This window comes from Pelomonas cellulosilytica (assembly GCF_021353265.1).
In the GTDB taxonomy this organism is placed as follows: domain Bacteria; phylum Pseudomonadota; class Gammaproteobacteria; order Burkholderiales; family Burkholderiaceae_C; genus Pelomonas; species Pelomonas cellulosilytica.
This window is the reverse complement of the sequence record NZ_JAJTWU010000001.1, coordinates 1-57,192: the sequence shown is the minus strand read 5'-3', so window position 1 is coordinate 57,192 and position 57,192 is coordinate 1. Positions and strand designations below refer to the sequence as shown.

Here is a 57,192-nt window from a genome sequence, read left to right as displayed (position 1 = left end):
GTCCAGGTCGAAGATGCTGGCCGAGTTGGCCTGGTTGTAGCCCAGGTTGAAGGCCGCTTCCATGCCCAGCGGCAGCGAGTAGCCTGCTTGCACCGAGGCGCGCTTGATCTCGCGCGCCATGCCGGCATGGTCCAGCCGCGGGGTCTTGGCGAGGAAGGGGTCGCCGAGGCTGTTGTTGACGAAGGCCGCGTAGGCCCCCGCCGGGATGGCCGTGTTGGCGTCGATGACGCCGGCGCCCACGTCCTTGAATGACGGGATCGTGCCGCAGAAGTAGGCTGTGCCCGGCGTGTACTGCACGCTCTTGCCGTCACGGCCGATGCCCGTGTAAGTCGCGCCCGTGCAGCTGGTGTTGCCCGCGGCGGGAACGAACGCCGTGGCGGGCGTGGAATCCTCGTCCTTCTGGTAGTGGCCGCGCAGGCGCACCCACAGGTCGTCGGTGGGCGAGAAGTGCAGCGTGCCGGCGACGAACTTGGTGTTCTCGGCGCCCAGGTTACCGCCGTCGGTCGCGTGGTAGAGCGCGGTCTTGTTGCGCGAGCCGAAGGAGATGCGGCCGTTGAGCAGGTCGGGGATCAGCGGCCCCTCGATCGTCACGTCCACGTCGTTGGAACCGCGCTGGTTCAGCGACGCGTTGATCGTGCCGCGCAGCTGGCCGGCCGGCTGCTTGGTGATGAAGTTAACCGCGCCGCCGAAGGTGCTGCGGCCGAAGAAGGCGTTCTGCGGCCCCTTGAGCACCTCCACGCGCGCCACGTCGGTCATGCCGATGCTGGAGACACCGCCGGAGATGAAGATGCCGTCGATGAACACGCCGCCCGAGTTCTCCCAGGGGAAGTTCAGCTCGCCCTGCAGGCCGCGGAAGGTCGTCACGCCGAAGGCCCGCCCCTGGGCACCGGAGCCCTGCGCGGAGCTGAAGTTGAAGCCGGCCTGGGTCGTGAGGTCCTTGATGTCGGTGCTGCCGCTGGCGCGCAGGTCCTTCTCGGAGAAGGACTGGATGGACATCGGCACCTCCAGCATCTTCTCGCTGCGCTTGCGTGCGGTGACGGTGACAGTGGGCAGCGCATTCGTCGCAGCGGCAGCCTCGGCGCCCGGCGCGGCTTCCGCCGGCGCGGTCTGCGCGAGGGCGGGTGCGCCCATCAGCAGGGCGCAGGCCAGCGCCACGACGGTCGGTGCCGGCCGCACATGCTGGCGCAATGCGCCACAGGGCAAAGGGTTCGGGTGCATTTGAAGTTCTCCGGGATCGAGATAGAGGTGGCGCGTCGGGTTGTCTAGACAGGCCGGGACGGCGCGCTTGTCCAGGCTTGGCCGGTGATTCGTTGACCTGGGTCAAGGTGAATGTATGCAGCAGTGCATCGCCGTGCGGGTTGGCATTCAGCATCAATCGTCAGGTGGATAAGGGCCAGAAACGCGCCCGCCGACCTGCCATGTCGTGGTGCCGGATTCCCGTCCGCCGTGCCTCTTGCCCCGAGTTGGCGCGGTTGTATTGGTCGCTGCGCGACGCCATCCCCCGACCTGTCTGCCAGGCGGACAACACAGCGCGGGCGCTTGGCGCCGCTGGCCGGCACTCCTAGGGTGGGCACCACCTCAATCCACCCTGCCGGGCCCTCTCATGCTGATCAAGCGTCGATTCCTCGTCCTTATGGAGGCCGCCGCGCTGGCGCTGTCCTCCTCACCCACGCTGTCGCAGCCCACCGCGACCGATGCCAGCGCAGCCTGTGGGGCCGCGGTGTGCGCGCTGCCCGCGCGCCCGGTTTGGACGGACGGTCCGCCGGCGTTGCCCCACTGGTTCGGTGCAGCGCCGCAAGCCGGCCCCGACGAAGTTAGCGCCGACGGCACCAGGGTCCACAACGTCAGCCAGCCGAGCTACCAGCCCTTCCTGCCCGCGCCGGGCCGCGCGACCGGGGCGGCCGTGGTCGTGGCGCCCGGTGGCGGCTTCCGCGAGTTGTCCATCCGCAGCGAAGGCACGGACGTGGCTCGCTGGCTGGCAGAGCGCGGCGTCGCCGCCTTCGTGCTGCGCTACCGCACGATCTACCAGCCACCATCGGAGAGCGCGGAGCATTACCGCCAGCGTGTCTTCACGGCCATGACCACTGGCCCGCAGGGCCAGATTGGCGAGGCAGCCGCGGTAGATGGCGTGCAGGCGCTGCGCGAGATCCGGGCACATGCCAAGGAGTTCGGCATCGATCCGCAGCGCGTGGGCGCGGTCGGCTTCTCGGCGGGCGGCCACGTCGTTGGCGTCATGGCGTTGGCGCCAGAGCCAGCAGACCGGCCAAATTTCGCCGGGCTGATCTACGGCCCGCCGATGGTGGTGCCGCCAACGCTGCCCCCGGCCCACCTGCCCTATCCGCCGGGCACCCCCAAGGAGCCCTGGCTGCGCCCGGCACCCACGCCGGCCCCAGGCGCGCTGCCGCCGTTCTTCATCGCGATGGCACAGGACGACGTGTTCGTCGGCACCGGCGTGCGCGGTTTCTACGACACGCTCTTCGCCGCGGACTACCGGCCCGAGCTGCACCTGTACAGCCGCGGCGGCCATGGCTTCGGCATGGCCACGCGCGGCACGACGTCCGATCACTGGGCCGAAGACTTCCATGCCTGGATCGAGGCGCTGGGCTTCAAGAAGGCCTCGACGACCGCACCTTAGGACCCGAGCTCCGGGCAGCAGAAAGGCGCTCCGCAGAGCGCCTTGTTCATTGTGGGCCGGCACACCGTCCGGCTGGGCTGCCCTCCCTCAGAAGCCGTAGCGCAGGCGCACGCCTACCGTCCGCGGGTCCTGCAGCGTCACCTGCACAGCCTGGCGGTTGAAGTTGGTCAGCGGCTGTGCCGTCAGGTCGAAGTAGCGCGAGACCGTTGCCCAGTCCTGGGCGTTGAACACGTTGCGGGCGAAGAGCTCGATCAACAAGTCCTTCTTCTCGAATCCCAGTCGCAGGTCAAAGCGCTTGTAGCCGTCGTCCTGCGTGAAGTTGAAGTCGGTCTCCCAGCGCTTGCCGACCCACGTGAGGTCACCCCGCGTGTAGCCGCTCCAACCGTCGCTCAGGCCGAACCGGTAGGTCGTGTTGGCCGACACGCTGAACTTGGGCAGGCGAGCCAGGTGGTTGCCGTCGAAGGCGACGGCCGACCCGGTCAGCACGGCGGCATTGGCAGCGTCGAACTTGGTCCAGGTAGCATCCTTGTAGTCCAGGTAGCCGCCTGCAGTCCAGGACGGCGTCAGCTGGGCATCCACCGTCAGTTCCAGCCCGCGGATACGGGCCTCGTTGGAGATCGTCACACCCGTGCCGGAGGTAGCGAATGGACATTCAGGCGTGTTGACCGTCGTGCCGCAACTGGCCGGGTTGAACACGGTTGTGCCGGAGAGACGGTTCTTCCACTTCTGGTCGTAGATCGCCAGCGCGTACTGGAAAGTACGGCTCACCTGCTGCTTGAGGCCCACTTCGGCGGAGTCCAGCTTGGGCTGCGGCGTGAAGGGCGTGATGCCGGGGAACAGCGCTTCCAGGTAGGCCTTGCCTGCGGCATTCGCATTCGCGTAACCACCGTTCACGGTCAGCGGCTGCACGCCGCGCGCCAGGTTCACGTAGGCGGACATCGACGCCATCGGCTTGTAGCGCAGCGTCACGCGCGGCAGCCAGCTGTTGATGGTGTTGCTGGTCTCCGTGCCATCCAGCGAAACATAGGCGCTCTTGTCCTTCTGGTAGCGCGCCTCGGCTGACACCGTCCACTGGTCGTTGATGTCGTACTCGACCGCACCGTAAACGGCCGGCACGTGGGCACGCAGGTCCAGGTAAGCGCCGGTGCTGCGGGTCGGACTCACCTGGCCGAAGGCCGAGCTCAGGTCGATCTGCGACAGCTGGAAGGTGGACACGAAGTAGCTGGCACCCAGCAGGCCGCGCAGCGGATTGGACGGGCTGGTGGACAGCCGCGCGTCCAGCGTCAGGTCACGCGTGGGGTTGGTCTGCAGCGCCAGGAAGGCATTGGCCTTGCTGCGATCCAGGTCGTGGATGCTGGTGGAGTTGGACTCGTTGTAGCCGGCGTTGAACGCCACGTCCATGTCGTAAGGCAGCATCACCGCTGCCTGGGTAGAAAGGCGCAGGGTCTCGCGTTTCATACCCATATGGGTGAGCCGTGGCGACTTCGCCAGGAAGGGATCGCCCAGGCTGTTGTCGACAAACGCGGCGTAGACGCCGGCCGGCAAGGCGGTGTTCGCGTCGAAGACCTTGGAGCCAACCTCCTTGTACGACGGGATGCCATCGCAGAAGTAAGGCACGCTGGGCGTGTAGGTCACGGGGGCGCCGCTGGCGTTCTGACCGGTGTAGGTCTTGCCAGTGCAGCTGGTGTTGCCGTTGGCCGAGATCATGCCGGTCGCGGGCGCGGAGTCTTCGTCCTGCTGGTACAGGCCGCGCAGGCGCACCCACACCGACTCGTTGGGCTTGAAGTACAACGTGCCGCTGACGTAGCGGGAGCTCTCCGCACCCATGTCGCCACCGTCCGTGGCGTGGAACAACGCGGCCTTCGTCTTGCTGCCGAACGTGATGCGGCCGGTCAGCTTGTCGCCCAGCAGCGGGCCAGAGATGCTGGCATCCACGTCGTTGCTGCCATCGTTGCCGAGGGTGGCGTTGACCGTGCCGGCTAGCGTCGTCCCCGGGTTCTTCGTGACGAAGTTCACCGCACCACCGAAGGTGCTGCGGCCGAAGAACGCGTTTTGCGGTCCCTTCAGCACTTCCACGCGCGCCACGTCACCCAGCCCCAGGCCCGACACGCCGCCTGAGACAAAGATGCCGTCGACGAAGATGCCGCCCGAGTTCTCCCACGGGAAGTTCAGCTCACCCTGCAGGCCGCGGAACGTCACGACACCGAAGGAGCGCCCCTGCGCGCCCGTGCCCTGTGCGGACGAGAAGCTGAAGCCGGTCTGCTCGCCCAGGTCCTTCACATCCGTGATGCCTGACGTGCGAAGTTCCTTCTCGGACAGCGCCTGGATGGAGATCGGCACATCCAGCATCACCTCCGCGCGCTTGCGGGCGGTGACCGTGACGGTGGGCAGCGCGTTGGTGGCCTCCTGGCCTTCGGACGCCGATGTCGTCTGGGCCAGCGCCGGGCTGCCCATCAATAGCGCGCAGGCCAGCGCCACACCGGTGGGCACGATCCGCGACGACGAGCGTAGCGACAGGGAATGACAGGGCAGTGGGGACAAGTGCATGCGGAATGCTCCAGCTCGGATGTTGAAAGAGGCTTTGACGTTGTCTAGACAGGCTTGCGCCTGTACTGCTGTCGGCGGCGCCGACGTTCTTTGACCTGAGTCAAATGCAATGTAGGGAGGCCGCCGTCGCGCGTCTCTTTCGTTTTTGGTTCACTCGGCAGGCGGATATCTGCGGGCCTGCCAGCTGATTAATGTCACGTCGTGGTGCCCGATTCCCGGCCGCAGTGCCCAACGCCCCTTGCTGGATCGGCGCCGCTCAGACCATCGCGGCGGCCTGCTCGAGACTCGTGAACATCGACTGCTTGAGCAGGTACGTCCGCCGCGCGGCGCTGTCATTCATCAGCTTGTTCATCGCCTCGCTGCGCTGGGCGCGCGCGTTGGCCCAGCCGTCACGCATGAGCCGCGTGTTCTCGATTGTCTGGGCCTGCACGAAGTCATGCGTGACGGTCTTGCGTTGGCGCTCGTAGAGGGCGATCTGCTGCGCCGCGTCGGCACCGTGTCGCAGCACGCGCACAAGCTTCTCGCTGGCGTTGATGGCGTCGTGGATGCCGCTGTTCATGCCGAAGCCGCCCATCGGGCTGTTCAAGTGCGCCGAGTCGCCGACCAGCAGGATGTTGCCCACCGCAAAGCGCTCGCAGACCCGCTGGTGAGCGCGGTAGATCGTGCGGTGGCGGGTCACGATGTCGCCGTCGTGGCCCAGCATGCGGCGGAACACGCCGTTCTTGTAGTCATCCGAGACCAGTTGCTCGTCGGTCAAGTCCGTCGGCGCCGGAACAAGGATGCGCCACAGGCCCGGCACGCGCAGCACGACCATCCACTCCTGCGGGTCGGAGATGTAGTTGACGTAGCTCAGGTCCTCGAAGGCTTCCTCGATCGGGTACTCCGTCGAGAAGCAGACAAACTTCTCGTCATACGTGAAGCCCGGGAACTGCAACCCCAGCACCTTGCGCACGACGCTGCTGGCACCATCCGCTGCTACGAGATAGCGCGCGCGCCAGCGCTCCACTGTGTTGGCGCTTTCCACATAGGCCGTGACGCCCTCTGCATCCTGCTCGACGAAAAGCACGCGTTGGCCTTGCAGCACATTGGCGCTGGGCTGCTTCTTCAGCTGGGCCACGATGTCGGCCGTCACGCGGTGCTGCTCGCACTGGATGCGGAACGGGAAGCGCGTGCGGTCAGCGATCTCCGTCATGTCGAACGAGAACACCTCGCCCGTCTGGCGGTCGCGGTACTGGTAGATCGGCGCCTTCAACCCCTGGCTGAAAAGCGTCTCGGCCGCGCCCAGGTCGCTGAGGATCTCCAGCGTCGGCGCATGGTAGGTGGACGCGCGCAGGTCGGTAGCGCTGTTGGCCAAAGGCTCGACGGCTGTGACGGCGATGCCCTGGCGGGCCAGCGAAAGCGCAGCCGTGGAGCCTACAGGCCCGAGACCGGCGACGAGCACCTCGGTTTGGTGAGTGTTCATGGCAACGAATGCTTCTTGGAGGAGGGACGACACATCCTCACATCGCGAAGGCGCCGGGTCTTGCGGCGCCGCGCCAGCGTCCATCAGGCGGATAGCGGCCCGTTCCCGCAGCGCGAACACGCCAGAGCGCCTGGCATGACTTAGCTTTGGCAGCGACCTAGCATCGCCGCCAACCCGCGCTCTAGGAACCACTCAGAAAGGTATGCAAATGCAGCTTCAACAGTCGCGCCGCCCCCTCGCCTGGACCACGTTGTTGTGCGCCCTGCTCGGCGCAGGCGCTGCAACCGCCCAGCCCGCCGGCGACGCCACCAGCGTGGCCAAAGGCAAGCGACTGTTCATGCGCTGTGCCGCTTGCCACGATGTCGGCGACACCCCCAGCGGCCGCATTGGGCCCAACCTCAAAGGCTTGCTCGGGCGCCCGCTGGGCGGCCTGGTCGGCTACAACTACTCCCCAGCCATGAAGGCGCAGAAGCAGGTGTGGGATGAAGCACTGCTGAACGCTTGGCTGACCAAGCCCACCAACGTCGTGCCCGGCACGACGATGGCCTTCATCGGCATCCCCGATGCGGACGAGCGCAAGGCGCTGATCGACTACCTGCGCAGCGCGAAGTGACCGTCCCGTCAAGCACCGGCGAGCGCGGCTTCGCCATCGGCGGCTTCCGCGAGGCCGTCGTCATCGTGCGCGACGAAACCCCGCACCTGCAGTGCTGGGTCGGCAATGGCGGCTGGGTGATGCGCCACGAGGGCGACGTGGACCCACAACTGCTCGCCGCGTGGGGGCGGCCCGCCGCCAGCGGCCGCGAATGGCTGCTGGCCCACCCGGACTGCGACACGGGCTTCGTGCGGCTGATGCGCCTGTCCGGCGCCGAACCGCAGCGCGACATCCGCGCCGACGACCAGTGCTGGGACAGTGGCGGCATCTTCGACCTCAACGTGCGCGTGCTGGACGTGGACGCGATGGCCTGCAGCATGCGCGCACTGCAGTGGCACGGCGCCGCGCCGCCCATCGCTTGGGACTTCGGCACGCTGGGCGTCAAGGAATGGCTGGTGCGCGGGCCGGACAACGTGCGGCTGGCGCTCATCGAGCGGCTGCATCCACCGCTGCAAGGCTTCGATCACTTGCGCGACTTCAGCCAGGTCTTCAACTCCAGCCAGTTGGTGCGCGACGTCGACGTCGCCGCCGCCTTCTACCGCGACGTGCTCGGCTTCCAACTTGTGTCGCAGTACGAATCAACCGGCTTCGCGGCCGGCCCCAACCTGTTCGGCGCACCGCCGGCACTGGCGCCGCAGATTGGCCTGAAGCTGTGCATCGTGCACCCGGAAGGCCGCATGGAAGGCTCGGTCGAGCTGGTCGCCGCGCCGGGCGCCTGCGGGCGCGACCTGTCGGCCGACGCCGGTCCGCCGCATTTCGGCATGGCCACGCTGCGCTTCCCGGTGCGCGGCATCGACGCGCTGGCCCGGCACGCCGAGGCCTGCGGCCAGCCGCTGGCGATGCCGCTGAGCACCGTGGCGCTGGCGCCCTACGGCGAGCTTCGGTTGCTGGCGCTGCAGGCGCCTGACGGTGCCTGGCTGGAGTTCTACGAGCCCGTGTCCGCAGGTTGAGCAGCCGGGCGGCAGCCTTTGTCCGGGCCGCCGCTGCCACCTATCGTTCCTGCCACAGGAGCGATGCATGGAACTATCCGACAAGACCGCGCGCGAGATCTGGGCCGACATCAAGGCCAATCCCCGCCGCGCCCGCTTCGGCTACGGACGCAAGGCCGTGCTGGTGAACATCGATTTCCAGTGCGCGTACACGCGGGTCGATGAGTTCGCCACCGCCTACGAGACCGATCCGCGCCAGATCGAGTATGTGAACGCGCTGGCCCGGCGCTTCCGTGCCTTGGGCTGGCCCGTCGTCTGGACGCATGTGGCGTACGCCGAGTCCGGCGAGGACGCCGGCGTCTGGGGAACGCGCACAAACACGCCCGACTCGCTGCAGAACATCAAGCACGGCTCGCGCCGCGCGCAATTCGACGAGCGCTGCGAAATCCTGACCGGCGACCAAGGCCGCGACCTCGTCTACTGCAAGCGCATGCCCTCGCCGTTCTTCGAGACGCCGCTGCAGTCGCTGCTGGTGTGGCACCAGGTCGATACCGTCGTCATCACCGGCGGCTCCACGTCAGGTTGCGTGCGGGCGGCGGCAGTTGATTCGCTGTCGCGCGGCTACCGCACCATCGTGCCGGAGCAGTGCGTGGCCGACAAGCACGAGTCATACCACTTTGCCAACCTGACCGATCTGATGCTGAAGTACGCCGACGTCGTGGACGTCAACGAGACGCTGGGCTGGCTGGACGAGCGCGTGAAGGCAGGCGAATGAAGCTCGACACCGGCCACTACGACTACTGGCCCTACCGCGGCCGCCCCAAGATTCGCTGGCCCGGCGGCGCGCGCGTCGCGTTCTGGGTGGCGCCCAACATCGAGTTCTATGAACTCACGCCACCGGCCAACCCGGCGCGCGCCGCCTGGCCGCATCCCTCTCCCGCCGTGCCCGGCTATTCCATCCGCGACTACGGCAACCGCGTGGGCCACATGCGGCAGATGACCCTGCTCGACAAGTACGGCATCCGCGGCTCGATCTCACTGTCCACCGCGCTGTGCACCCACCACCCTGAGATCATCCAGATGTGCCGCGAACGCGACTGGGAGTTCTTCAGCCACGGCATCTACAACACGCGCTACACCTACGGTATGTCCGAGGCGCAGGAGCGCGCGATGGTGCTGGAGTCGATGGAGACCATCGAGCGCCACACCGGTCGCCGGCCGGCCGGCTACCTGGCGCCGGCGCTGTCACACAGCGAGCACACACTGGACCTGTTCGCCGAGCTGGGCGGGCTCTACACCTGCGATCTATTCCATGACGACCAGCCGACGCCGCTGCGCGTGCGCGGCGGGCAGCGCTTCGTGTCCGTGCCGTACTCGCTGGAACTCAACGACACCATCGCCTACGTCGTTAACAAGATCGAGCCGCGTCGCTACGGCCAGATGATCAAGGACAGCTTCGACCGGCTCTACGAAGAAGGCGCCGAGTCCGGCACCGTCATGTGCATCCCGACGCACAACTACCAGGTCAGTTGCCCGCACCGGCTCAAGGCCTTCGAGGACGCGCTGGCTTACATCACCAGCCACCCCGATGTCTGGATCACGACCGGCCGCGAGATCGCCGAACATTACCTGGCCCACCACCACGACCAGGCGCTGGCTGACATCAACGCCAAGAACGGAGGCCGCTGATGTCGCTGGACACCACCCACCTGGAGTACCCCCTGCGCCGCTACGGCATGGATCACGAGCGCTATGCCTGGTCGATGCTCACCGATCGGCCACGTGTGATCTGGCCCGGCGCAAAGCCGCTGGCCGTCTGGATCAACGTGAGCCTGCAGCACTTCCCGATGAACCCGTCGGCGAAGCTGAAGCTGCCGGGCTCGATGACGATGCCGTATCCCGACCTGCGGCACTACACGCTGCGCGACTACGGCAACCGGGTCGGCGTCTACCGTTTCCTGCGCGCGTTCGACAAGTTTGACATCCGCCCGAGCTTCGCGGTCAACGCCGAGCTGGCCCGGCGCTACCCGGCGCTGATGGCCGACATCCGTGCACATGGCGACGAGGTGCTAGGGCATTCATGGTCCATGGACACGCCGCACCACGGCGGCCTGGCGCTGGACGACGAACGCGCCACGGTGCAGCGGTCGCTCGCGCTGCTGCGTGAGCTGAGCGGCCAGCGGGTGCGCGGCTGGCTGAGCCCTGGCAAGTTGCAGAGCCCGAACACGCCCGAGCTGCTGAAGGCCGAAGGCATCGACTACTTCGGCGATTGGGTCAACGACGAGCTGCCCTATCGCTTCCACACGGCCCACGGCGACCTGTGGAACCTGCCCCTGGCCACAGAGATCGAGGACCGCTTCGTCGTCATGGACAACCTGCACAGCGAGGCATCCTGGGCAGAGCAGGTCATCGACGCCTTCGAACTTCTAAGGACCGAGGCGCGCACCCAGGGCGGCCGGCTGCTGACGTTGTCGCTGCACCCCTGGGTCATGGGCCAGCCGCACCGCATCCAGCACCTGGAGACCGTACTCGCCCACGTCGCCGCCAGCACCGACGTCTGGCAGGCCGCACCGGGCGACATCCTCGATGCCTTCGTCGCACAACAACCGGTGACCGCATGAAAGAACGCGACGTCCTCGTGAGCGAGGTGGGCCCGCGCGACGGCCTGCAGAGCATTTCGGCCATCATGGCCACGGAAGACAAGAAGGCCTGGATCAGCGCCGCGGCCGCTGCGGGCGTGGCCGAGATCGAGGTCGGCTCCTTCGTGCCGGCCCACATCCTGCCGCAGCTTGCCGACACCGCCGAGATCGTTGCGCATGCCCGCTCGATCTCCGGCTTGAACGTGGCCGTACTAGTGCCGAACTTCAAGGGCGCCGAGGCGGCCGTCGCCGCCGGCGCCCACAAGATCACCGTGCCGCTGTCGGTCAGCGAGACGCACAGTCTGCGCAACGTACGCCGAACGCACGCACAGATGCTGGACGAGGTGCGCCGCATCGCCGAGCTCATCCAGAGCCAGCCGGCAGACCGACGCCCGCACCTGGAGGGCGGCTTGTCCACCGCCTTCGGCTGCACGCTGGAGGGCATCGTGCCTGAGAAACGCGTTCTGGAGCTGGCCGTCGCGTTGATGGAGGCCGGCTGCGACGAGGTGGGCCTATCCGACACGACCGGCTACGCTAACCCAGCGCAGGTACGGCGACTGATCCGCGCTGTCTGGTCGGCCGTGGGCCGCGACCAGCTCACCGGCATCCACCTGCACAACACCCGCGGCCAGGGCCTGGCCAATGTTGTCGCCGCACTGGACGTGGGTCTGACGACACTGGACTCGTCGCTGGGCGGCCTCGGCGGGTGCCCGTTCGCGCCGGGTGCAAGCGGCAACATTGTGACGGAGGACCTCGTCTTCCTGCTCGAGTCGATGGGCCTGCGCACCGGCATCGACATCGAGGCCTTGTTCGCCACGCGCGAGCTGCTGGCCCGCGCGCTGCCGGGCGAGCCGCTGTACGGCATGACGCCGCTGGCCGGCCTGCCCAAGGGCTTCGTGCCCGCCACTCCCCAGAACCGAGACGCTGCATGACGACGACTGAAGACCTGCCCCTGTCGGGGCTGAAGGTGATCGAATTCACCCACATGGTGATGGGGCCCAGCATCGGCGTCATCCTCGCCGACATGGGCGCCGACGTGACCAAGGTCGAGCCGATCAAAGGCGACAACACGCGCCGCCTGAGCGGCTCCGGCGCCGGCTACTTCGCGATGTACAACCGCAACAAGAAGAGCCTGGCCATCGACACCAAGTCGCAGAAAGGCCGCGCGCTGGTGCAGCAGCTGCTGGCGGACACGGACGTCGTCATCGAGAACTTCCGCGCCGGCGCGATGGACGAACTGGGCTTCGGCTACGACGAGCTGGCCCGCAACAACCCGCGCCTGATCTACTGCTCGGGCAAGGGCTTTCTCAGCGGCCCCTACGAGCACCGCACCGCGCTGGACGAGGTGGCACAGATGATGGGCGGCTTGGCCTACATGACCGGCCTGCCGGACCGGCCGATGCGGGCGGGAGCGTCGGTCGTCGACGTGACCGGCGCGATGTTCGGCGTCATCGGCATCCTCGGTGCGCTGGAGCAGCGCCACCGCACCGGCCGCGGCCAGCGCATCACGACGTCGCTGTACGAGACTACGGCCTTCCTCGTGGGCCAGCACATGGCGCAGTACGCCGTCACCGGCAAGGCCGCGCCGCCGATGTCCATCCGGCAGTCGGCCTGGGCCGTGTACGACGTGTTCGAGGCCGGCGACGGCGAGCGCGTCTTCGCCGCCGTCGTCAGCGACACGCAGTGGCGCAAGTTCTGCGAGGCCTTTGACTTCGCCGACTTCCTGGCCGACGAGAGCCTGGCGAAGAACGCCGAGCGCGTGCGCCAGCGCGACCGCACGCTGCCCATCGTGCGCGAGCGCTTCAAGCAGTTCGACAAGGCCACGCTCATGGCCAAGCTTGAGGCCACCGGCCTGCCCTTCGCACCCATCGCCAAGCCCGAGGAGCTGTTCGACGACCCGCACCTGAATGCCGGCGCCGGGCTGCTGGACGTCACGCTGCCCGACGGCCGCACCACCAAGCTGCCGGCGCTGCCGCTGGAGATGGATGGCCACCGCTTCGGCCTGCGCCACGATCTGCCGGCCATCGGCGCCGGTGGCCGCGCGCTGCTGCTGTCGCGCGGCTTGACCGACGCCGATGTAGACGCGCTCGTCGCCGACGGCGTGATCGCCGCATGAGCGCTACGCCAGCCCCTCCCGCAGGCGGGCAGTCGCTGTTCGACAAGCTCTGGCGCCAGCACCTGGTCGCCGAGCTGGACGAGGGCGACAGCCTGGTCCACATCGACCGCGTGTTCCTGCACGAGCGCACCGGCGGCGTCGCCCTGAAGGCGCTGACCGAAGCCGGCCACGACGTCCGCAACCCGCGGCTGGCCTTCGCGACGCTGGACCACATCGTCGACACCTTCCCCGGCCGCAACGACCACACCCTGATGCCCGGTGGCGAGTCCTTCATCCGCATCACGCGCGAACAGACGGCCCAGCGCGGCATCCAGCTGTTCGACCTGGGCGACCTGCGCCAGGGCATCGTGCACGTCGTCTCGCCCGAGCAAGGCATCGTGCTACCCGGCGCCACCGTCGTATGCCCCGACAGCCACACCTGCACGCAGGGCGCCCTAGGCGCGCTGGCCTGGGGTATCGGCTCGTCCGAGGCCGAGCATGCGCTGGCCACGCAGACCCTGCGCGTCGTCAAGCCACGCTCGATGCGTGTCACGTTCGACGGCTTGCTGCCGCACGGCGTCGGCGCCAAGGACATGATCCTGGCCCTCATCGCCCGCGACAGCGCGTCGGGCGCGCAGGGCGCCGTCGTCGAGTTCGATGGCGACGCGGTGCGGTCCCTGGGCATCGAGGCCCGCATGACGCTGTGCAACATGGCCGTCGAGTTCTCGGCCTTCACAGGCCTCGTGGCGCCCGACGAAGCGACGCTGGCCTACCTGGAAGGTCGCCCCTTCGCGCCCCAGGGCGAGGCCTGGCAGCAGGCCTGCAGCGCCTGGCGCCAGCTGCGCAGCGACGCCGACGCCCGCTTCGACGCCGAGACCCGGCTTGACGTGAGCCGCCTCGCGCCGATGGTGACCTGGGGCACCAGTCCGCAGCATGCGGTCGGCGTGGACGCGCAGGTGCCGCAACCCTCGACCGCTGCGGATGCCGCCACGCGCCATGCGATGGACAAGGCGCTGGCCTACATGGACCTGCGGCCGGGCCAGCCGCTGGCCGGCCTTCCCATCGACGCGGCCTTCATCGGCTCTTGCACCAACAGCAGGCTGTCGGACCTGCGCGCCGCCGCAGCCCTGCTGCGCGGCCGCAAGGTGGCGCCGGGCGTCAAGGCCATCTGCGTGCCGGGTTCCACGCAGGTCAAGCTCGCGGCCGAGGCCGAGGGCTTGCACCAGGTCTTCCTGGACGCCGGCTTCGACTGGCGCGAGGCCGGCTGCTCGATGTGCTTTTATGCCGGCGGCGAGAGCTTCGGCCTGCAACAGCGCGTCATCAGCACGACCAACCGGAATTTCGAAAGCCGTCAGGGGCCGCAGACCCGCACGCACCTGGCCAGCCCCGTTACGGTGGCGGCCTCTGCGATCGCCGGCCGCATCGCCGACCCGCGCGGGCTGCTTTAAGACATGGCCATGGACCCGTTCATCACGCACACCGGCGTCGCCGCCGCACTGCTGCGCAGCAATATCGACACCGATGCCATCATCCCGTCCCGGGAGATGAAGACCGTCTCCAAGACTGGACTGGCCGCCGGCCTATTCGCCGGCTGGCGCTACGTGCAGGGCCGCGAACCCGCGCCGGACTTCGTGCTGAACCGCCCCGAGCAGCGCAGCAGCACCATCCTGCTGGCCGGTCGCAACTTCGGCTGCGGCTCGTCGCGCGAGCATGCCGTCTGGGCGCTGAAGGAGTACGGCATCCGCGCCATCGTCGCGCCGAGCTTCGGTGCCATCTTCGCGGCCAACTGCGTGCGCAACGGCCTGCTGCCCGTGGTGCTGTCCGAAGCGCAGGTCGCCGCACTGGCCGATTCGGTCGAGCCCGATCCGCAGGCGCGCCCTATCCACATCGACCTGCTGGCCTGCACGGTGACGGATGCCGGCGGCCAGGCCTACGCTTTTGAGCTGGCCGCTAGCCAACGCCAGATGCTGCTGAAGGGGCTGGACCCGATCGCGCTGACGCTGGAATCCAGCGCCGCCATCGACGCCTTCCAGGCCGCCGACCGCCAGGCCCGGCCCTGGATCTACCTGGGCTGAGGTCACTGCCATGTTGAACCGCCCTCACACCGAGTTCGTCCAGGCGCAGATGCTGCCGTGGCGCCGCATCCCGCCCGGCGCGGCGCGGCCCGATGCCGAGTACAAGTACCTCAGCCGAGACCCCGACACCGGCGCCTGCACCTGCCTGATCCGCTACCCGGCCGGCTGGTCCCGCCTGGCCGACGAGACCCTCGACGCCGCAGAGGAGTTCTACGTGCTGGAGGGCGAGCTGGAGATCAACGGCCTGCACTTCGGCGCCGACCGCTACGGGCAGGTGCCGCGCGGCCTGCTGCGGCACTCGATGTCGACGCGACGCGGCGCCGTCGTGCTGACCTTCTTCGACGCGCGGCCCGAGCTGGGGCCGCCGGTACCGCAGGCTGGCCTGCCCAGCATCGGCCAGCGCGACGTGCTGCACATGCCCTGGGACATGCGGCTCAACGACCAGAAGCTGGCCCACCTGGGCATCTCTCGCAAGGACTTGCGCACCGACCAGAAGACGGGCGAGCGCACCTTCCTGTCGATGATGCTGCCGCACTCAGAGCCGCCGGGCTCGCAGGGGCCGCGGGAGTCGCACCCGGTCGTCGAGGAGTGCTTCGTCATCGCCGGCTCGCTGGTGGGCCCCTATGGCGAGATGCATGCCGGCGCCTACTTCTGGCGGCCGCCCGGCATCCCCCACGGCCCCTTCGGCACGCGCTGGGGCTGCGTGGCGCTGATCCGTTTCGTCGGCGGCCGCCACGTCAACATCTGGACGACCGACGAGGCGCCCTTCGACTTCCACCAGCCCTACGCGCCGGTGCTACCGCCGGACCTGGCCCACCTGCGCGACGTGCCCTACCTGCCGGCGCGCGGCTACTGACGATGTGGATCGACCGGCATTTCCTGCGCCTGCTTGACGGCCGGCTGGTGCACTACCGAGCCGCCGGCACCTCGCGCCCCGGCGAGCTGCCGTTGCTGCTCGCGCACGCCGGGCCAGGCTCGTCGGCCGGGCTGGCCCCGCTGATCGGCGAGCTGGCCGCGCAGCGCCGCGTCATCGCGCCGGACATGCCGGGCAACGGCGACTCAGACCCGCTGCCTCAGTCCCAGCCGGAGCTGTCCGACTACGTGGACCAACTCGTGCAGACGCTGGACCGGCTGGGACTGGACCAGGTGGACTACTGCGGCCAGCACAGCGGTGCCCACATCGGCGTCGAGCTGGCGCTGCGCCACCCCAACCGCGTGCGCCGCCTGGTGCTGGACGGGCTGGGCGTCTTCCCGCCCGCGCTGCAGCAGCAGATGCTGGAGCGGTATGCGCCGCCGATGCAGCCGGACGAGCATGGCGGCCACCTCGCCTGGGCCTGGCAGTTCGTCGGCGAGATGTTCGTGCACTTCCCGCACTTCCTGCGCGACCCGGCGCACCGCCTGATGCTGGGGCCGGTGCCGCCGGCGGCCGCGCGCCACGCGCTAGTCGTCGAGCTGCTGAAGGCCCTCCCCACCTACCACCTGGCCTACCGCGCGGTGTTCTCGCATGCGACCGCGGAGCGGCTGCCACGGCTTCGGCTGCCCACGCTGCTGATGGCCGCTGAAGGCGACCCCATGCGCGACTACCTCGACGCCGCCGCCGCGCTGCTACCAGCCAGCCGCGCAGTGCTGGTACCCCGCGAGGCAAGGGCGGCCGAAGTGATGGCCTTCCTGACGGCCTGATTCACCGGCAGGCGAACAACGCCGCGCCACCGCTTAACGCAGGCCTGGCCGACTGCCAGCATGGGGCCCCCATACCCTGTGACGCCACCCATGACCGCCATGAACCTGACGCCTCGGGCGCGCCGTGCGCGCCGACTTCTGTGCTCGCTCCTCGTGCCGGCCTGGCTCGCCGCGCCGGCCACTGCGCAGAACCGCGAAGACGCCGACGCCCGCGCCGCCAGCATCGAAGCTCAGATGACCGACGCCGAACGCCTGAGCCTGCTGGTCGGCGTCATGCCGCTGACCATCCCGGGGCTGAAGGCGGATTTCCCGGCCAACATCCCGCCCTCCGCCGGCTATGTACCCGGCGTCCCGCGGCTGGGCGTGCCGGCCCAGTTGGCCACCGACGCCAGCCTGGGCGTGGCCAACCCCAACATGGCGCGGCCCGGCGATGTCGCAACGGCGATGCCCTCCGGCCTGGCGCTGGCCGCGTCGTTCGACCCGGCGCTGGCCGCCCGCGTGGGCGCCACGGTCGGGCGCGAGACGCGGGCCAAGGGCTTCAACGTGCTGCTGGCTGGCGGCATGAATCTGATGCGCGACCCTCGCAACGGCCGCAACTTCGAGTACCTGGGCGAAGACCCGCTGCTGGCCGGCACGCTGGCCGGCCATGCGATCCGCGGCATCCAGCAGCAGGGCGTCGTCTCGACGATCAAGCACTTCGCGCTGAACGGCCAGGAGACACTGCGCTTCTACGCCGACTCGGTCATCGACGAGCCCGCGCTGCGGGAGAGCGAGCTGCTGGCCTTCCAACTGGGCATCGAGATCGGCGAGCCGGGCGCCGTCATGTGCGCCTACAACCTCGTCAACGGCCACAAGGCCTGCGGCAACGACTTCCTGCTCAACCAGGTCCTCAAGCGCGACTGGGGCTACAAGGGCTGGGTCATGTCGGACTGGGGAGCCGTCAGCGACGCGAGCTTCTTCAACGCCGGGCTGGACCAGCAAGCCGGCAGCCAGCTAGACAAACAGGTCTGGTTCCGCGAGCCGCTGAAGGCGCTGATTGACGCCGGCCACGTGACGAAGGCCCGCGTGTCCGACGCCGTGCGGCGCATGTTGCGCAGCTTCTTCGCGCTGGGCATCGACAAGCCCTACAAGGCCGAACCCATTGACTACAAGGCCAACGCCCAGGTGGCGCTTGAGGCCGCACGCGCGGGCCTGGTGCTGCTGAAGAACGACGGCTTGCTGCCGCTGGACAAGGTCGCGAAGTCCATCCTGGTCGTCGGCGGCCATGCCGACTTCGGCGTGCTCTCGGGCGGCGGTTCAAGCCAGGTCTTCCCAAGCAACGGCAAGGTCCGCTTTGTCGGCGGCGATGTGGACGACCCGTCGACTACCTTCACTCGCCAGGTCTACACGCCCAGAGCGCCGTTCGCCGCACTGAAGACCGCCCTGCCCGACGCAAAGTTCCGCTTCAACTCGGGCTACTCGCCAGACACGGCGGCGGCCTACGCGGCACAGGCAGACGTGGTCGTCGTGTTCGCCACAAAATGGGAGGGCGAGGCCATCGACTCCGGTTCGCTGGCGCTGCCGCAGGGCCAGGACGAGTTGATCGCCAAGCTGGCGGCCGCCAACCGGAACGTCGTCGTCGTGCTGGAGACCGGCAACCCGGTCACCATGCCCTGGCTGCGCGACGTGCGCGCCATCGTGCAGGCCTGGTACCCCGGCCAGGAAGGCGCGCAGGCGATTGCCGAGGCGCTGACAGGGGCCATCAACCCCTCAGGCCGGCTGCCGGTCAGCTTTCCGCAATCCATCGCGCAGTGGCCGCGCGCCGCGCTGCCGGGCCTGGGGCTGGTCGAGCGCACGCCGGTCAAGGTCATCTACGACGAAGGTGCCGACGCCGGCTACCGCTGGTTCGCGAAGACCGGCCTGACACCGCTGTTCCCCTTCGGCCACGGCCTGAGCTACACGCGGTTCACGCACAGCGGTGCCTGGGCACGCCACGACGCGAAGCAAGGCGTGGAGCTGGGCGTGACCGTCAGCAACGACGGCGCGCTGGCCGGCGCCGATGTGCCGCAGGTCTACCTCATTGCGCGCAACGGGCAGAAGCTGCAGCGCCTGGTGGGCTTCGGCAAGCTGGCGCTGAAGGCCGGGGAGCGCCAGACGCTGACCGTCAAGGTCGACCCGCGCCTGCTTGCCGACTACCGCAGGGACAAGGGCCAGGGCGGCTGGACGGTACCCGCCGGCACCTACACCTTCGCCTTCGGCAAGAGCGCGGCCGAGCTGGGAGAGCCGGTGGCGCTGACGCTGCCGGGGCAGCGGCTGAAGCCCTGATCCGCCGCCGCTCGAATCACCGCAATCAGGAACACATGGCGTGCTGAATCGACGATCCTCAATGAAGCTGTTGCTCGCCTCCGCAACCGCATCGACCACGGCAGGCATGCAAGAGCTGGCCGGCGCGGCGAACCCGGCAAAGCCGTCGCCCGCGGCAGGCAACGTCGAGATCGGCTGGGTGGTGACGGGATAGAAGTCCCGCTGGCAGCCGCACGCCGCCCCGGCCCTGCAGCCGGCATCGACGCGGCCGTTCTCGCGCTCGCTGATCGTGATGCTGGACAAGCCTGCCCAGCTCATCGATGGCATTGGTGGCGCCTTCAGCGAGAAGGGCTGGCAGGCGCTCTCGGCCCTGTCGCCAACGCTGCGGCAGCAGGCGATGGAAGCCTTGTTCTTGCCTGCAGGCGCCAACTTCTCGCTGTGCCGAAGCCCCATCGGCGGCAATGACATCGCCAAGGACTTCTACAGCTATGACGAGGTGGACGGTGACTTCGCCCTGCAGCATTTCAGCGTTGAGCCTGACAGCAAGACCCTGATCCCCTTCATCCACGCTGCACAGGCGATTCGCCCGGACCTGCGCCTGTGGGCTTCGCCCTGGTCACCGCCGTTGTGGATGAAGACCAACAAGCACTATGCGCAGGGGCCGGCCTGGGCGGGCATGTCGCCCAACGGCATCCGGCCCGAGCAAATCGTGAAGTCCGGCGAGGATGGCTTCATCCAGGAGGATCGCTATTTCGACGTCTATGCCCGTTATTTCAGGCGCTACATCGAGACCTATCGGGAACTGGGTATCCGCGTCGACCGGGTGATGCCTCAGAACGAGTTCAACTCTTCGCACCCCTTCCCGAGTTGCTGCTGGTCGGCCAAGGGTCTGGCGCGCTTCATTCCCCACTTGCACCGGGAGATGCAACCCTTGGGCGTGGACATCGTTCTGGGCACACTCGAACGCAGCCGCGCCGACATCGTCAGCGCGATCGTCAACGACCCGGTCGCCGGGGTCCTGATCAAGGGGGTGGGCGTGCAGTGGGCGGGCAAGGGCGCGCTCGAGAAGATCCGCGAGGAACACCCCCAACTGACCATATGGAGCTCGGAGCAGGAGTGCGGCAACTGCAGCAACGACTGGCACTACGCGCGCTACGGCTAGTCCCTCATGCAGAAGTACTTCCGCAACGGCGCCAGCGCCTGGCAGTACTGGAACCTGGCATTGCCCGTCAACGGCATGAGCGGATGGGAATGGCCGCAGAACGCGCTGGTGTCGGTCGACACGATCAAAGGCACCTACCGCCTGACGCACGACTACTGGCTGATGCGCCATCTCAGCGCCCATGTGCGGATCGGCGCCCACTACCTGCCGACCGTGACTTCGCTCGGCTATGACAACGCGCTGGCCTTCCGTAACCCGAATGGTGATGCGGTCCTGGTCATGTTCAACGAGATGGCGGATCCGCTACCGCTGGTGATCAGCCTGGGCAAGCAACAGCTCGCTTTGACCCTGCCCGCGGACTCCTTCAGCACCGTCCTGATTCCAGCCAGGCATTTGCAGGCCTGACCCGTCACGCGACCGTCCGTTCAACAGGTGGACACAGCGGCAACCTCGATTGGCGCCACGGAAACTGGCCGCAATCATGACAGCACCCCCCCAAGCTGACACGAGGTAACCCGCCATGCGACCGCATGTAGAGCTCATCGACGAGAAAGACCTGATCTGGCACCCGGCCGAACTGCCGCACGGCAGCGGCGAAGCGCGCCAGCGCAACCTGAACTATTGCGAAGAAAAAGGCGAGGCCTCGCTGCTGGTGGAGTTCACCAGCGACTGGACCCGCCCGGCCGGCCTGCACGCGGCACAGACCGAGTGGTACGTGCTGTCGGGCGAGATCAGCGTCGGCGAGCAGGTGCTCGTGAAGGACGACTATCTGATGGCCCCGCAAGGCGTGCTGATGCCCGCCGTCAAGGCCAAGGCCGGCACGCGCATCCTGCTATTCCGCGAGTACGCCGACTGGACCTTCACGCCGGGCAACGCGCACGGCGCGAACCGTAACCCCGAGCACGAACTGGTCATCAAGCACGCCAGCAAGATGGACTGGTACGACGTGACCCACCCGACGCACGGCAGCCCGATGGACTTCTCGCGCGGCGGCACGCCGGTGCCGGGCCTGTTCATCAAGCTGCTGCATCACGACAAGGTCACCGGCTTCTACACGCGGCTGATCCATGCCAAGCCGAACTGGAAGGAGCACCCGCTCGCCCACCACCCGTGTTACGAAGAGGCCTTCACGCTGGAAGGCAGCTTCGAATACAACTTCGGCACCATGTACCCGGGCACGTACTTCTTCCGCCCGGCCGGCGTGCGCCATGGCGACTTCGTCGCCGGCGCCGAGGGCACCACCTGGCTGCTGCGCTGCGACGGCCGGCTGGTCGACTGGTACACCGAGAACGCCCGCGTCGAGATGCACGGCGACCCCGTCAACTGGGGCCCCGACTTCCCCGGCAGCGAGCCGCCGGTGCTGCTGCAGGCGACCCGTTCCCGTTCCGTTGGCCCCATGAAAGATCCGAGCTACGTATGAGTCCCCAGAGCAAACCCATTCCCCGTCCTCAAGGTCGCGACACGCTGGGCTGGCGCAAGGTCTTTGCCTGCTTCGGCCCATCGACGAACACCATCGTCGAGCCCGAGTTCGCGGCCATGCGACCGGCAGGCGTCACCAACCAGTACCGCGACATCTACATCGAGAACGCCAAGGCGCTGTCGAACGAGTCTTTCATGGCCGGCATGGACGTGCTGCAGGCGGCCGTCGATGCCGCGATCCGCAGTGCGATGACCGCCGAGCCAGACTACTACGTGATGGGCGTCTCGGCCGTCTCGTTCATCGGCGGTGCAAAGGCTTGCCATGCCCAGCTCAAGCACCTGCGCGAACTGGCCGGCAAGGACTTCAGCGTCGGCCCCATTAGCTGCGTGGAGGCGATGAAGGCCTACGGCGGCATCCGCCGGATCGCCGTGATCTCGCCCTACTACCCGGTAGCCAACCAGCACGTGAAGAACTTCTTCAGTGACTACGGCGTCGAGACCGTGCGCGACCTGCCGTTGCAGTGCACCAGCTGGACCAACATCTCACGCGTGACCGAGCCACAGATTGCAGCTGCCCTGAAGCAGCTTGACGGAGACGACATCGACGCCATCGTTCAGGTGGGCACCAACCTCAGCATGGCGCGCATGGCGCCCTTTGCCGAGCACTTCCTGGACAAGCCGGTGATCGCGATCAATACCGCAACCTACTGGCACGCCCTGCGCACCAACGGCATCATGGACGGCGTTGAAGGCTTCGGCCCGCTGCTGCAGCACCTGGACCTCAAGCGCGACTGACGCGGCTGAACCGCCCCAGCAAAAGGCCCCGTCGTTTCCGCGACGGGGCCTTCCTTTTGCTGCCAGGGCCCGCCGTGCACAGCCGGCACGGCGGCGGGAAAAGGGTCAGCGCAGGTCGCCCAGCCCCAGCACGCCCGGGTTCAGCAACTGGTCGGGGTCGACGGTGGCCTTGATGGCCTCCACCAGATGCCAGCCTGCCGCATCCCGGCTCTGGCGGTAGGGATAGGTGCGGCCAATCTGGAAATGGCCGCAGCCGAAACGCTGAAACACGGCCATCAGCTGCTTGCGGGCCTGCACGACGACGGCCGTTGCCGCGGGGTCGTCCGCCAGCGAGGGCAGCCGCGCCAGGTGCTCGGGTTGGATAGCCACCACGTGCACGGGAAGGCGCTCCCCAGGCCAATAGAAGACGGGCTCAAGCAGCAGCGCATTCGTCGATATCGACGAGAACAAGTAGCCCACCTTGACGCCGCAGCGCTGGAAGTCCGCTGCCATGTCGGCGAAGACCCGCTCGATAGCCTCGAACAGCGCAGCCGCCACCGACAGTGCCGAGACACCATGCACCGGCGCCCAGCGCTCGCCGCCGGGGCCTAGCACGCTGTTCAGCGGCGGGAAGGGCTGGGCGCGGATGACCTTGGCGATCGTGTTGGCGATCTCCTCACCTCGGTATTCGGCGGCGATGCGCCGGGCCTCGGCGATGTCAGCCTGCACACCCGCAGCGCTGCGGCCCTCGGCGATCATATGCAGCGAGTAGTTCTCCTCGCCGACGAAGTCGCGGCCGGCCAGCGCGATCTTGCCGGCCTCCAGTAGTCCCTTCACGAGCGACTTCTGCCGGCCCACGACCGCGCCGAGCGTCTTAACATCGCTGGCCAGCGATGAGCGCTGCATGCGCACGCGCGTGAGGCCCGGGTCGAAGGCGCACATTTCGCTGGCGATGCCAGCACGCGCCATCGCGGCCATCGCCGACAGCAAGTCGCGGCCGGTGCGGAACGCGAAGGACGCGTAGTCCTCGTACGCCGGGTTGGCCATCAGTCGCAACGTGATCGCCGCCTTGATGCCCATGGCGCCGCTGTCGCCGCAGAACAGGCCGGTCAGGTCCGGTCCGTAGTGGCGGAAGAACGGCGCGCCTCCGTCCAAACCGCCGACGCCGGTCCGCAGGATCTGCCCGTCGCCCAGCACGACGGTGAGCCCGACGACACTGTCCGCGGAGATGCCATGCTGGCCCGCGCCGAGCATCGCGGCGTTCTGCGAGATGGCGCCGCCCACCGTCGAGCGCAGGCCCGACATTGGTCCCCAGAACGGTGTGCGCAGGCCCAGCGGCGCCAGCGCGGCACGCAATGCGGCCCAGGTGCAGCCGGGCTCGACGGTGACCGTCATGTCCTCGGCTTCGATGGCGAGGATGCGGTCCATGCGCGACAGGTCCAGCGACACGCAGCGCGGCGAGTTCACGAGGTAGGCGCCGGTGTAGCCCATGCCACCACCACGCGGCGCGACGACATAGCCATGCCGGCGCACGGCCTGCAGCGTCGCGGCGATCTGCTCGGGCCTGGAGGGAGACACGACGAGCGCGACCCGGTAAGTGCCGCGACCCCAGATGTCCTGGCTGTGCAGCGCGCAGGTCGCCTCGTCGGCGCTGACATGCGGCGCGCCCAGGGCGGCCACCAGCTCGGCCTTCAACAGTTCCAGTGCGGCAACCGGCGGGGTTTCGATCTCGAGCATGACGACTCCAGCAGACAACAGGCCTTGCAGACTAGGCCAGGCCCATCGCCGCACGCGGGGCCGACTGGGCCGCTGTTCACTTGCTGGATAGACGGCGACGCTGCCTTCGTGATCGCGCGGGCGCTGGCCATCATGGGTTGAGGGCAGGCCGTGGGCCTGCGCACCGACCGCGTCAGGAGCAGGCTTTGATGAACAGGAAGACAGTGGGCTATGGCGAATTCAAGCGGGGCTGGCCCATCGTGCTGGCGGCTTTTCTCGGCGTCGGGCTGGGGCTGTCGCCGCTGCCGTTCTACACGGTAGGTCTGCTCGCCCCAGAGCTGGCACGCGAGTTCGGCTGGGGCATCGGCCAGGTCTTCTTCGGCATCACGGTGATGACGCTGACTACGCTGGTGACCGCGCCGCTGACGGGCTATCTCGCCATCCGCTTCGGCACGCGGCCAGTGGCGGTCGCATCGACGTTGCTGTTCTCGCTGTCGTTCATGGCCTTCGCGCTGGGCAACGGCAGCTTGACGATGTATTACCTGACCTGGGTCGGCATTGCCGTGCTGGGCGCCGGTACGCTGCCCATCACATGGACGCGCGGCGTCAACGCATGGTTCGAGGAGCGCAAGGGCCTGGCGCTGGGCCTCACTCTGACCGGCACAGGACTGTTCGGCGTCATCGCCAAGCCTTACACCGCGTGGCTGATCGCCAGCTTCGGCTGGCGCGGCGCCTACGTCGGCCTGGGCCTGCTGCCGCTGCTGGTCGCGCTGCCGGTGGCCTACCTGCTGTTCCGCAACGTCGATGGCGACCCGCAGCAGCAGCGCGGCGCACGCACAGAGGTGACCGGGCTGACCTTCACGCAGACTCTTCGCGACTGGCGTTTCTGGCTGATGGCCGCGGCTCTGGTGCCGATCTCGTTCGCGCTCGGCGGACCGATCCCGAACATGGAGAACATCCTCAAGACCAACGGCTTCGAGCGCTCGCAGATCCTGGGCCTCACTGCCTTCATCGGCCTGTCGGCGCTGACCGGGCGGCTCGTCGGGGGATGGCTCATCGACCGTTTCTGGGCGCCGGGCGTGGCCTTCGTCATCCTGTGCCTGCCGGGCATCTCCTGCTGGCTGATCGCACAAGGGCACATGACCCAGACGACGGCGCTGCTGTCCATCGTGCTGATCGGCTTCGCCGTCGGCGTGGAGTACGACCTGCTGGCCTTCCTGGTGGCGCGCTACTTCGGCATGCGCAGCTACGCGCAGACCTATGCGCTGCTGTACTGCTGCTTCGCCATCGGCACGGGCTTCGGGCCGGCGGTATTCGGCTGGAGCTTCGACAAGACAGGGTCCTACGCGATGGTGCTCGCCGGCGCGAGTGCCGCGTTGCTGGCCGGTGCACTGCTGCTTCTGGGCCTGGGCCGCTACCGCGAGTTCGACAAGTCATGAATCACAAGCTGAACGTCAATGGCCAGACCCGCACGGTTGATGCCGACCCTGCCATGCCCTTGCTCTGGGTGCTGCGCGACAAGCTGTCGCTGACCGGCACCAAGTTCGGCTGCGGCGCCGCGCTGTGCGGCGCCTGCACCGTGCATCTCGACGGCCAGGCCGTGCGCGCCTGCGTGACGCCGATATCGGCCGCCGCGGGCCATCGGCTGACGACGGTCGAAGACCTCGCTGCCGGCAGCGACCGCGTGGGCCGCGCCGTGTTGGACGCCTGGGTGGCGCATGACGTGGCCCAGTGCGGCTACTGCCAGGCTGGCCAGGTCATGGCGGCCACGGCCTTCCTGAAGAGGCTGCCGCGCGGCCACCGACCCAGCGATGCCGAGGTCGACGCGGCCATGTCGGGCAACCTGTGCCGCTGCGGGACTTACACCCGCATCCGCGCTGCCGTGATCGACGCGGCGCGAGCCCTCGCCTGATAACGCCGTACCCAAAGACATCGCCCGCACCCGCTTCCGGCGGCTGCGGGCGATGTCTTTGCAGGTAGCACGTCCGGCCGGGTGACGAGCAGACGCGCCGTCCACAGCCGCCAGCCGACCTGTCTCTCAGGCATTCGCCCCAAAACCGTTGCGGACATGGAAAGAGGGGAGCCGAAGCTCCCCTTGCGGTGGCCAGGGCCTGACGCCCCGCCTGCACTCACAGCGGCTTGACCGCCCCCATGAAGGCCACCGACAGGATGATGACCCAGTAGCAGTAGGCGGTGATGCGGCTGCGGCGCAGCGAACGCTCCAGCGTGGCTTCCACGACCGGATTCGGGCCCTTGGCCAGCTCGCGGAACATCATCGTCCACTCGCGCATGACGAAGCGCAGGTACAAGCCGATGACAAGCGTGCCGGAGTACAGCATGACCTTGATCGAGTACCAGCGCTGGCCTGACTCCGCGGCGAACGGGCCGTGGCCCAGCAGCGAGCTGATCGCGCAGACCAGCAGCACGGGGATCAGCACGAAGCGCACGCGCTCGTCGATGATGGTCAGCTTGATGCCAACGTCGGTCTCGCGTCGGAAGAATGCCGTCAGGCACAGGCCCAGCCAGCTCAGCGCCAGCACCCACATGCCGGCCAGCCAGGCGCCCCCCAAGGGCTGCGTGCCCCAGAAGTGCCCCATGTGCAGGCCCAGCGGCAGCAGCAGGATGATGCCGGAGCGGGCCAGGATGTCGATCCGGTAGGCCGTCTCCATGTGGCGGCGGCGCTCTTCCATCGGCAACGAGCGGTTCACGATGTGGCGGGACAGATTGAAGATGCCCCATTCGCCGCCAAGCCAGTACACCATGCAGACGATGTGCACCCATCGCAGCACGGCCAGTTCATTGAATTCCATTTGATCGCTTTCCTTTCATGGATGAGGCAGGGAGGCCTCAATGCCCGTGCCAGGCTCCGCGCGCGTCGGCGTCGGTCGGCTCTCGGCACGATGGCGTTCATGATCAGCGCTAAGGCGCTACCGCGCCGGCTGGCGATGGCTGCTGTTCGGCCTGCGAACGGCTGCCTGTCGTGTTCTCAGCGCCCGCGGATCAGCACCTTGCCGACATGGCCAGCCGCTTGCAGATGCGCATACGCCGCAGCGGCCTCTTCGAAGCCGAACTCGCGGTCGATGAGCGGCGAGAGGCCGTTGGCGGCGGCCGCTTGCACGAGGCGCGCCAACATCGCGCGGCTGCCCGACGTGATGCCCTTAATCGTCAGGTTCTTCATCACCAGCGTCGTCACGTTGGGCACCGCATTGGTGGCATAGCCGCCCAGCGCGCCGATGAGGGCAATGCGCCCGTTCGTCGCTGCCGCGTCGATGGAAGCTGGCAGCGTGGCCATGCCGCCGGTCTCCAGCACGATGTCGGCGCCCTGCCCGCCGCTGACGCGCAGCAGTTCGGCGGCCCAGTCGGGATGGGTGCGGTAGTTGATCGTCAAGTCGGCGCCGAGCGCCCGAGCAACGGCCAACTTCTCGTCGCTGGACGACGTGATGGCCACGCGCGCTCCATGCAGCTTGGCCAGTTGCAGCGCGAAGATGGACACGCCGCCGGTGCCCAGTGCCAGCACCAGGTCGCCGGCCTTCACGCGAGCCCATTCGACAAGCGCATGCCAGGCCGTGACGCCAGCGGCACACAGAGGTGCAGCCTGCTCATCCCCAAGCGCATCGGGTACGGCCACCAGCGCAGCCGCCGGCACCAGCACCGTTTCGGCCAGCCAGCCGTCCAGCGACGTACCGAGGTCGGCGGCGAAGGCGGACATGTGGAAGTCGCCATCCAGCCAGCTGACGAAATGCGGCGCGATGGCGCGATGGCCCACGCGCAGCTCGCCGCAGCCCGGGCCCACGGCGATGACCTCGCCGATACCATCGGACAGCGGCACGCGGCTCTCGGGCCGCAATGCGCCGTAGCGGCCCTGCAGCACCAGCAGGTCGCGGTGGTTCAGGCAGGCCGCGCGCAGGCGCAGCAGCGCCTGGCCGTGGCCGGGTTTGGGAAAAGGTCGCTGCGTGCGGCGCAGGCCGTCCAGGCCCTGCTGCGGGCCGATCTCATACACGTCCATCACAAGTCCTCAGCCCGATGGCGGGTCCAGCCGGATCGGCAGCGAGCGCACTGGGCGGCCCGTCAGCCGTGCCACAGCATTGGCCACGGCCGCGAGGATGGGCACGCTGCCGGGCTCGCCGATGCCCGTGGGCGCCGCGTCGCTCGCGATGCTGTGCACCTCGACCTGCGGCATCTCGTTGAGTCGCAGCACGGCGGCATCGTGGAAATTGCTCTGCTGCACGCGGCCGCCGTCAAGCGTCAGCTCGTTGTGCAGCACGGCGCTCAGGCCGAAGGCGATGCCGCCCTCCAGCTGAGCGCGCAGCGTGCCAGGGTTGATGACGGTGCCGCAGTCCACCGCGCAGACGACTCGCTCGACCACGATGCGCCCCTCCTCCAGCCGGACTTGCGCCACCTGGGCAACGACGGTCTTGTACGCCTCCTGCACGGCCAGGCCCAGCGCACGGCCCGCCGGCAGCGGGCGGCCCCAGCCAGCCCGTTCGGCCGCCAGCCGCAGCGCTGCCGCATGGCGCGGCTGCGCGGCCAGGTGGGCGAGACGGAAGGCCAGTGCGTCCTGGCCCGCAGCGCGGGCCAGCTCATCCATCATCACCTCCTTGCTAAAGGTGGTGTGGTTGTAGCCAAGCGCGCGGTAGGTGTGCACCGGCACGCCGATGTCGGGCTTAACCCAGCGGGTACGGGCGTGTGGCACCGCATAGGCCTCGGCAAGATGGCCTTCGGTGACGAAAGGGTCAGGCCGCGTCGGCGCGCCGGGCTTGGCGAGGCTGGGTGAAAAAGACTGCGCGACGATGGTCTGTTCCACGGCCAGCAGGCGGCCCATTCCGTCCAGCGCGGCGCGCAGCCGGTGCAGGCTCATGGGCCGGTAGTAGCCACCGGTGATGTCGTCCTCGCGTGTCCACATCAGCTTGACGGGCTGCGTATCTCCGGCCGCGGACTGCGCGCGAAGCAGCTCGGCCAGCTCGCTGACCCAGTCGGCGCTGAACGTCGCGCGGCGGCCGAAGCTGCCGCCGCTTGGCAGCGGATGCAGCACGACCTGTTCGGCTGGCAAGCCGAGGATGCGCGCCGCCGCGCGGTGGTCGATGCTGGGGCTCTGGAAACCGCCCCAGATCTCGCAGTGACCGTCGCGCAGCTCGCCGACGACGGCCAGCGGCTCCATCGGCTGGTGGGCCAGGTAGGGCAGCTCGAAGTCCGCCTCCATCACTCGGGCCGCGCCGGCCAGCGCAGTGGCGGTGTCGCCGCGGGTCAGTGTGTCGATGCCGGACTCGCCGCTGGCGGCCAGACGCTTGAACTCGGCCTTCAGCTCCGGGGTGGAGCGTGTCTCGGCCTGGCTGTCGTCCCAATCGATCTTCAGCCGCTGGCGCGCCTGCATGGCCGTCCAGCTGTCATCGGCGACGACGGCTACGCCCTGCGGCAGCCGATGCACGGCGCGCACGCCGGGCAGGGCCAGCGCGGCGCTGGCATCCACGGTGCGAACGCGGCCGCCAAATCGCGGCGGGCGCTGCAGCACGGCCACGCGCTGGCCTGGGCGCTGGATGTCGATGCCGTAGACGACGGCGCCACGCGCCATGTCCGCCGCGCCGAGGCGCCGGCGTTCACGGCCGATCAGTGAGTAGGCGGCGCTGGACTTCAGCGGCACGCCGCTGGGCACCGGCAGCCGGGCCGCGGCCTCGGCCAGCGCGCCGTAGGACAACTGCCGGCCGGTGGCACCATGCAGCACGCGGCTGGCATGCGCCGTCAGTTCGGCCGCTGGCACGCCCCAACGCTGCGCCGCTGCCTGCACGAGCATTGCGCGGGCGACCGCGCCGGCCTCACGCAGCTGCTGCCAGCTGTTGGCGACCGACGTGGAGCCACCGGTGGTCTGGATGCCGAAGACGGTGTGCTTGTAGAGCGCCGGGTTGAACGGCGCCGGCTCGGCATGCACGTCGTGCCAGTCGGCGTCCAGTTCCTCGGCAAGGATGGTGGACAGGCCCGTGGACACGCCCTGCCCCATTTCCAGGTGCTTGATCAGCACGGTGATCTCGCCGCTGGAGGCGATGCGCAGGAACGGTTGGGACAGCCCCGCGCCCGACGCTGCGCCCGCCTCACCAGCCGCCAAGGGCGGCAATCCCAGCACGAGGCCGGAACCGGCCAGCGCGACGAAGCCGCGGCGGCTGATGCCGCTCATGCCGCAGCCGCGTGCCGCGGGCCCGGCCACACCGGCTGCTTGGGCGCCGGCAACCCGGTCTCGGCCAAGCAGCGCTCGCGCAAGGTCTCGATGTCCGGCCCGAAGTTGAAGGTGCCCAGCTCGCCGCGCTTTTCGCGCATCTCGGCCCGCAGCGCCTCGGTGGCCGGCGTGTCCACCTCGCCACCCACCAGCACGACGCCGTAGCGGCGCGCGCCCTCGACCGTCACCAGGCCCTGCTTCAACTCCTTGGCCAGCAGCGCCGGGTCGCGCTGCAGCGGGTCGCCCCAGCCGCCGCCGCCCCAGGTGATGAACTGCAGCTGCTCACCAGCCTTGACCTTGTAGTCCTCGACCTTGTTGGGCAGCACGATCTGGCTGCCGTCGTTCTTGATGAGCACCTTGCGCGCCCGCGTGCCGGGCTCGCCGCCGTTGACGCCCCAGGGCGGCACGAACCAGCGGTCGTCGTGGATGGCGATGACGCCGTCTTCCAGGAAGCGGTAGACCATGTTGATGCCGTTGCCGCCGCGGTGCAGACCCGCGCCGCCGGAGTCGGCCACGGTCTCGTAGCGCTCGATGCGCAGCGGGAAGTAGCGCTCCAGGAACTCGTTGGGTACGTTGGTGAAGCCCGGCCACAGCGAGTGGCCGTCCGGGCCGTCGCCCATCGGCCGGCCAGGGATGCCGCCGAAGCCGATCTGGAACAGTTGGAACCACTGGCCGGCCTTGTCGGTGCCTGCGTAGAACAGGTGCGGCGACGACGAGAAGCCCGCGGCGTTGAGGAACTCGGGCGTCTTCTGGCCCAGCAGGCCGCCGAGGATGTCGAACAGCCGACCCAGCGCGTGCGTGCGGCCCGACAGCGCGGCCGGGAACTTCGGCTTGAGCAGGCTGCCCTCGGGGATGCGCACGTCGATCAGCGGGTAGTAGCCGTCGTTGAACAGGATCTGCGGATCGAAGACCATGATCATGTAGATGCCGAAGAACATCTTCATCATGTTCTCGTTCAACAGGAAGTTGATCGAGGCTTCGGACTGCGGGTCGGTGCCGTCGAAGTCCAGCACCACCCGGCCGTTCTCGCGCCACATCGTGCACTTGATCTTGTAGGGTCCATAGCCCAGACCGTCGTCGCAGACGTAGTCCTCGAAGCTGACCTTCTCCTGCGACACCGACGTGTTGATCAGGTGCTGCATCGCGCGGTGGTTGCGCTCCAGCAGCAGCCCGGTGGCGGCGACGAACACGTCGTCGCCGAAGCGCTCGGCCATCTCGACGACGCGGCGCGCGGCCACACGGCAGGAGGCGATCAGCGCGTTCAGGTCGGCCTTGCACCAGTCGGGCGTACGCACCTGGTGCATGACGAGCTTGAGCAGGTCCTCGTTGTAGACGCCCTGCTTCCAGATCTTGACCGGCGGGATGCGCACGCCTTCCTGGAAGATGGACGTGGCGTCGATGGGCATCGAGCCGGGCACCTTGCCGCCGATGTCGCTCTGGTGGCCGAACATCGACGTGTAGGCGATCAGCCGGCCGTCCTTGAAGACGGGCAGCAGCACCAGCCAGTCGTTGCAGTGGCTGATGGCGCCGCCGACCGAGTAGGGGTCGGACAGGAAGATCATGTCGCCTTCTTCCACCGTGCCCTCGTAGCCTTCCAGGAAGGGGCCGATGTAGCTGCCGAACTGGCCCACGACCATGCGGCCCAGGTGATCGGCGATCAGCGGGAAGGCATCACCCTGCTCGCGGATGCCGGGCGACATGGCCGTACGCACCAGCGTGGCGTCCATCTCGATGCGGGCGTTGCGCAGCGCGTTCTCGATGATGTCCAGCGTGACGGGGTCGACCGTGACGGGCTGGAAGGGCGTGGTGTTGGCCTGGATGATGTGTGCGGGCATGTTGCGCTTCCCCTCAGGCGAGGTTGATCAGGATGTTGCCGACGTGGTCGACGGTGCCGACGCAGCCGGCTTCGATCAGCGTGGTCGAGTCCATCTCGACGACGATGGCCGGGCCGGGGATGACGTCGTCGGCCAGCAGACGGGCGCGGTCGTAGATGACCGCCGGCACCATGCGGGTGCCGTCCCACAGCTCGTGGTCGCGGATCTTGGCGCGCGCGACGTGGCCGTCGCTCTTGGCCAGCGGGGGCGCGGGCAGCTCCAGCGCCGGGCCCATGGCCACCGCGCGCAGGTTCACCAGTTCGTGCGCGGTGTCCATCTTGAAGGTGAACAGCCGCTGGTGCTCGGTGTCGAAGCGGGCCGTGACGCCGGCCAGGCCGTCCTGGCGCAGCAACGCCGGGTCGATGGCCAGCGGCACCTCGAAGGCCTGGCCTTCGTAGCGCACGTCCAGCTCGAACAGGCTGGTGATGTCGGCGTCGGCGATGCCCTCGGCGCGCAGCTCGGCGCGGGTCTGCCCGGCCATCTCTTCGAGCAGCGCGATGACGGCGTCCTCGCTGGTGTCGGCCACGCGGCGCGAGAAGCTGCGCGCGGTCTCGGTGCGCATGCGGGTCGTCGCGTCACCCAGCGCGCACAGCACGCCGGGCGAGACCGGCGAGATCGCCGGCCACGAGCCCATGAGCCGCGCCACGGCGTTGACGTGCAGCGGGCCGGCGCCGCCGAAGCCCATCAGCGCGAAGTCGCGCGGGTCGTAGCCCTGCTGCACGGAGATCATGCGCAGCGCGCCGAACATGTTCTCGTTGACGATGTCGATGATGCCGCGCGCGGCCTCCATCAGCCCGATGCCCAGCGCATCGGCGATGGTCTGCACGGCGCGCTTGGCGCCTTCGCGGTCGAGCTTGAAGCTGCCACCCAGCAGGTTCTCGGGCAGGTAGCCCAGCACGACGTTGGCGTCGGTCACCGTGGGCTGGGTGCCGCCCTTCTGGTAGCACACCGGCCCGGGCACGGCACCGGCGGACTGCGGGCCCACGCGCAGCGCCTTGGTCAGCTCGGGCACGTAGGCGATGGAGCCGCCGCCGGCGCCCACGGTCTTCACGTCCAGCGCCGAGGCGCGCACGGACAGGTGGCCCACCTCGGTGGTGCGCTGGCGGCGCGCGTCGAGGTTCTCGATCAGCGCGACGTCGGTGGAGGTGCCGCCGACGTCCAGCGTCAGGATGTTCTTGATGCCGGCGTTGCGGCCCACCCAGATCGCACCGGTGACGCCGCCGGCCGGGCCGGACATCAGCAGGTTGACAGGGTGCAGCTCGGACTTCTCGGAGGACATCAGGCCGCCGTCGGAGCGCAGCAGGCTCAGCGAGCCCTTCATGCCGGCGCCGCGCAGCTTGTCGCGCAGGTTGCGCACGTAGCGGCCCACGACCGGGCGCATGCTGGCGTTGGCGACGGTCGTCAGCGTGCGCTCGTACTCCTGCATCTCGGGCAGCACTTCGTGGCTCAGCGACAGGGGCACGTCGGGCATGATCTCGGCGGCCAGTTCGCCGACGCGCCGTTCGTGCTCGCCGTTGAGGTAGGCGTTGATGAGGCTGACGGTGAGCGCCTGGATGCCGGCGTCGCGCAGCTCGGTGAGCACGCGGCGGATCTGGGCCTCGTCGATGGGGCTGACTTCGCGGCCCTCGGCGTCGATGCGGCCGGCGATCTCGACGGTGTCCTGCAGCGCGGCCAGCGGCTCGGGCTTGGGCCAGACGATCCAGCCGGCCAGACCGCCGGGCACGAAGCTGCGTGCGATCTGCATGACCTGGCGGTAGCCCTGGGTCGTCACCAGGCCCACGCGGGCGCCCTTGCCTTCGAGCACGGCGTTGGTGGCCACGGTCGTACCGTGCAGGAAGAACTCGACCTGCGAGGGCGCGATGCCGGCCTTGTCGCAGATCGCGTTGACGCCGTTGAGGATGCCCTCGGAGGAGTCGTGCGGCGTTGAGGGCGTCTTGTGACGCCAGAAGCGGCCGTCCGCATCGTTGAACAGCAACAGGTCGGTGAACGTGCCACCAACGTCCACACCGAGGCGGTAAGCCATGGGCAAAACTCCAGCAAGTCGTCCGCGAGGGGACGGATGTGGAATTCTTCGCAGCCTCGCCTCTCCCTCTGAAACCGGACCAGCGGTTTGTTCGCCTGATGGCTTGCCGGTCGATCCGCCCGAGGGGGCGTCCAGCCAGCATTCCGTCACGATCTGAGGTGGCATCCCCTCGATCGCTGGCAGTTCAGCCACTGGCACAATCGGCAAATCCTGGTCATCGCGTCGCCGACGCCATCGCAGTGGAAACCACGCTCGCCGAGCCGCCCCAGTCCGCCTTGTCCGGCGTTGCCCGCATGCTCGTGCATGCCGGCAAGCTGCAGGCCAAGGTGGCGGAGGATCTCGTCAGGCAGGCCCGCGAGAAGAAGACCAGCTTCGTCACTGCGGTCATCGCCAGCGGCCAGGTGTCGTCGTCAGACCTGGCGCACACGTTGTCCAGCGCGCTGGCCCTGCCGCTGCTGGACCTGTCCGCGATGGACCCGCAGAAGCTGCCGCAGAACGTCATCGACGGCAAGCTCGCCCAGCAGTACCAGGTCGTCGCGCTGTCGCGGCGCGGCAATCGTCTCTTCGTCGGCGGCTCCGACCCGACCGATCTGGAGGTCATCGAGCGCATTAAGTTCGCGACCCAGCTGCAGCCCGAGTGGGTCATCGTCGAACACGACAAGCTGTCCAAACTGATCAGCGCGGCCGGCGTCAGTGCGGCAGAAAGCCTGGAAGCCATCGCCGGCGGCGACTTCGACTTCGACATCGCCGAGGACGATGCGACGCCGCAACAGGAAGCGGCCGCCGAGCTGGCCGACGTGGAGGACGCGCCGGTCGTGCGCTTCCTGCAGAAGATGCTCGTCGACGCGATCAACCTGCGCGCCTCCGACCTGCATTTCGAGCCCTACGAGTTTCACTACCGCGTCCGGTTCCGCGTCGACGGCGAGCTGCGCGAGATCACGCAGCCGCCCATCGCCATCAAGGACAAGCTGGCCTCGCGTATAAAGGTCATCTCCCGGCTGGACATCGCGGAACGCCGTGTGCCCCAGGACGGGCGGATGAAGCTGAAGTTCGGCAGCAAGTCGATCGACTTCCGCGTCAGCACGTTGCCGACGCTGTTCGGCGAGAAGATCGTCATCCGTATCCTGGACTCGTCTTCGGCCAAGCTCGGTATCGACGCACTGGGCTACGAGAAGATCGAGAAAGAGCGGCTGATGGCCGCCATCTACCGGCCCTACGGAATGGTGCTGGTGACCGGCCCGACGGGCTCCGGCAAGACGGTGTCGCTCTACACCTGCCTGAACATCCTGAACCAGCCGGGCGTCAACATCTCCACCGTCGAGGACCCGGCCGAAATCAACCTGCCGGGCATCAACCAGGTCAACGTCAACGACAAGGCCGGGCTGAACTTCTCGGCGGCGCTGAAGTCCTTCCTTCGGCAGGATCCGGACATCATCATGGTCGGCGAAATCCGCGACCTGGAGACGGCCGACATCGCGATCAAGGCGGCCCAGACCGGCCACATGGTCATGTCGACGCTGCACACGAACGATGCACCGAAGACGCTGACCCGGCTGCTGAACATGGGCGTCGCGCCGTTCAACATCGCGTCCAGCGTGCTGCTCATCACCGCACAGCGCCTGGTGCGCCGGCTGTGCGAGAACTGCAAGCAGCCGGCCGACTACCCGCGCGAGGCGCTGCTGAAGGCCGGTTTCGGCGAGGACGATTTCGACGGCAGCTGGAAGCCCTACCGTGCCGTGGGGTGCAGCAATTGCACGAATGGTTACAGGGGCCGCCTCGGCCTTTACCAAGTGATGCCCATTACCGAGGACATCCAGCGCATCATCCTGGCTGAGGGAACGGCGATGGACATCGCCGATCAGGCGAGGAAGGAAGGCGTCCGCGACCTCCGGCAGTCGGGCCTGGTGAAGGTACGCTCCGGCATCACGACGCTCGAAGAAGTCCTGTCCGCCACCAACGAATAATCAGTCGCGAGGAGAGCGCATGGCCACTGCCACCGCTGCAGCAGCAAAAGGCGTCAAGGACTTCGTCTTTGAGTGGGAGGGCAAGGACCGCAACGGCAAGATCGTCAAGGGTGAACTGCGCGCCGGCGGCGAGGCCATGGTCAGTGCGACGTTGCGTCGCCAGGGCATCCTTGTCAATAAGGTCAAGAAGCGGCGCGTCAGCGGTGGCAGCGCGATCAAGCAGAAGGACATCGCCGTCTTCACGCGTCAATTGGCAACGATGATGCGCGCCGGCGTGCCGCTGCTGCAATCCTTCGACATCGTCGCCAGGGGTGCGACGAACCCGCGTCTGACACGGCTGCTGAACGACATCCGGCAGGACGTGGAGACCGGCACCAGCCTGTCCTCCGCTTTCCGCAAGCATCCGATGTACTTCGATGCGCTGTACTGCAACCTCGTCGAAGCCGGCGAGGCCGGCGGTATCCTGGAAGCCTTGCTGGACCGGCTGGCGATCTACCAGGAGAAAACGGTCGCGATCAAGAACAAGATCAAGTCGGCGCTAACTTACCCGATCGCCGTCCTGACCGTCGCCTTCATCGTCGTCGCGGTCATCATGATCTTCGTCATCCCGGCCTTCAAAGAAGTATTCACGTCATTTGGCGCCGACCTACCCGCCCCGACGCTGATCGTCATCGCGATGTCGGAGTTCTTCGTCAGCTACTGGTGGGCGATCTTCGGCAGCTTGGGCTTCGGCATCTACTTCTTCCTGCAGAGCTGGAAGCGCTCCGAGAAGATGCAGAAGCGCATGGACCGCATCCTGCTGAAGGTGCCCGTCTTCGGCGACCTGATGTACAAGTCCGCCGTTGCCCGCTGGACGCGGACGCTGGCGACCATGTTCGCCGCCGGTGTGCCGCTCGTCGAAGCGCTCGACTCCGTCGGTGGCGCCTCGGGCAACGCGGTCTTCGCCGAAGCCACCGAGCAGATCCAGCGCGACGTATCCACCGGCTCGGCGCTGACCACATCGATGCAGACCACAGGCATCTTCCCGACGATGGTGCTGCAGATGGCATCCATTGGCGAGGAGTCCGGCTCGCTGGACCACATGCTGTCCAAGGCCGCCGAGTTCTTCGAGGACGAGGTCGACGAGGCCGTGAAGGCGCTGTCCAGCCTGATGGAGCCCTTCATCATCGTCATCCTGGGCACGCTGATCGGCGGCATCGTCGTGTCGATGTACCTGCCCATCTTCAAGATCGGCTCGGTGGTGTGACCCCGTAGGCACCGGCGGCCGCAAACAGCGCCGCCGGCCTGCCAAACGCGGGTAGATTCCGCCCGCATCCCGACAGCCCGCGCCGCATCATGCCCTCAGACTCCATCGACTGGTCCCTCTGGCTTTCGCCCTGGGTGCTAGGGGCCCTCGGCCTGTGCATCGGCAGCTTCCTGAACGTTGTCATCCACCGGCTGCCCCAGATGATGGAGCGGGAATGGCTGTCCGACACGGCGGAGTTCCTGCGCGACAAGGCCATGCTGCAGCGTTCGCTGGGCGCCAGCGCGCAGCGTGCCGCCGAGATCGAGGCCTTTGGCGAGCGCCTCGGTGAGGACTGCGCCAAGCTTCCCAAGCTCACGCTTTCCCGGCCCCGCTCGCGCTGCCCCCATTGCGGCCACGTGCTCGCGTGGCACGAGAACCTGCCGGTCGTCGGCTGGCTGCGCCTGGGCGGGCGCTGCGCCGCCTGCAAGGCGCGCATCTCGATGCGGTATCCCGTCGTGGAAGCCGCCACCGGCGCCTTGTTCGCCGCGACGGCTGCCGTCTTCGGCCCGACGCCGATGACGCTGGTCTACATCGCCGTCATTGCCATCGTCCTCGCTGCAGCGCTGATCGACCTGGACACCACCGTATTGCCGGACGGGATGAACTTCGCCGTCATCGGCCTCGGCCTGGCGGCGGCGTGGCAGCACTGGACGCCTGTCAGCCTGGGCGACGCCGCGCTGGGCGTGCTGTTCGGCTACGGCGCCTTGTGGGCCATCGCCACCGGCTACGGCAAGTTGCGCAACCGCCGCGCGATGGGCGAAGGCGACTTCAAGCTCTACGCGGCCTTCGGCGCTCTGCTGGGCTGGCAGTTGCTGCCGCCGGTGCTGCTGCTGGCGTCGGCCGTCGGCGCGATCGTCGGCGGCTACATGGTGCTGCGGCGCGACCATGACCGCAGCGTGCCCATCCCCTTCGGCCCCTACCTGGCCGGTGGCGGGCTGGCGGCGATGTTCTTCGGCCGCGAATTGCTCGAACTGCTCTACCCGCTGCTGCTGCCGGCATGAGGATCGGGCTCACCGGCGGCATCGGCTCGGGCAAGAGCACGGTCGCCGGTTTCCTGCGCGAGGCCGGCGCGGCCATCGTAGACACGGATGCCATCTCGCGCGGGCTGACGCTTGCCGGTGGCGCCGCCATGCCCGCCATCGCGCAGGCCTTCGGCGCCGACTTCGTCTCGCCGGACGGCGCGCTCGACCGCGAGCGCATGCGGGCCCTCGTCTTCTCCGACACCGCCGCCAAGCGCCGGCTGGAAGCCATCCTGCATCCGCTGATCACCGCAGAGGCGCTGGCACAAGCGGACGCCGCTCGCGAACGCCTGATCGTGTTTGACGTGCCGCTGCTCGTCGAATCCGGCCGCTGGCGCTCGCGCGTGGCGCGCGTGCTCGTCATCGACTGCAGCGTCGAGACGCAGGTCGAGCGCGTGCTGCAGCGCCCGGGCTGGACGCGCGATCGCATCGATGGCGCCCTCGCAGCACAGGCCAGCCGCGAAGCGCGCCGCGCGGCGGCCGACGCGGTGCTGCTCAACGATGGCATCCCGCCGATCACGCTCAGAAACGAGGTCATGCGCCTGGCTGCACGCTGGGGCTGTGAAACAATCACGCCGCCCTGACTGAATCCCGCGCCGTGGTCCTGTACGAGTACCCGTTCAACGAGAGCATCCGCACGATGCTCCGCCTCGAACACCTGTTCGACCGCTTCGGCGCGCTGATGGCCCGCGACACTGCGCTGGACCATCATTTCGCCCTGGTCACGCTGTTCGAGATCCTCGACGTCGCCTCGCGGGCCGACCTCAAGAGCGACCTGCTGAAAGAGCTCGAGAAGCACAAGGCCCAGTTCAACAGCTACCGAGGCAGCCCGGGCCTAGACGAATCCCGACTCGACGAAGTCATCGCCCGCATCGACGGTGCGTTCCAGCGACTGAATGCATTGAGCGGCAAGACCGGTGCAGCCCTGTCGGCCAACGAATGGCTGATGAGCATCCGCAGCCGCATCAGCATCCCGGGGGGCACCTGCGAGTTCGACCTCCCAGCCTACTTCCACTGGCAGCAGCTGCTGCCGGTACGCCGCCGCAAGGACCTGATGCACTGGGCCCAGACGCTGATGCCGATGGCCGAGGCGCTGCAGCTGCTGCTGGGGCTGTTGCGTGACTCCGGTGCACCACACAAGGTCGCCGCGACGGCGGGGCAGTTCCAGCAGAGCCTGCCGGCCGGCCGCGTCTACCAGCTGCTGCGCATGCGCATCGACCCGAGCCTGGGGTTGATCCCTGAAATCTCCGGCCACCGGCTCATGGTGTCCATCCGGCTGATGCGCCAGGACGAGGAAGGCCGGCTCAAACTCGCCGCGGAGGACGCCGGCTTCGAGCTGACGTTGTGCACATGAAGACAAACGCCCAAGGTGAGCGCCTCGTGCGCTGCCCACAGTGCGGTGGCGACAGCGTCTTCGCGTCCAGCAACAAGTGGCGGCCGTTCTGCAGCGAGCGCTGCCGGCAGATCGACCTCGGCGCCTGGGCAAGCGAGAGCTTCCGCATGCCCGCCGCGCCACCGCAGGACCCGGACGACGCCGGGCCCGGCGGGCTGGTGCATTGATCAGGCGCTGAGTAAGCGCCGCGACACGAGCTCACGGCGCGCGCTCGCGGCGTCGGTGAACACGCAGGCCTGCCAGTCGCGCGCCAGTGCCGCCTCGACATTGACCGGATGGTCGTCCAGGAACAGCAGGTCCTGCGGCGCCGCGTCGAACTGCCTCTCAGCCATCGCGAAGATCTCGGCGTTCGGCTTGATCTGCTTGACCCTGCCCGAGAACAGCCCGGACACGAACCACTCGCTCAGCGGGTAGCTGCTGCTCAGGTGATCCGCATACGGCTCGGGCATGTTGGACAGGAAGTGCAGCGTGTGCCCGGCGGCCTGCAGGTCGCGGATGAGCACGACGGTCGCCGGAATGGGCATCAGCTCGTCCGGCACCGCGCGGACAACGGTCTCCACCTCGCCGCGCGGCCAGCCGGTGCGCACAGCGATGCGGCGCACCACCTCGTCGGCACCGATGAGCCCCTGGTCGAACAAGCCCCAGTCGCCACCGTAATTCTGGAAGAAGAGCGCGGCAGCCTGCGCGCCCTGCTCCAGCGTCTCGATGCGATGCGGCCACACGCGCGCGAGGAAACTCGCGGGGTGCCAGCGGAAGACCACCCCGCCGAAGTCGAAGACAACCTTCATGCGGCGAGCAGCCGTTTCAACAGGCCAGCGGTGGAGCCGTCCAGGCCCGTCGCGTCGCCCGACGCCAGGCGCGGCAGCAGCTGGTTGCACAACGCCTTGCCGAGCTCCACGCCCCACTGGTCGAAGCTGTTGATGCCCCACAGCGCACCGGTGACGAAGACGCGGTGCTCGTAGAGCGCGATCAGCGCACCGAGCGAACGGGGCGTCAGCGCCTCCAGCAGCAATGTCGTGCTGGGGCGGTTGCCGGGGAAGCTGCGGTGGCGGGCCAGCACGTCGCGGTCCAGCGTGGCCGATGCGGTCGGCGCCTTCTCGGTCAGCGCCTCTGCCGCCGTCTTGCCCTGCATCAGCGCCTGGCTCTGCGCCAGGCAGTTGGCGAGCAGCTTGCGGTGCTGGTCGGCCAGCTTGTCGGCGAGTTCGCCACTGACGCCGAAGTTCGGGCGCTTCACGGCGATGAACTCGACCGGGATGACGTCCGTGCCCTGATGCAGCATCTGGAAGTAGGCGTGCTGGCCGTTCGTGCCCGCCTCGCCCCAGACGACCGGCGACGTACCCAGCGACAGCGCATTTCCGTCCAAGTCCACGCCCTTGCCGTTGCTCTCCATCTCCAGCTGCTGCAGGTAGGCCGGCAGCCGGCGCAGGCCCTGGTGGTAGGGCGCGACGCTGCGGCTCGTGAAGCCGTGGAAGTTGCGATACCAGACATCGATGAGGCCCAGCAGCACCGGCAGGTTGCGCTCCAGCGGCGTCGTCGCGAAGTGCTGGTCCATCGCATGCGCACCGGCCAGCAGCGCGCGGAAGTTCTCGGCACCCACGGCGATGGCGATGGGCAGGCCGATGACGGACCACAGCGAGTAGCGGCCGCCAACCCAGTCCCAGAAGCCGAAGGCCGTGTCGATGCCGAAGGCCGCGGCTGCTGCCGTGTTGCTGCTCGTCGCAACGAAATGGCGCGCGACATCCGTGCCGCCCGCGGCCAGGAACCAGGCCTTGGCGGCCTGGGCATTGGCCAGCGTCTCCTGCGTCGTGAAGGTCTTGGACGCGATGACAAACAACGTGTGCTGCGCATCCAGACCGGCGAGCACGGGCGCCAGGTCATGGCCATCGACGTTGGAGACGAAGTGCAGCTTGAGGTCGCGTCGGCCGAACGCCTGCAGCGCCTGCACAACCATCGCCGGGCCCAGGTCGCTGCCACCAATACCGATGTGAACGACGTCGGTGATGGCCCCTCGATCGCCACGCCGCACGCCCTCGGCAAACGCCAGCATCGCGTCCAGCGATGCCTGCACCTCGGCATTGAACGGCGCACCGCTGCTGGCCGGCGCGCGCAGCGCCGTGTGCAGCACTGCGCGGCCTTCGGTGTGGTTGACGGGGTCGCCGCGCAGCAACGCATCGCGGCGTGCCTCCAGGCCGCAATCGCGAGCCAGCTTCAGCAGCAAGGTCAGCGTCGGGGCGTCGATGCGGTTCTTGGACAGGTCCGCGAACACCTCGGGCGCCTCGAACGACAGCGCGCCGAAGCGGCCGGCGTCGGCGCGGAACGCATCACGGATGTCGAAGCCGCGGCCACTCGCGGCGAAATGAGCCTGGAGTTCGGCCCAGACGGGCGACTGGTCGCAGCGCAGCGTCACGTCAGGCCTCCTGGATCAGCTTGTCCAGCTTGCCGGCATCAATGGCGAACAGCCGGATGCCTTCGGCCAGCTTCTCGGTTGCCATGGCGTCCTCGTTCAGCGCAAAGCGGAAGGCGGCCTCATCCAGCTCGACCACCGGCATCGCCGGCATGCGGGCCGGATCCAGCGCGCGCTCCAGTTGGGCGTCAGAGTCCTTGAGCTGGGCCAGCAGGTCGGGGCTGATCGTCAGCAGGTCACAGCCAGCCAGCGCGCGGATCTGGCCGATATTGCGGAAGCTGGCGCCCATGACCTCGGTCTTGATGCCGTGCTGCTTGAAGTAGGCGTAGATCTGCGTCACCGACTTGACGCCCGGGTCGTTCGCGCCTGCCTGGGAGGCCTCGTCCCAGGCGCTGCCGGCGGACTTCTTGTACCAGTCGTAGATGCGGCCGACGAAAGGTGAGATCAGCTGCACCTTGGCTGCACCGCAGGCCACTGCCTGCGCGAAGGCAAACAGCAGCGTCAGGTTGCAGTGGATGCCCTCGCGCTCCAGTTCGGCCGCAGCCTGGATGCCTTCCCATGTCGAGGCGAGCTTGATCAGCACGCGCTCGCGCGGGATGCCGGCGGCTTCGTACAGTGCGATGAGGCGCCGGGCGCGGGACAGGCTGGCGGCCTTGTCGAACGACAGGCGCGCATCGACCTCGGTCGACACGCGGCCCGGCACGACCTTCAGGATCTCCAGACCAAAGCGGACGAGCACCTGGTCGACGATCTCGTCCAGCGGCTTGCCGCGATGGGCGGCCACGGTTTCCTTCAACAGCGGCGCGTAGTCGGGCGACTGCACGGCCTTGAGGATGAGCGACGGGTTGGTCGTCGCATCGCGCGGCGCGAACTGCGCCAGCTGCAGGAAGTTGCCCGTGTCGGCAACCACGGTCGTGAAGGCTTTGAGCTGGTCGAGCTGGTTCATGGACTGAGCTCCGGATTGACCCGGTGAAGAAACTGCTGCATAGTATTTCACGAAACTAAGTTACACAACGGCGCGTGTCACCCATGATGGCTGCATCCGCCTGGAGACTTCACTGATGTCCTTCGATCTCGTGTTCTTTGGCGGCACCGGCGACCTGACGTGGCGCAAGCTGATGCCTGCGCTGTTCCAGGCCTTCCGGCACGGCAAGCTGCCCGAAGGCGGTCGCATTCTGGCGGTCGCGCGTGACGAGCAATCCGACGAACGCTACCGCGAATGGCTCAAGGAGCGCTTCCGCGAGGTCGACGGCGCCAAGCGGCCGACCGACGAGGAGTTCCAGCGCTTTGCCGAGCTGATCCACTACCGCCGCATGGACCTGTCACAGCCCGAGCATTACGCCGGGCTCAAGGAGTGGCTGGACGCGCGCAATGCCGACACGGTCGTCCTCTACCTCGCCACCAGCCCTCACCTCTTCACCGGTATCTGCCAGCAACTCGGTGCGGTCGGCCTGAACCATCCCAAGGTGCGCGTCGTGCTGGAGAAGCCGCTGGGCCATGATCTCGCCAGCGCCCAGGAGATCAACCGTGCCGTCCGCGCGGTGTTCGCCGAAAGCCAGGCCTTCCGAATCGACCACTACCTCGGCAAGCCGTCCGTGCAGAACTTGATGGCGCTGCGCTTCGGCAATGCGCTGTTCGAGCCGCTGTGGCGCCGTGAAAGCATCGCCAACATCCAGATCACGCTGGCCGAGCGCCTGGGCGTGGGCACGCGCGGCGCGTTCTACGACGGCACCGGTGCGCTGCGCGACATGATCCAGAACCATGCGCTGCAGCTGCTGACGATGATCGCGATGGAGCCGCCGTCCAGCAACGACGCCGACGCCATCCGCGACGAGAAACTCAAGGTGCTGCGGTCGCTGAAACCCTTCACCGCTGAGAGCGTCGCCCGCGACGTCGTGCGCGGCCAGTACCGTGCCGGCAACATGGAAGGCCAGGCCGTGCCCGGCTACCTGGACGAGGTCAAGGTGCCGCCGGCCAGCCAGTGCGAAACCTTTGTGGCCCTGCGGACCGAGGTCAACAACTGGCGCTGGGCCGGCGTACCGTTCTACCTGCGCACCGGCAAGCGCCTGGCCGAACGCGACGCACAGATCGTCGTGAACTTCCGTCAGGTGCCGCACAAGATCTTCCCGGGCGCCAACCAGCCGAACCGCCTGGTCATCAAGCTGCAACCCGAGGACGGCCTGGAACTGCAACTGCTGGCCCAGAAGGGCGCGGGCGCCGGCGAGCAGCTGACGCCGGTGTCGCTGGACCTGGACTTCGACAAGGCCTTCGCCACGCAGCGCGTGGGCGCCTACGAACGCCTGCTGCTGGACGCCATCGCCGGCCGCCTGAACCTGTTCGTCCGCAGCGACGAGCAGGAGCAGGCCTGGCGCTGGGTCGAACCCATCCTCGACGCCTGGGCGGCCGATTCGAGCGGCCCGCGGCCGTACGCAGCAGGCTCCTGGGGGCCTGCGGCGGCCAGCGCGCTGGTGGCACGCGACGGTTTCTCGTGGGCCGAAGAGCAGTGACTGTCGCCGCGCATCGCCCCGCCCGGCCCGTAATGGCAGGAGAGCGGACATGAGCATCCTGGAGCGCGTGAAAGCCGCCCTGCCGGCACTGCCGCCGGCCGAGCAGCGCGTGGCCAAGCTGCTGCTGGCCGACGCTCGCAGCTTTGCGAGCCTGCCGGTCAGCGAGCTGGCCGACCGGGCCCATGTCAGCAAGCCGACCGTCGTGCGCTTCTGCCGCAGCGTGGGCTATGACGGCCTAGCGGATTTCAAGCTGAAGCTCGCCGGCAGCGTCAACGAGGGCGTGCCCTTCGTGCACCGCGCGGTGGACGAGGACGACAAGCCGTCCGACATCATCGTGAAGGTCGTCGACAACGCGGTCGCCGCGCTACTGCACTACCGCAACGACGCAGCAAGCCACGCTTTCGAGCGCGCCATCGAGGCGCTGGCCGACTCCGCGCGACACGGCAAACGCATCGAGTTCTACGGCGTCGGCAACTCCGGTATCGTCGCGCAGGACGCACAGCACAAGTTCTTCCGGCTGGGTGTCAACACGGTTGCCACCAGCGACGGCCATGTGCAGCTGATGAGCGCCACGATGCTGCAGCCCGGCGACTGCGCCGTCATCATCAGCAATTCCGGCCGCAGCCGGGATCTGCTGGATGCCGCAGAGATCGCTCGCAAGAAGGGCGCGACGATCATCATCATCACGGCCAGCGCATCACCGCTGGCGCAACTGGCGCTCGGTCCTGGCCAGATCCTGCTGGCGGTGGACCACCCCGAGGACTTCGATCGCTACAGCCCGATGGTGTCGCGACTGCTGCACCTGATCGCCGTGGACATCCTGACGACGGGCGTCGCGCTGAAGCTCGGCCAGCACTTGCGGCCAATGCTGCAGGAAATCAAGAAGAACCTGCGCGCCAAGCGCTACGCCGGCTGATCAGACGGCCGCCGCCGACGGCCACAGCAGCTCGGCCACACCGTAGACGCGGGCGAGCTCGCGCAGCTTGTCGGGGGCATCGCTGAGCTTCAGCGTGGCGCCCTGTTCCCGGCATTGCCGGGCGGCCGACAACAGCAGGCTGAGGGCCGAGGAGTCGAAGTCCGTCAGCTCGGCCGCCGAGAGCCTGACCTCCCGGCCTGCCGCCGCCAGCACCTGGGCGGCCTCGGCACGCAGCGCCGGCGACATCTGCGCCCAGGCGGCGCGCGCGCCGTCCATGCGCAGCCGCGACGGCAACTTCAGGCCGCTCAAGATCAGCTCTTGGCCGCAGGCGCTGCGGCAGCCTTGGCGTTCTTGTCCGCCAGGCTCTTGATCAGGCCATCGATGCCGTTGGCGCCGATTTCCTGTGCAAAGCTGTTGCGGTACTGGTCTGCCAGCCAGATGCCCAGTACGTTCACGTCGTAGATCTTCCACTCGGCGCCGGCCTTCTCCAAGCGGTAGTCCAGCTGGATGGGGTCACCCTTGCCACGGATCTCCGTGCGCACGACGACTTCGGTATCGGTGGGCTGCGCACGCAGCGGCTTCAGGCCGATGGTCTGGTCCTTCACCTGCGTCAGCGCGCCGGCATAGGTGCGCACGAGCAGCGTCTTGAACTCGGCCTGCAGCCGGGCCTGCTGGTCCGGCGTGGCCTGGCGCCAAAAGCGGCCCACGGCGGACGCCGTCATACGCTGGAAGTTCACATGCGGCATGACCTTGGTGTCGACCAGCGCGATGATCTTGTTGACGTTGCCGGACTGGATGTCCTTGTCGGCCTTGACGGCCTCGATGGTCTCCAGCGAGAGCTGGCGGATCAACTGGTCGGGCGCGCCGCCATCGGCGGCCTGAGCCGCATGAGCCAGGCCGAGGCCCAGCGTGGTCACGGCAAGAATACGGCGCAGGGTAGTCAGCAGAGTCATGGTGTCGCTTTCTCTAGGCGGAGACCGTCGCTCAACGCGCCAGCCCCCGATTCGGTTCACCGGGCAGCCGCGGAGGCCGGCTCGGCGGGTTTCTTCACGTTCGGTCCAGAAGCAGTGGCCTCGGGCGCCGAAGCCGCGTCAGCGGGCGCCGAGGCGGCCTCGCCGGGCACCAGCACCTCGACCTCGTCGTCATCATCGAAGCTGCCACGGCGCTGCAGGTAGGCGTCGCGGTAGAAGGTGTACTTGTCCAGGGCGATGCCTTCGAGCATTTCACCAGCGCGCAGGAAACTGGCCCGCTTGTTGACGATGTTCAAAGCCACGATGCCTGTCTTCTTGCGTCCGTCATCGAAAACCACGGCCGGTGATGCCTGCCAGTCGACGGGCAGCGCAATCGAATCGCGCACCGACGACGGCCCGAACACCGGCCAGACGATGTACGCGCCGGTGCCCATGCCCCACTTGCCGAGCGTCTTGCCGAAGTCCTGGCTGTTCTTCTCCAACCCGGCCTCGGTCGCGATGTCGAGCACGCCGGCCAGACCCAACGTGGAGTTCACGGCAAACCGCATGCCCTGCTCCACACCGGCCTTGAAGCGCCCCTGCAGGAACAGGTTCACTGCCGACCAGGCGTCGCCGATGTTGCCGAAGAAGTTGTCGATGCCGGTGCGGATCGGCGAAGGCACAACCTCCGAATACGCGGTGGCGACCGGCTTCAGCACGTTCTCATCCAGCTTCTCGTTGAAGGCGAAGACCTTGCGGTTCCACGACTCCCACGGGTCCAGGCGCTGGCCCTTGGAACCCATGACCTTGTCTGCCGCGGCCTGGATGCGGTCCCCGACCCGCTGCACGGTCTGGCAACCAGCCAGGCCGGCCACCAGCGCCAGCAGCGTCAACCAACGTACGACGCGGCTCACTGTTTGCCTCCCGAGGCAGCGGTGCTGCCCATGTCCGCCGCCTTGCTGTTGATGAACTGGCCGATGAGGTTCTCCAGCACGACAGCGCTTTGCGTCTGCTTGATGAGATCACCCGCCATCAGGTTCTTCTCCTCAGCACCAGGCTCCAGGCCGATGTACTGCTCGCCCAGCAGGCCCGAGGTCAGGATCTTGGCGGAGCTGTCCTTGGGGAACTGCGTGTTCTTGTTCAGGTTGATGACGACCTTGGCCTGGAAGGTCTTGTCATCGAAGCTGATCGACTCCACGCGGCCGACCACGACGCCGGCGCTCTTGACGGCAGCGTTGGGCTTGAGCCCGCCGATGTTGTCGAAACGCGCAGATACCTGGTAGGTGGCGTCGAAATTGAGGCTGAGCAGATTCCCGGCCTTCAGCGCCAGGAAGAGCAGCGCCGCGCCGCCGAGCAGCACGAAGAGACCCACCCAGGCGTCATGACGAGAGGGTTGCATGTGTTCTCCCTGACTCCATTCAAATCGAAAACATCATCGCGGTCAGCATGAAGTCCAGGCCCAGCACGGCCAGGGACGACAGCACCACGGTGCGAGTGGTGGCGGCCGACACGCCCTCCGGCGTCGGCCGGCAGGTATAGCCCTGCTGCAACGCGATGAACGTGACCGTCACGCCGAACACCAGGCTCTTGACGACGCCGTTGCCGACGTCCGCAAATACATCCACTCCGCCCTGCATCTGCGACCAGAACGCGCCAGCGTCGATACCGATCAGCGGCACCGCCACCAGCCAGCCACCGATGATGCCGACGGCCGAGAAGACTGCCGCAAGTAAGGGCATGGCGATGAAGCCCCCCCAGAAGCGCGGCGCCAGCACGCGCTGCACCGGGTCGACGGCCATCATTTCCATCGCCGTCAACTGCTCGCCGGCCTTCATCAGGCCGATCTCCGCCGTCAGCGACGTGCCCGCCCGGCCGGCGAACAGCAGCGCTGTGACGACCGGGCCCAGCTCGCGCACCAGGCTCAGCGCGACGAGCAGGCCCACCGCCTCGGCGGAACCGTAGCGCTGCAGCGTGTAGTAGCCCTGCAGCGCCAGCACAAAACCGACGAACAGGCCCGACACACCGATGATGGACAGCGACTTGTTGCCCAGGTGGAAGACCTGCTCGCGCACAAGGACGAAGCGTGCCAACGCCTTCGGCGACCGGGCGAGCAAGCTGAAAAACAAGCGGGCAGACATGCCCAGGTCCACCAGGGACAGGCGCACGCTGGCGCCGATGCGAGTCGCCAGGGCCATCATCGCGCCACCCCGAAATCCTCGGCCACGGGGCGGGCCGGTTGGTGGAAGCGGACAGGTCCATCGGTCTCGGCGCGGACGAACTGCCGCACCAGCGGATCCTCGCTGCGGCGCAGGTCGTCGGGCGTGCCCTGGGCGACGACCCGGCCGTTGGCGATCATGGCCACCTCGTCGGCGATCTCGAACGTCTCGTGCAGGTCATGCGACACGATGACGCTGGTGAGCCCCAGGGCGTCGTTCAGGTCGCGGATCAGCCGTGCGGCCACGCCCAGCGAGATCGGGTCCAGGCCGGCGAAAGGCTCGTCGTACAGCACCAGCTCGGGATCAAGTGCGATGGCGCGCGCCAGCGCGACACGCCTCGCCATACCCCCGGACACCTCACTGGGCAGCAAGTCGCGCGCGCCGCGCAGGCCCACGGCATTGAGCTTCATCAGCACGAGGTCGCGGATCATGGGCTCCGGCAGGTCGGTGTGCTCCCGCAGCGGAAAGGCCACGTTCTCGAAAACGGTGAGGTCAGTGAACAGCGCGCCAAACTGGAACAGCATGCCCATGCGCCGCCTCACGGCGTACAGACCGTTCAGATCCAGCGGCGCGAGATCCTGGCCATCGAACAGCACCTGGCCGGACAACGGGCGCAATTGCCGGCCCAGAAGACGCAGCACGGTCGTCTTGCCGCCGCCCGACGTGCCGATCAACGCCAGCACCTTGCCTCGCTGCAACTTCAGGTTGACGCCGTCAAGGATCACGCGATCGCCGTAGCCGCAGCTGACGTTGCGCAGTTCGATCAGGGGAGCGGGTGTCAAGGAATTCACGCAGGCGGGCCGAAACCAGCGGAAAGAAAGGGCGCCATGATAGGGGAAACACCGAGGACCGCCCTGACGGTCTATCTTTACCGCACGAGCCGCCGAAAACCCGCTGGCCAACGCGGCGCCGGTTACGTCCGCTTGCACCCATCAACAGCAAGACACGACGCCCTCGCCGTTGACGCGTGTGTCAGTTCACGAAGCGCGATGGCCCCGCGACCAGCGTTCGCTCGACCGCGACGAGCGGTCACCGCAGCGCGCCTCCACCGACCACAATTTCTTCACTAGCCTGACTAAGACTCGCCATGCTCCGCCAAGCCCGAACCCAAGCCGCCCGAGGCTTCACGCTGATCGAAGTGATGATCACCGTGGCCATCATTGCCATCCTGGCTGCCGTCGCGCTCCCGCAGTACAAGGACTATGTGACGCGCAGCCGGTTGGCCGATGCCAGCACGGGCCTGGCGACGATGCGCGCTCAGATGGAGCGCTACTACCAGGACAACCGCACGTACGCGAACGTGAGCACCTTCGTGGCGCCTTGCAACAACAGCACGGTGTCGGCGCGAACTTTTGGCAACTTCGTCATCACCTGCGATGGAACCCCGGACGCCTTGAGTTTCAAGCTGAAGGCCACCGGTAGCGGCCCCGTCGCCGATTTCGCGTACACCATCAATCAGCAGGACGTCAGGGCCACGGCTTCGCTGCCGACCGGCTGGGCCGCCGTCACCACCTGCAGCAGCAAGTGGATCCTGAAGAAGGGCGACACGTGTTAAGCGCTCGCAGCCGCGGTTTCAGCCTCATCGAGCTGATGGTGGCGGTCGCTGCGCTGGCCATCCTGACGGCTATGGCGGTACCGAGTTTCACCACCTGGATCCGCAACGCACGCGTGCGCACGGTGGCCGACGCGCTGCAGTCCGGCATCAGGGTCGCCCAGACGGAAGCGCAGCGGCGCAGCCAGTCGGTCGTGCTGTTCCTCACGGCGAACAAGGAGTGCTCGTCGACGGCAACGGCCGATGTCAACGGCATGCAGTGGCAGATCCGCTCGATACCCAACCCGTTGATGACTGACGAGTCGCCCATCGATATCCAATGCGGCGTGCTGACGGACGTGTCGTCGGGCGTGAAAATCACCCCCGCGCCTCTTATCGCAGCGCTTTGCTTCTCTGGCGACGGCCGACAGACGACATTGACCAACCCGGCCGCCATCGGCGTGAACTGCACCGCGTCAGCGACGCAATTCCTGATCGCGCCTGAAAACCCGAACAACGACAGCCGCCCACTGCAGTTGGAAGTCTCGCTGTCCGGGTCCGTCCGTTTGTGCGACCCCAAGAAGGCCACCACCGCGCCAGACGGCTGCAGGAGCACGCCCCCGTGAAGTACTTCAAGACACCTCCAGTCCGCGGCTTCTCGCTCATCGAGATGCTGGTGGGCGTGTTGATCATCTCGTTCGGCCTGCTGGGCCTCGTCACGCTGCAGGCCCGCGCGCTGCAGGCATCCACGACGACCGAGGATTCGCAGCGGGCGACGCTGCTGGCGAACGAGATGGCCGCCATCATCATCAACGCCAACGACGTGAACGTCGACCAGACGACCATCGTGAAGCCTTGGGCCGACCGGGCCTCTGCCCCCGACCGCGGAGGCCTGCCTGGCGGGACCGGCACCGTCACGGTTAACGGCAACACCGCGCGCATCACCGTGAGCTGGAAGCCCACGGGCTCCTCCACCGACACCTACCGCTACGTCACCGACGTGATGATTCCGCAATGAGCCCGATCCGACGCCTGAATCGCGGCTTCTCGCTACCCGAGCTGATGGTGGCGGTGGCCATCGGCCTCGTGCTGACGCTGACGATCTCCACCATGGTCGCGCGCCAGGAAGCGGTACGCCGCGGCGTCACGTCGGGCAACGACCTGACGAGCAACGCGGCTTACGCGTCCTACCTGCTGGACCAGGAGCTGCGCAGCGCTGGCGCGGGTTTCAGTCAGGCGGTCTCCAGCAACTACAGCTGCAGGCTTTTGGTGTCGAACAACAACACCCAGCTGTTGCCCTCGCCCGGCGCCTTCCCCGCCCCATTCGCCAGCATTCCGCAAGCCCCCGTCCTGGCACCTCTGATCGTCCATGCCGGCGCCGGGGCCGGCGGTTCGGACGTGATCGCCGTGGCCACGGGCAACTCAGGGCTGACGGAGTCGTCCGTCATGCTGTCGCCGGGCACGGCTGCGGCCGGCCAGGTGAAGCTGCCCAACACCTTGGGCATGCGCGGCGGCGACCTCGTGCTGGTCTCCCAGCCCCGGAACACGCCGCCTGTCAACTGCATGCTGCAACAGGTCAGCGCCGGCTTTGCCGGCGGTGCCCCCGAGGTGCTCACCTTCAGCGGGCAGTACGCAGCCAATGTCATCAACGGCGTTGCGCTGGCGGACTACGCCATCGGCGACACGAGGGTCTCGGTGCTGGGCAACGTGACCGGCAACAGGCCGAAGCTTGAATTGCTGGGCATCGATGCCAGCAGCCGGCTGATGGCCTACGACCTGCTGCAGCTGACGGCCGGCACGCAACAATTGGTGGAAGGGGTGGTGGACATGCGCGTCCTGTATGGCGTGGCTGCGCAACCGCTCGCGGTGCTGCCTGCCCAACGGACCGTGGCGAACTGGGTGGCACCCACGGCCAACGGATTCACCGCCGCAGCGCTCAGCGCCGGCACCCCCGTAGCGCAGAACAACCTGAAATCCATCCTTGCCGTGCGCGTGGGGCTGGTGCTGCGCAGTGACCTGGTCGACAAAGACGATGTCACGCCAGCGTCATTGACGCTTTTCAGTGACCTGCCGTCAGCCGTGCAATACACCTACACCGTGCCCAATGGCACCAAGACCCAGCGCTACCGGACCGTGGAGTTCACGGTACCGCTGCGCAATGTGCGGTACGCCCGCTGACTGCGATGAAACACCCCAGGGTTCCCCTCCCTCGCCCACGCGCGCAGCGCGGCATCGTGCTGATCTTCGCGCTCATCACGCTGGTCATCCTGATGATCGGCGCGGTCGCCATTTCCCGGTCACTCAGCAGCAGCCAGTTCACGCTGGGCAACATCGGCTTCAAACGTGACATCACCAACCAGGGCGAACGCGCACTGCAGGAGGCGATGAATGCCGTCCGCGCTGGCGGCCTGCTGGCAACCGAGACAGTCCGCAACGACAACGTCATGGCGGCGAACTACAGCGCGACGCTGCTGCCGACGAACGCGCAGGGCATCCCCATCGCACTGATGACTGACGCCGAATTCGCCAAGGTAGCCAGCGCCAGTGACCGGAAAGTCGCCGACATGGGCGTCACGATTAGGTACGTGATTGATCGCATGGCGACCACAACAGGACCCTGCACGCCCGGCACCTGCGTCATGGCCAACCAGCAGGTCTTCGGAGGCGCGTCGAACGAGCCGACCAAACCTTCTCCGCCGGCACAGGCCATATTCCGCATGACGCTGAAGGTGACAGGGCCGCGCAACACGGTGTCGTACTTCCAGTCCACCTTCACCACCAATTGAGACCGCCGCCCACGGCATGTCGAGGTCCCTCATGAACGTCCCATTTGTCAGTGCCCGCAGCATGGTGGCTGCCGCCAGCCTGCTGTCCATCGCCGCCACGACGACGGCCCAGGTCCGCCTGGCCGACCAGCCAGTGTTCGCTGCCGTCAGCGTGCCAGGCAACCTGGCACTGGCGCTGTCCGTCGAGTTCCCGACGGCCATCAGCGTCGCCTACTCGAACCGCACGTATTCGGCGGCCAACACCTACATCGGCTACTTCGACCCACAGAAGTGCTACGCCTACCGCTACACCGACGGCGTGGGCGTCGACAACTACTTCTACCCGGCGGGGACGACCACCACGCGCACCTGCAGCGGCCTGTGGAGCGGCAATTTCCTGAACTGGGCGACGATGCAGACCATCGACCCCTTCCGCTGGGCACTGACCGGCGGCTATCGTGTCATCGACACCGCGTCGCTCACCGTGCTCGAAAAGGCCTGGGGCGCCAACATCGGCAGCACGAGCAACTTCCCCGACAGCAGTGTGGCGGGGAACACGCTGCTGGCCGGCGCCACGCCGTTCTCGACGGCGGCCGGTATGGCGACGCGCATCTGGTCGCTGGGCAACAAGATGCGCTTCATGACGGCCACCAAAGGCGTGCCGAGCCCCGACTACAGCAAAGCCGCCACGGCATTCAACCCCAGCGCGAACTACGTCCAGGGCACGCTGTACGAAGTCTTTGTCCGCGTGAAGGTCTGCGACACCTCCACCGCGGCGGGCGGTGTGGAAGCCAACTGCACCGCTTACCCGAACGGCAACTACAAGCCGACTGGGCTGATGCAGCAGTACGCCGACAAGATCCGCTACAGCGCGTTTGGCTATTTGAACGACGGCAGCATGAGCCGCGACGGCGCCGTGCTGCGCGCGCGCCAGAAGTTCGTCGGCCCGACCATGCCGGTGCCCGGGGGGCTGCCGGTCACCAACCCCAAGGGCGAGTGGGATGCGACGACGGGCGTCATGCTGGCCAACCCGGACTTGGCGGACGCCACGGATACCAGCAGCGCGCTGGGCATCACGATCAGCAACAGCGGCGTGATGAACTACCTCAACAAATTCGGTGAAATCTCCGGGACATACAAGACATACGACCCGGTCGGCGAGCTTTACTACGCCGTCCAGCGCTACTTCCGCAACGTGGGCAATGTGCCGGCCTGGTCGTCCATGGGCAACGCCAGCGCGGCGACGAAAACCACCTACGCCGACAACTTCCCGGTGATTACGTCCTGGGACGACCCGATCCAGTATTCCTGTCAGCGAAACTTCATCCTGGGCATCGGCGACGTCAACACTCACGCCGACCGCAACCTGCCGGGCACAACCGGCGCCTCCGAGCCAGCCAAGCCGGCCGAGGTCACCGCCGACACGGCCGTCAATGCAGGCACATGGACGGACCGGGTCGGCGTGCTGCAAGGCCTGGGCACCTCGCTTTCAACCGCGGCCTACGGCTCCACCAACAGCGGCGCGCTGATGGCCGGTCTAGCCTATTGGGCCAACATCAGCGACGTCCGTCCCGACATGGATGGCAAGCAGACTATCCAGACCTACTGGCTGGACGTCATGGAATACCAGGCGTTCAAGGCCAACAACCAGTTCTACCTGGCCGCGAAGTACGGCGGCTTCAAGGCGCCGGAGAACTACTTGGATTCAACGGCGACGGCGGCCATGTTCGCCTCGAACGCCACGACGAAGTCCTGGTGGTGGACAACGTCCGACACGGTTCCCAATGGCGATCCGCGGCCGGACAACTTCTTCACAGCCTCCCAAGCCGACCTGATGGTCGCCGGCCTCACGAAGAGTTTTTCCAGCATTGCCTCCCAGCTGAGCGCGTACTCGACGTCCTTCGTCACGTCGGTGCCACAGATCGCGACGCTGGGCGTGTCGTCCTATGCATCCAAGTATGACGCCAAGACATGGACCGGCGATGTGGTGGCCAGCCTCGCCACCATCGATGCCACCACGGGCAAGCCCACGCTGGATACGCGTTGGAGCTTTGCCGACAAGCTCGCGGCCCAGGCTGCGGGAGCGGGCTGGGATACCGGTCGCAACATCGTGACGTACAACACGTCGACCAAGGCAGGCATCCCGCTGCGCAGCGCCAACGTCCCGTCGGCCCAGCTGGCACTGCTGAACACCGACTACGTCAGCGGCGACGACTCCGCGAATTACCTGAACTATCTGCGTGGTGACCGCACCCACGAGCGCTCGTCCACTGCCAGTGGCTCCACGCACGCGTATCGCGATCGGGCAGCGCTCGTCGGTGACATCGTCAACGCCAAGGTCAAACCTGTCGGCCCTCCGTCTGCACCTTATTCGGCGGTCAGCAACCCGGGGTACGACACCTTCAAGACAACGTATGCCAACCGCACACCCATGGTGTATGCCGGCTCGAACACGGGCATGGTGCATGCCATTGACGGCAATTTGACGGGCAACACCGCCGGCCGCGAGGTGTTCGCCTACGTGCCGGGCGCCCTGTTCAATGGCCCCTCGTCCACGCCCAACGTCAACGGCTTGGCTTCCGTCGGCAACCCGCAGTTCACACACCATTTCCTGGTGGACGCGCCGCCGCTTGCGGTCGACGTGGACTTCGGCCGCACCTCCGGCGGCAGCGGCACCGATTGGCGGTCACTGCTGATCGGCGGCCTGGGCAAGGGGGGCAAGGCGATCTATGCGCTCGACATCACCAACCCGGCTTCAGTTAGCAGCGAGACGACCGCCGCGCAGAAAGTGCTGTGGGAGTTCACCGATGGTGACCTTGGCTATACCTACGGCCAGCCGGTCGTCGTCAGGACCCGCAAGTACGGCTGGGTCGTCGTTGTCGCCTCCGGCTACAACAACAGCAATGGCCGCGGCTACTTTTTCTTCATCAATCCGCGCACTGGCGCGCTGCTGGAGAAGGTGGCCACCGACTGCAGCGCCTGCTCGTCGAGCAACCAGATGGGCTTGGCTCACCTGAACGCATTCATCATCGACCTCAGCGAAGGCGTGGCCGACGCCATCTATGGCGGTGACCTGATGGGCAACATCTGGCGGCTGGACGTGACAGGCTCGTCGGGCTACCCCGCGCCGGTAAAGATCGCGACGCTGACGGGTTCGGACGGTAATGCGCTGCCCATCACCACCAAGCCGCTGCCTATCGTTCAGCCCGATACCAACCGCCGCTACATCACCGTGGGCACGGGTCGCCTGCTGGACTCCAGCGACCTGAACAGCACACAGGCCCAACGCTTCTTCGCCATCCTGGACGGCACCAACGGCGCCTTCAGTGCCGCGGCTGACCTGCCTACGGGCCTGAGCTTCCCGTTCTCCACGGCCAACATGCGCCAGCTCACGGACCTGAGCAAGTCGATCACGCTGGACTTGCGCACCGAGGTTGGCTGGTACATCGACCTGGGGGTGTCCGCTGGCGGCCCGGGCTGGCGCGTCTTGTCGGACCCCGTGTCCTACTACGGCGTCGTGTCCTTTGCAGCCACCGCTCCGAGTTCTGGAGACCCCTGCTCGCCGAACGGCAACAGCCGGGTGTACTCAGTCGATCTGGGAAGCGGAGTCTGCGCTTTCAAGAACGGAACGTCCACGTGCTATGTCAACCCACGCGACGGCATCGTTACTGACCTGCAGATCGTCAAGCGGGAGCCCGCCACACCAACGTGCACTCCGGGATCTCCCGGGTGCCCTGTTTGCGGCACTGCCGGAGCCGCACCGTGCCCTGAGTGTGGCGTCCCCGGAAAGCCTGATTGCCCTTGTGGCGATCCCGGAGCCGTCAGCTTGGTCAACGGGACCTCGGGGGGCAGCACCAGCTGCACCCCAGTGACCCCGCCAGGTGCCCTGGGCCTGCAACGCCTGAACTGGCGCGAGATCATCATCCGGAACTGAGGCGCCAGCCTCCCGATCGGCATAGGGGGCCTCCAACGAAGGAGGCACCCCTGCCACACCACCTGGCATGCGGGTCCGCACCAGGCGGTTCGAGAGTTTGAGGTCATGAGAGGCGGGGCAGGCCCAGTTGGTCGAACC

At 67.5% G+C, this 57,192-nt stretch carries 52 protein-coding genes (1 of these 52 only partly in view); 34 read left to right on the top strand and 18 right to left on the bottom strand.

From position 1 onward, the window contains the following. Positions 1 to 1,218 carry the 5' end (the start) of a TonB-dependent receptor gene (locus LXT13_RS00260; protein WP_233369595.1) on the bottom strand. It extends 1,275 nt beyond the left edge of the window, so the window shows 1,218 of its 2,493 coding nt (coding positions 1-1,218); its start codon is at positions 1,216 to 1,218; the stop codon falls past the left edge of the window. 385 nt (positions 1,219 to 1,603) lie between these two features. On the opposite strand from LXT13_RS00260, the gene LXT13_RS00255 reads away from it, so the two are divergent. Continuing rightward, positions 1,604 to 2,635, top strand: coding sequence for an alpha/beta hydrolase (locus tag LXT13_RS00255; protein WP_233369594.1), 1,032 nt, complete (start codon positions 1,604 to 1,606; stop codon positions 2,633 to 2,635). Between the two features lie 87 nt (positions 2,636 to 2,722). On the opposite strand, the gene LXT13_RS00250 is transcribed toward LXT13_RS00255, so the two are convergent. After that, complete coding sequence (locus tag LXT13_RS00250; protein ID WP_233369593.1) at positions 2,723 to 5,182, bottom strand: TonB-dependent receptor; 2,460 nt, start codon at positions 5,180 to 5,182, stop codon at positions 2,723 to 2,725. A 256-nt stretch (positions 5,183 to 5,438) separates the two neighbouring features. Continuing rightward, positions 5,439 to 6,644, bottom strand: a complete 1,206-nt coding sequence (locus LXT13_RS00245; RefSeq protein ID WP_233369592.1) for an FAD-dependent oxidoreductase — start codon at positions 6,642 to 6,644, stop codon at positions 5,439 to 5,441. Positions 6,645 to 6,852: 208 nt separating this feature from the next. On the opposite strand from LXT13_RS00245, the gene LXT13_RS00240 reads away from it, so the two are divergent. From LXT13_RS00240 to LXT13_RS00165, 17 genes are all read left to right on the top strand, one after another. After that, positions 6,853 to 7,257 carry a c-type cytochrome gene (locus LXT13_RS00240; protein ID WP_233369591.1) on the top strand — a complete coding sequence of 135 codons (405 nt, stop codon included), beginning with the start codon at positions 6,853 to 6,855 and terminating at the stop codon, positions 7,255 to 7,257. Continuing rightward, positions 7,254 to 8,246 (top strand): VOC family protein, encoded by a 993-nt coding sequence (locus LXT13_RS28745; protein WP_233369590.1) that lies wholly within the window; start codon positions 7,254 to 7,256, stop codon positions 8,244 to 8,246. The genes LXT13_RS00240 and LXT13_RS28745 overlap by 4 nt, the downstream gene beginning before the upstream one ends. Before the next feature lie 67 nt (positions 8,247 to 8,313). Continuing rightward, a complete protein-coding gene (locus tag LXT13_RS00230) occupies positions 8,314 to 9,000 on the top strand; it encodes an isochorismatase family protein (RefSeq protein WP_233369589.1) in 687 nt (228 codons plus the stop codon). Next, positions 8,997 to 9,914, top strand: coding sequence for a polysaccharide deacetylase family protein (locus LXT13_RS00225; RefSeq protein WP_233369588.1), 918 nt, complete (start codon positions 8,997 to 8,999; stop codon positions 9,912 to 9,914). The genes LXT13_RS00230 and LXT13_RS00225 overlap by 4 nt, the downstream gene beginning before the upstream one ends. Continuing rightward, positions 9,914 to 10,846, top strand: coding sequence for a polysaccharide deacetylase family protein (locus tag LXT13_RS00220; protein WP_233369587.1), 933 nt, complete (start codon positions 9,914 to 9,916; stop codon positions 10,844 to 10,846). The genes LXT13_RS00225 and LXT13_RS00220 overlap by 1 nt, the downstream gene beginning before the upstream one ends. After that, a complete protein-coding gene (locus LXT13_RS00215) occupies positions 10,843 to 11,796 on the top strand; it encodes a hydroxymethylglutaryl-CoA lyase (protein ID WP_233369586.1) in 954 nt (317 codons plus the stop codon). The genes LXT13_RS00220 and LXT13_RS00215 overlap by 4 nt, the downstream gene beginning before the upstream one ends. After that, on the top strand, positions 11,793 to 12,980 hold the full coding sequence (locus LXT13_RS00210) for a CaiB/BaiF CoA transferase family protein (RefSeq protein ID WP_233369585.1): 1,188 nt from the start codon (positions 11,793 to 11,795) through the stop codon (positions 12,978 to 12,980). The genes LXT13_RS00215 and LXT13_RS00210 overlap by 4 nt, the downstream gene beginning before the upstream one ends. Further along, positions 12,977 to 14,407 (top strand): 3-isopropylmalate dehydratase large subunit, encoded by a 1,431-nt coding sequence (locus LXT13_RS00205; RefSeq protein WP_233369584.1) that lies wholly within the window; start codon positions 12,977 to 12,979, stop codon positions 14,405 to 14,407. The genes LXT13_RS00210 and LXT13_RS00205 overlap by 4 nt, the downstream gene beginning before the upstream one ends. Positions 14,408 to 14,416: 9 nt before the next feature. Beyond that, positions 14,417 to 15,034 (top strand): 3-isopropylmalate dehydratase small subunit, encoded by a 618-nt coding sequence (leuD, locus tag LXT13_RS00200; RefSeq protein WP_233369583.1) that lies wholly within the window; start codon positions 14,417 to 14,419, stop codon positions 15,032 to 15,034. A gap of 10 nt (positions 15,035 to 15,044) precedes the next feature. Next, a complete protein-coding gene (locus LXT13_RS00195; RefSeq protein WP_233369582.1) occupies positions 15,045 to 15,890 on the top strand; it encodes a cupin domain-containing protein in 846 nt (281 codons plus the stop codon). 2 nt (positions 15,891 to 15,892) lie between these two features. Further along, positions 15,893 to 16,714 (top strand): alpha/beta fold hydrolase, encoded by an 822-nt coding sequence (locus LXT13_RS00190; protein ID WP_233369581.1) that lies wholly within the window; start codon positions 15,893 to 15,895, stop codon positions 16,712 to 16,714. Positions 16,715 to 16,813: 99 nt separating this feature from the next. Next, complete coding sequence (locus tag LXT13_RS00185; RefSeq protein WP_233369580.1) at positions 16,814 to 19,018, top strand: beta-glucosidase; 2,205 nt, start codon at positions 16,814 to 16,816, stop codon at positions 19,016 to 19,018. Between the two features lie 61 nt (positions 19,019 to 19,079). Beyond that, complete coding sequence (locus tag LXT13_RS28345) at positions 19,080 to 19,211, top strand: hypothetical protein (RefSeq protein WP_255719193.1); 132 nt, start codon at positions 19,080 to 19,082, stop codon at positions 19,209 to 19,211. Between the two features lie 78 nt (positions 19,212 to 19,289). Continuing rightward, positions 19,290 to 20,159 (top strand): glycoside hydrolase family 30 protein, encoded by an 870-nt coding sequence (locus tag LXT13_RS00180; protein WP_233370301.1) that lies wholly within the window; start codon positions 19,290 to 19,292, stop codon positions 20,157 to 20,159. Between the two features lie 6 nt (positions 20,160 to 20,165). Beyond that, the gene (locus tag LXT13_RS00175) at positions 20,166 to 20,564 is read left to right on the top strand and encodes a glycoside hydrolase family 30 beta sandwich domain-containing protein (RefSeq protein ID WP_233369579.1); all 399 of its coding nucleotides are present in this window, start codon (positions 20,166 to 20,168) and stop codon (positions 20,562 to 20,564) included. A gap of 115 nt (positions 20,565 to 20,679) precedes the next feature. Then, a complete protein-coding gene (locus LXT13_RS00170; protein ID WP_233369578.1) occupies positions 20,680 to 21,579 on the top strand; it encodes a DUF4437 domain-containing protein in 900 nt (299 codons plus the stop codon). Continuing rightward, positions 21,576 to 22,373 carry a maleate cis-trans isomerase family protein gene (locus LXT13_RS00165; protein ID WP_233369577.1) on the top strand — a complete coding sequence of 266 codons (798 nt, stop codon included), beginning with the start codon at positions 21,576 to 21,578 and terminating at the stop codon, positions 22,371 to 22,373. The genes LXT13_RS00170 and LXT13_RS00165 overlap by 4 nt, the downstream gene beginning before the upstream one ends. Before the next feature lie 105 nt (positions 22,374 to 22,478). On the opposite strand, the gene LXT13_RS00160 is transcribed toward LXT13_RS00165, so the two are convergent. After that, positions 22,479 to 24,089 carry an FAD-binding oxidoreductase gene (locus LXT13_RS00160; RefSeq protein ID WP_233369576.1) on the bottom strand — a complete coding sequence of 537 codons (1,611 nt, stop codon included), beginning with the start codon at positions 24,087 to 24,089 and terminating at the stop codon, positions 22,479 to 22,481. 188 nt (positions 24,090 to 24,277) lie between these two features. Between LXT13_RS00160 and LXT13_RS00155 the strand changes: the two genes are divergently transcribed. Together LXT13_RS00155 and LXT13_RS00150 are read left to right on the top strand one after the other, a co-directional pair. Beyond that, entirely contained in the window at positions 24,278 to 25,507 is a 1,230-nt protein-coding gene (locus tag LXT13_RS00155; protein ID WP_233369575.1) for an MFS transporter, read from the top strand. Further along, complete coding sequence (locus tag LXT13_RS00150; RefSeq protein WP_233369573.1) at positions 25,504 to 25,980, top strand: (2Fe-2S)-binding protein; 477 nt, start codon at positions 25,504 to 25,506, stop codon at positions 25,978 to 25,980. Before LXT13_RS00155 ends, LXT13_RS00150 begins: the two co-directional genes overlap by 4 nt. 217 nt (positions 25,981 to 26,197) lie before the next feature. Here the strand turns inward: LXT13_RS00150 and LXT13_RS00145 are convergent, their stop codons facing one another. The 5 genes from LXT13_RS00145 to LXT13_RS00125 form a co-directional block, all read right to left on the bottom strand. Continuing rightward, a complete protein-coding gene (locus LXT13_RS00145) occupies positions 26,198 to 26,878 on the bottom strand; it encodes a hypothetical protein (RefSeq protein WP_233369572.1) in 681 nt (226 codons plus the stop codon). Positions 26,879 to 27,054: 176 nt separating this feature from the next. After that, positions 27,055 to 28,074, bottom strand: coding sequence for a zinc-dependent alcohol dehydrogenase family protein (locus LXT13_RS00140; protein WP_233369570.1), 1,020 nt, complete (start codon positions 28,072 to 28,074; stop codon positions 27,055 to 27,057). A 9-nt stretch (positions 28,075 to 28,083) separates the two neighbouring features. After that, positions 28,084 to 30,234, bottom strand: coding sequence for a xanthine dehydrogenase family protein molybdopterin-binding subunit (locus LXT13_RS00135; protein WP_233369568.1), 2,151 nt, complete (start codon positions 30,232 to 30,234; stop codon positions 28,084 to 28,086). Then, the gene (locus LXT13_RS00130) at positions 30,231 to 32,108 is read right to left on the bottom strand and encodes a hydantoinase B/oxoprolinase family protein (RefSeq protein WP_233369565.1); all 1,878 of its coding nucleotides are present in this window, start codon (positions 32,106 to 32,108) and stop codon (positions 30,231 to 30,233) included. The genes LXT13_RS00135 and LXT13_RS00130 overlap by 4 nt, the downstream gene beginning before the upstream one ends. Positions 32,109 to 32,121: 13 nt before the next feature. After that, entirely contained in the window at positions 32,122 to 34,170 is a 2,049-nt protein-coding gene (locus LXT13_RS00125) for a hydantoinase/oxoprolinase family protein (RefSeq protein WP_233369563.1), read from the bottom strand. 293 nt (positions 34,171 to 34,463) lie between these two features. Here LXT13_RS00125 and pilB point away from each other — a divergent pair, with 293 nt between their 5' ends. The 6 genes from pilB to LXT13_RS00095 all read left to right on the top strand — a co-directional run bounded on the left by pilB (position 34,464) and on the right by LXT13_RS00095 (position 39,998). Next, positions 34,464 to 36,134: a type IV-A pilus assembly ATPase PilB gene (pilB, locus tag LXT13_RS00120; RefSeq protein WP_233370300.1), complete on the top strand. Its 1,671-nt coding sequence runs from the start codon at positions 34,464 to 34,466 to the stop codon at positions 36,132 to 36,134. Between the two features lie 19 nt (positions 36,135 to 36,153). Continuing rightward, the gene (locus tag LXT13_RS00115) at positions 36,154 to 37,380 is read left to right on the top strand and encodes a type II secretion system F family protein (protein WP_233369561.1); all 1,227 of its coding nucleotides are present in this window, start codon (positions 36,154 to 36,156) and stop codon (positions 37,378 to 37,380) included. A gap of 89 nt (positions 37,381 to 37,469) precedes the next feature. Continuing rightward, on the top strand, positions 37,470 to 38,420 hold the full coding sequence (locus tag LXT13_RS00110; protein ID WP_233369559.1) for a prepilin peptidase: 951 nt from the start codon (positions 37,470 to 37,472) through the stop codon (positions 38,418 to 38,420). Continuing rightward, positions 38,417 to 39,022 (top strand): dephospho-CoA kinase, encoded by a 606-nt coding sequence (coaE, locus tag LXT13_RS00105; protein ID WP_233369557.1) that lies wholly within the window; start codon positions 38,417 to 38,419, stop codon positions 39,020 to 39,022. Before LXT13_RS00110 ends, coaE begins: the two co-directional genes overlap by 4 nt. Positions 39,023 to 39,036: 14 nt before the next feature. After that, on the top strand, positions 39,037 to 39,792 hold the full coding sequence (gene zapD / locus LXT13_RS00100; RefSeq protein WP_233369555.1) for a cell division protein ZapD: 756 nt from the start codon (positions 39,037 to 39,039) through the stop codon (positions 39,790 to 39,792). Beyond that, positions 39,789 to 39,998, top strand: coding sequence for a DNA gyrase inhibitor YacG (locus LXT13_RS00095; RefSeq protein ID WP_233369554.1), 210 nt, complete (start codon positions 39,789 to 39,791; stop codon positions 39,996 to 39,998). Before zapD ends, LXT13_RS00095 begins: the two co-directional genes overlap by 4 nt. On the opposite strand, the gene LXT13_RS00090 is transcribed toward LXT13_RS00095, so the two are convergent. The 3 genes from LXT13_RS00090 to tal are packed head-to-tail and all read right to left on the bottom strand — an operon-like array spanning position 39,999 to position 43,181. Further along, positions 39,999 to 40,619, bottom strand: coding sequence for an HAD family hydrolase (locus tag LXT13_RS00090; RefSeq protein ID WP_233369552.1), 621 nt, complete (start codon positions 40,617 to 40,619; stop codon positions 39,999 to 40,001). Then, positions 40,616 to 42,238, bottom strand: a complete 1,623-nt coding sequence (pgi, locus tag LXT13_RS00085; protein ID WP_233369551.1) for a glucose-6-phosphate isomerase — start codon at positions 42,236 to 42,238, stop codon at positions 40,616 to 40,618. The genes LXT13_RS00090 and pgi overlap by 4 nt, the downstream gene beginning before the upstream one ends. 1 nt (position 42,239) lies before the next feature. Beyond that, positions 42,240 to 43,181 (bottom strand): transaldolase, encoded by a 942-nt coding sequence (gene tal, locus LXT13_RS00080; RefSeq protein WP_233369549.1) that lies wholly within the window; start codon positions 43,179 to 43,181, stop codon positions 42,240 to 42,242. Positions 43,182 to 43,296: 115 nt separating this feature from the next. Between tal and zwf the strand changes: the two genes are divergently transcribed. Together zwf and LXT13_RS00070 are read left to right on the top strand one after the other, a co-directional pair. Further along, positions 43,297 to 44,742 carry a glucose-6-phosphate dehydrogenase gene (gene zwf / locus LXT13_RS00075; protein WP_233369548.1) on the top strand — a complete coding sequence of 482 codons (1,446 nt, stop codon included), beginning with the start codon at positions 43,297 to 43,299 and terminating at the stop codon, positions 44,740 to 44,742. A 55-nt stretch (positions 44,743 to 44,797) separates the two neighbouring features. Continuing rightward, positions 44,798 to 45,658, top strand: a complete 861-nt coding sequence (locus LXT13_RS00070) for a MurR/RpiR family transcriptional regulator (RefSeq protein ID WP_233370299.1) — start codon at positions 44,798 to 44,800, stop codon at positions 45,656 to 45,658. Here LXT13_RS00070 and LXT13_RS00065 read toward each other — a convergent pair whose 3' ends face one another. From LXT13_RS00065 to LXT13_RS00040, 6 genes are read right to left on the bottom strand one after another with little or no spacing between them, the layout of a single operon-like run. Then, the gene (locus tag LXT13_RS00065; protein WP_233369546.1) at positions 45,659 to 45,967 is read right to left on the bottom strand and encodes an STAS domain-containing protein; all 309 of its coding nucleotides are present in this window, start codon (positions 45,965 to 45,967) and stop codon (positions 45,659 to 45,661) included. Between the two features lie 2 nt (positions 45,968 to 45,969). Further along, on the bottom strand, positions 45,970 to 46,611 hold the full coding sequence (locus tag LXT13_RS00060; protein ID WP_233369544.1) for an MlaC/ttg2D family ABC transporter substrate-binding protein: 642 nt from the start codon (positions 46,609 to 46,611) through the stop codon (positions 45,970 to 45,972). 56 nt (positions 46,612 to 46,667) lie between these two features. Then, on the bottom strand, positions 46,668 to 47,522 hold the full coding sequence (locus tag LXT13_RS00055) for an MlaA family lipoprotein (protein WP_233369543.1): 855 nt from the start codon (positions 47,520 to 47,522) through the stop codon (positions 46,668 to 46,670). After that, entirely contained in the window at positions 47,519 to 48,007 is a 489-nt protein-coding gene (mlaD, locus tag LXT13_RS00050; protein ID WP_233369542.1) for an outer membrane lipid asymmetry maintenance protein MlaD, read from the bottom strand. The genes LXT13_RS00055 and mlaD overlap by 4 nt, the downstream gene beginning before the upstream one ends. 19 nt (positions 48,008 to 48,026) lie before the next feature. Then, a complete protein-coding gene (mlaE, locus tag LXT13_RS00045; protein WP_233369540.1) occupies positions 48,027 to 48,806 on the bottom strand; it encodes a lipid asymmetry maintenance ABC transporter permease subunit MlaE in 780 nt (259 codons plus the stop codon). After that, the gene (locus LXT13_RS00040) at positions 48,803 to 49,606 is read right to left on the bottom strand and encodes an ABC transporter ATP-binding protein (RefSeq protein ID WP_233369539.1); all 804 of its coding nucleotides are present in this window, start codon (positions 49,604 to 49,606) and stop codon (positions 48,803 to 48,805) included. The genes mlaE and LXT13_RS00040 overlap by 4 nt, the downstream gene beginning before the upstream one ends. A 305-nt stretch (positions 49,607 to 49,911) precedes the next feature. Between LXT13_RS00040 and LXT13_RS00030 the strand changes: the two genes are divergently transcribed. From LXT13_RS00030 to LXT13_RS00005, 6 genes are read left to right on the top strand one after another with little or no spacing between them, the layout of a single operon-like run. Then, the gene (locus LXT13_RS00030; protein WP_304622792.1) at positions 49,912 to 50,379 is read left to right on the top strand and encodes a type IV pilin protein; all 468 of its coding nucleotides are present in this window, start codon (positions 49,912 to 49,914) and stop codon (positions 50,377 to 50,379) included. After that, on the top strand, positions 50,349 to 50,981 hold the full coding sequence (locus tag LXT13_RS00025; RefSeq protein ID WP_233369538.1) for a pilus assembly FimT family protein: 633 nt from the start codon (positions 50,349 to 50,351) through the stop codon (positions 50,979 to 50,981). Before LXT13_RS00030 ends, LXT13_RS00025 begins: the two co-directional genes overlap by 31 nt. After that, complete coding sequence (locus tag LXT13_RS00020; RefSeq protein ID WP_233369537.1) at positions 50,978 to 51,373, top strand: type IV pilus modification PilV family protein; 396 nt, start codon at positions 50,978 to 50,980, stop codon at positions 51,371 to 51,373. The genes LXT13_RS00025 and LXT13_RS00020 overlap by 4 nt, the downstream gene beginning before the upstream one ends. After that, entirely contained in the window at positions 51,370 to 52,533 is a 1,164-nt protein-coding gene (locus LXT13_RS00015; RefSeq protein WP_233369535.1) for a PilW family protein, read from the top strand. Before LXT13_RS00020 ends, LXT13_RS00015 begins: the two co-directional genes overlap by 4 nt. A gap of 56 nt (positions 52,534 to 52,589) precedes the next feature. Then, positions 52,590 to 53,141: a hypothetical protein gene (locus LXT13_RS00010; protein WP_233369534.1), complete on the top strand. Its 552-nt coding sequence runs from the start codon at positions 52,590 to 52,592 to the stop codon at positions 53,139 to 53,141. A gap of 31 nt (positions 53,142 to 53,172) precedes the next feature. Continuing rightward, positions 53,173 to 57,054: a pilus assembly protein gene (locus tag LXT13_RS00005; RefSeq protein WP_233369533.1), complete on the top strand. Its 3,882-nt coding sequence runs from the start codon at positions 53,173 to 53,175 to the stop codon at positions 57,052 to 57,054. Positions 57,055 to 57,192: the final 138 nt, after the last annotated feature.

Coding starts and splice junctions, on each gene's coding strand:
- LXT13_RS00240 (WP_233369591.1), top strand. CDS start 6,853: ATGCAGCTTCAACAGTCGCGCCGCCCCCTCGCCTGGACCACGTTGTTG.
- mlaD (WP_233369542.1), bottom strand. CDS start 48,007: ATGCAACCCTCTCGTCATGACGCCTGGGTGGGTCTCTTCGTGCTGCTC.
- LXT13_RS00250 (WP_233369593.1), bottom strand. CDS start 5,182: ATGCACTTGTCCCCACTGCCCTGTCATTCCCTGTCGCTACGCTCGTCG.
- LXT13_RS00125 (WP_233369563.1), bottom strand. CDS start 34,170: ATGGCTTACCGCCTCGGTGTGGACGTTGGTGGCACGTTCACCGACCTG.
- LXT13_RS00170 (WP_233369578.1), top strand. CDS start 20,680: ATGCGACCGCATGTAGAGCTCATCGACGAGAAAGACCTGATCTGGCAC.
- LXT13_RS00215 (WP_233369586.1), top strand. CDS start 10,843: ATGAAAGAACGCGACGTCCTCGTGAGCGAGGTGGGCCCGCGCGACGGC.
- LXT13_RS00140 (WP_233369570.1), bottom strand. CDS start 28,074: ATGGACGTGTATGAGATCGGCCCGCAGCAGGGCCTGGACGGCCTGCGC.
- leuD (WP_233369583.1), top strand. CDS start 14,417: ATGGACCCGTTCATCACGCACACCGGCGTCGCCGCCGCACTGCTGCGC.
- LXT13_RS00245 (WP_233369592.1), bottom strand. CDS start 6,644: ATGAACACTCACCAAACCGAGGTGCTCGTCGCCGGTCTCGGGCCTGTA.
- LXT13_RS00030 (WP_304622792.1), top strand. CDS start 49,912: ATGCTCCGCCAAGCCCGAACCCAAGCCGCCCGAGGCTTCACGCTGATC.
- LXT13_RS00165 (WP_233369577.1), top strand. CDS start 21,576: ATGAGTCCCCAGAGCAAACCCATTCCCCGTCCTCAAGGTCGCGACACG.
- coaE (WP_233369557.1), top strand. CDS start 38,417: ATGAGGATCGGGCTCACCGGCGGCATCGGCTCGGGCAAGAGCACGGTC.
- LXT13_RS00060 (WP_233369544.1), bottom strand. CDS start 46,611: ATGACTCTGCTGACTACCCTGCGCCGTATTCTTGCCGTGACCACGCTG.
- LXT13_RS00255 (WP_233369594.1), top strand. CDS start 1,604: ATGCTGATCAAGCGTCGATTCCTCGTCCTTATGGAGGCCGCCGCGCTG.
- LXT13_RS00175 (WP_233369579.1), top strand. CDS start 20,166: ATGCAGAAGTACTTCCGCAACGGCGCCAGCGCCTGGCAGTACTGGAAC.
- LXT13_RS00130 (WP_233369565.1), bottom strand. CDS start 32,108: ATGCCCGCACACATCATCCAGGCCAACACCACGCCCTTCCAGCCCGTC.
- LXT13_RS00185 (WP_233369580.1), top strand. CDS start 16,814: ATGAACCTGACGCCTCGGGCGCGCCGTGCGCGCCGACTTCTGTGCTCG.
- pilB (WP_233370300.1), top strand. CDS start 34,464: ATGCTCGTGCATGCCGGCAAGCTGCAGGCCAAGGTGGCGGAGGATCTC.
- LXT13_RS00135 (WP_233369568.1), bottom strand. CDS start 30,234: ATGAGCGGCATCAGCCGCCGCGGCTTCGTCGCGCTGGCCGGTTCCGGC.
- LXT13_RS00160 (WP_233369576.1), bottom strand. CDS start 24,089: ATGCTCGAGATCGAAACCCCGCCGGTTGCCGCACTGGAACTGTTGAAG.
- LXT13_RS00190 (WP_233369581.1), top strand. CDS start 15,893: ATGTGGATCGACCGGCATTTCCTGCGCCTGCTTGACGGCCGGCTGGTG.
- LXT13_RS00090 (WP_233369552.1), bottom strand. CDS start 40,619: ATGAAGGTTGTCTTCGACTTCGGCGGGGTGGTCTTCCGCTGGCACCCC.
- LXT13_RS00205 (WP_233369584.1), top strand. CDS start 12,977: ATGAGCGCTACGCCAGCCCCTCCCGCAGGCGGGCAGTCGCTGTTCGAC.
- zwf (WP_233369548.1), top strand. CDS start 43,297: ATGTCCTTCGATCTCGTGTTCTTTGGCGGCACCGGCGACCTGACGTGG.
- LXT13_RS00110 (WP_233369559.1), top strand. CDS start 37,470: ATGCCCTCAGACTCCATCGACTGGTCCCTCTGGCTTTCGCCCTGGGTG.
- LXT13_RS00015 (WP_233369535.1), top strand. CDS start 51,370: ATGAGCCCGATCCGACGCCTGAATCGCGGCTTCTCGCTACCCGAGCTG.
- LXT13_RS00145 (WP_233369572.1), bottom strand. CDS start 26,878: ATGGAATTCAATGAACTGGCCGTGCTGCGATGGGTGCACATCGTCTGC.
- LXT13_RS28345 (WP_255719193.1), top strand. CDS start 19,080: ATGAAGCTGTTGCTCGCCTCCGCAACCGCATCGACCACGGCAGGCATG.
- LXT13_RS00095 (WP_233369554.1), top strand. CDS start 39,789: ATGAAGACAAACGCCCAAGGTGAGCGCCTCGTGCGCTGCCCACAGTGC.
- LXT13_RS00225 (WP_233369588.1), top strand. CDS start 8,997: ATGAAGCTCGACACCGGCCACTACGACTACTGGCCCTACCGCGGCCGC.
- LXT13_RS00155 (WP_233369575.1), top strand. CDS start 24,278: ATGAACAGGAAGACAGTGGGCTATGGCGAATTCAAGCGGGGCTGGCCC.
- LXT13_RS00005 (WP_233369533.1), top strand. CDS start 53,173: ATGAACGTCCCATTTGTCAGTGCCCGCAGCATGGTGGCTGCCGCCAGC.
- LXT13_RS00180 (WP_233370301.1), top strand. CDS start 19,290: ATGCTGGACAAGCCTGCCCAGCTCATCGATGGCATTGGTGGCGCCTTC.
- tal (WP_233369549.1), bottom strand. CDS start 43,181: ATGAACCAGCTCGACCAGCTCAAAGCCTTCACGACCGTGGTTGCCGAC.
- LXT13_RS00150 (WP_233369573.1), top strand. CDS start 25,504: ATGAATCACAAGCTGAACGTCAATGGCCAGACCCGCACGGTTGATGCC.
- LXT13_RS00220 (WP_233369587.1), top strand. CDS start 9,914: ATGTCGCTGGACACCACCCACCTGGAGTACCCCCTGCGCCGCTACGGC.
- LXT13_RS00210 (WP_233369585.1), top strand. CDS start 11,793: ATGACGACGACTGAAGACCTGCCCCTGTCGGGGCTGAAGGTGATCGAA.
- LXT13_RS00230 (WP_233369589.1), top strand. CDS start 8,314: ATGGAACTATCCGACAAGACCGCGCGCGAGATCTGGGCCGACATCAAG.
- mlaE (WP_233369540.1), bottom strand. CDS start 48,806: ATGATGGCCCTGGCGACTCGCATCGGCGCCAGCGTGCGCCTGTCCCTG.
- LXT13_RS00195 (WP_233369582.1), top strand. CDS start 15,045: ATGTTGAACCGCCCTCACACCGAGTTCGTCCAGGCGCAGATGCTGCCG.
- LXT13_RS00115 (WP_233369561.1), top strand. CDS start 36,154: ATGGCCACTGCCACCGCTGCAGCAGCAAAAGGCGTCAAGGACTTCGTC.